Source organism: Aeromonas sp. YN13HZO-058 (genome assembly GCF_001921245.1).
GTDB lineage: Bacteria > Pseudomonadota > Gammaproteobacteria > Enterobacterales > Aeromonadaceae > Aeromonas > Aeromonas allosaccharophila.
The window spans coordinates 1-57,671 of the sequence record NZ_MQSY01000022.1; the positions used below are offsets into that span (position 1 = coordinate 1).

41 protein-coding genes are annotated in these 57,671 nt (G+C 59.0%); 18 read left to right on the forward strand and 23 right to left on the reverse strand.

From position 1 onward, the window contains the following. Positions 1–121 precede the first annotated feature (121 nt). On the reverse strand, positions 122–12,949 hold the full coding sequence (locus BSP75_RS04385; RefSeq protein ID WP_148140612.1) for a retention module-containing protein: 12,828 nt from the start codon (positions 12,947–12,949) through the stop codon (positions 122–124). A 719-nt stretch (positions 12,950–13,668) separates the two neighbouring features. On the opposite strand from BSP75_RS04385, the gene nrfA reads away from it, so the two are divergent. From nrfA to BSP75_RS04430, 8 genes are all read left to right on the forward strand, one after another. After that, positions 13,669–15,111 carry an ammonia-forming nitrite reductase cytochrome c552 subunit gene (gene nrfA, locus BSP75_RS04395; protein WP_075112426.1) on the forward strand — a complete coding sequence of 481 codons (1,443 nt, stop codon included), beginning with the start codon at positions 13,669–13,671 and terminating at the stop codon, positions 15,109–15,111. A gap of 51 nt (positions 15,112–15,162) precedes the next feature. Further along, positions 15,163–15,768 carry a cytochrome c nitrite reductase pentaheme subunit gene (gene nrfB, locus BSP75_RS04400; protein WP_075112351.1) on the forward strand — a complete coding sequence of 202 codons (606 nt, stop codon included), beginning with the start codon at positions 15,163–15,165 and terminating at the stop codon, positions 15,766–15,768. Then, positions 15,765–16,457, forward strand: coding sequence for a 4Fe-4S dicluster domain-containing protein (locus BSP75_RS04405; protein ID WP_075112352.1), 693 nt, complete (start codon positions 15,765–15,767; stop codon positions 16,455–16,457). Before nrfB ends, BSP75_RS04405 begins: the two co-directional genes overlap by 4 nt. Positions 16,458–16,544: 87 nt before the next feature. Next, complete coding sequence (gene nrfD / locus BSP75_RS04410) at positions 16,545–17,498, forward strand: cytochrome c nitrite reductase subunit NrfD (RefSeq protein WP_075112353.1); 954 nt, start codon at positions 16,545–16,547, stop codon at positions 17,496–17,498. A gap of 172 nt (positions 17,499–17,670) precedes the next feature. Continuing rightward, entirely contained in the window at positions 17,671–19,626 is a 1,956-nt protein-coding gene (nrfE, locus tag BSP75_RS04415; RefSeq protein WP_075112354.1) for a heme lyase NrfEFG subunit NrfE, read from the forward strand. Next, positions 19,623–20,198, forward strand: coding sequence for a DsbE family thiol:disulfide interchange protein (locus BSP75_RS04420; RefSeq protein ID WP_075112355.1), 576 nt, complete (start codon positions 19,623–19,625; stop codon positions 20,196–20,198). The genes nrfE and BSP75_RS04420 overlap by 4 nt, the downstream gene beginning before the upstream one ends. Continuing rightward, positions 20,195–21,397, forward strand: a complete 1,203-nt coding sequence (gene nrfF / locus BSP75_RS04425) for a heme lyase NrfEFG subunit NrfF (RefSeq protein ID WP_075112356.1) — start codon at positions 20,195–20,197, stop codon at positions 21,395–21,397. Before BSP75_RS04420 ends, nrfF begins: the two co-directional genes overlap by 4 nt. A gap of 122 nt (positions 21,398–21,519) precedes the next feature. Further along, a complete protein-coding gene (locus BSP75_RS04430) occupies positions 21,520–21,972 on the forward strand; it encodes an NUDIX domain-containing protein (protein ID WP_075112357.1) in 453 nt (150 codons plus the stop codon). Between the two features lie 35 nt (positions 21,973–22,007). Here BSP75_RS04430 and BSP75_RS04435 read toward each other — a convergent pair whose 3' ends face one another. After that, positions 22,008–22,703: a TetR/AcrR family transcriptional regulator gene (locus tag BSP75_RS04435; protein ID WP_253186610.1), complete on the reverse strand. Its 696-nt coding sequence runs from the start codon at positions 22,701–22,703 to the stop codon at positions 22,008–22,010. 217 nt (positions 22,704–22,920) lie between these two features. On the opposite strand from BSP75_RS04435, the gene BSP75_RS04440 reads away from it, so the two are divergent. Both BSP75_RS04440 and BSP75_RS04445 read left to right on the forward strand, forming a co-directional pair. Then, positions 22,921–24,861, forward strand: coding sequence for an amidohydrolase family protein (locus BSP75_RS04440; RefSeq protein ID WP_075112358.1), 1,941 nt, complete (start codon positions 22,921–22,923; stop codon positions 24,859–24,861). Positions 24,862–25,188: 327 nt separating this feature from the next. Beyond that, a complete protein-coding gene (locus BSP75_RS04445) occupies positions 25,189–25,671 on the forward strand; it encodes a hypothetical protein (protein WP_148140613.1) in 483 nt (160 codons plus the stop codon). A gap of 706 nt (positions 25,672–26,377) precedes the next feature. Here the strand turns inward: BSP75_RS04445 and sucD are convergent. From sucD to sdhC, 8 genes are all read right to left on the reverse strand, one after another. Further along, positions 26,378–27,250, reverse strand: a complete 873-nt coding sequence (gene sucD, locus BSP75_RS04450) for a succinate--CoA ligase subunit alpha (protein WP_033136558.1) — start codon at positions 27,248–27,250, stop codon at positions 26,378–26,380. Beyond that, on the reverse strand, positions 27,250–28,416 hold the full coding sequence (sucC, locus tag BSP75_RS04455) for an ADP-forming succinate--CoA ligase subunit beta (RefSeq protein WP_042059430.1): 1,167 nt from the start codon (positions 28,414–28,416) through the stop codon (positions 27,250–27,252). Before sucC ends, sucD begins: the two co-directional genes overlap by 1 nt. Before the next feature lie 175 nt (positions 28,417–28,591). After that, positions 28,592–29,782, reverse strand: a complete 1,191-nt coding sequence (gene odhB / locus BSP75_RS04460; RefSeq protein WP_075112360.1) for a 2-oxoglutarate dehydrogenase complex dihydrolipoyllysine-residue succinyltransferase — start codon at positions 29,780–29,782, stop codon at positions 28,592–28,594. 35 nt (positions 29,783–29,817) lie between these two features. Next, positions 29,818–32,625 (reverse strand): 2-oxoglutarate dehydrogenase E1 component, encoded by a 2,808-nt coding sequence (gene sucA, locus BSP75_RS04465; protein ID WP_075112361.1) that lies wholly within the window; start codon positions 32,623–32,625, stop codon positions 29,818–29,820. Between the two features lie 115 nt (positions 32,626–32,740). After that, positions 32,741–33,457 carry a succinate dehydrogenase iron-sulfur subunit gene (locus BSP75_RS04470; protein ID WP_005333549.1) on the reverse strand — a complete coding sequence of 239 codons (717 nt, stop codon included), beginning with the start codon at positions 33,455–33,457 and terminating at the stop codon, positions 32,741–32,743. Between the two features lie 16 nt (positions 33,458–33,473). Beyond that, positions 33,474–35,240, reverse strand: a complete 1,767-nt coding sequence (sdhA, locus tag BSP75_RS04475) for a succinate dehydrogenase flavoprotein subunit (protein ID WP_075112362.1) — start codon at positions 35,238–35,240, stop codon at positions 33,474–33,476. Position 35,241: 1 nt separating this feature from the next. After that, positions 35,242–35,586: a succinate dehydrogenase, hydrophobic membrane anchor protein gene (gene sdhD / locus BSP75_RS04480; protein WP_005333558.1), complete on the reverse strand. Its 345-nt coding sequence runs from the start codon at positions 35,584–35,586 to the stop codon at positions 35,242–35,244. Beyond that, the gene (gene sdhC / locus BSP75_RS04485; protein ID WP_021231296.1) at positions 35,580–35,957 is read right to left on the reverse strand and encodes a succinate dehydrogenase cytochrome b556 subunit; all 378 of its coding nucleotides are present in this window, start codon (positions 35,955–35,957) and stop codon (positions 35,580–35,582) included. The genes sdhD and sdhC overlap by 7 nt, the downstream gene beginning before the upstream one ends. A gap of 64 nt (positions 35,958–36,021) precedes the next feature. On the opposite strand from sdhC, the gene BSP75_RS21460 reads away from it, so the two are divergent. The 3 genes from BSP75_RS21460 (at position 36,022) to BSP75_RS04495 (ending at position 38,100) form a co-directional block, all read left to right on the forward strand. Continuing rightward, positions 36,022–36,222 carry a hypothetical protein gene (locus BSP75_RS21460; protein ID WP_124929313.1) on the forward strand — a complete coding sequence of 67 codons (201 nt, stop codon included), beginning with the start codon at positions 36,022–36,024 and terminating at the stop codon, positions 36,220–36,222. Positions 36,223–36,399: 177 nt separating this feature from the next. After that, positions 36,400–37,686 (forward strand): citrate synthase, encoded by a 1,287-nt coding sequence (locus tag BSP75_RS04490; RefSeq protein WP_042059419.1) that lies wholly within the window; start codon positions 36,400–36,402, stop codon positions 37,684–37,686. A 93-nt stretch (positions 37,687–37,779) separates the two neighbouring features. Further along, positions 37,780–38,100 carry a DUF4377 domain-containing protein gene (locus tag BSP75_RS04495; protein WP_075112363.1) on the forward strand — a complete coding sequence of 107 codons (321 nt, stop codon included), beginning with the start codon at positions 37,780–37,782 and terminating at the stop codon, positions 38,098–38,100. A gap of 117 nt (positions 38,101–38,217) precedes the next feature. Here the strand turns inward: BSP75_RS04495 and BSP75_RS04500 are convergent, their stop codons facing one another. The 4 genes from BSP75_RS04500 to BSP75_RS04515 all read right to left on the reverse strand — a co-directional run bounded on the left by BSP75_RS04500 (position 38,218) and on the right by BSP75_RS04515 (position 40,626). Further along, positions 38,218–38,688 (reverse strand): GNAT family N-acetyltransferase, encoded by a 471-nt coding sequence (locus tag BSP75_RS04500; RefSeq protein WP_075112364.1) that lies wholly within the window; start codon positions 38,686–38,688, stop codon positions 38,218–38,220. 114 nt (positions 38,689–38,802) lie between these two features. After that, complete coding sequence (locus BSP75_RS04505) at positions 38,803–39,243, reverse strand: acetyltransferase (protein WP_075112365.1); 441 nt, start codon at positions 39,241–39,243, stop codon at positions 38,803–38,805. Positions 39,244–39,295: 52 nt separating this feature from the next. Then, positions 39,296–39,628, reverse strand: coding sequence for a YnfA family protein (locus BSP75_RS04510; RefSeq protein WP_042063251.1), 333 nt, complete (start codon positions 39,626–39,628; stop codon positions 39,296–39,298). A gap of 152 nt (positions 39,629–39,780) precedes the next feature. Further along, positions 39,781–40,626, reverse strand: coding sequence for a DUF5718 family protein (locus tag BSP75_RS04515; protein WP_075112428.1), 846 nt, complete (start codon positions 40,624–40,626; stop codon positions 39,781–39,783). A 338-nt stretch (positions 40,627–40,964) separates the two neighbouring features. On the opposite strand from BSP75_RS04515, the gene BSP75_RS04520 reads away from it, so the two are divergent. Continuing rightward, positions 40,965–41,357, forward strand: coding sequence for an NUDIX domain-containing protein (locus BSP75_RS04520; protein WP_075112366.1), 393 nt, complete (start codon positions 40,965–40,967; stop codon positions 41,355–41,357). A 75-nt stretch (positions 41,358–41,432) separates the two neighbouring features. Here the strand turns inward: BSP75_RS04520 and pdxY are convergent, their stop codons facing one another. The 3 genes from pdxY to BSP75_RS04535 form a co-directional block, all read right to left on the reverse strand. Next, the gene (gene pdxY, locus BSP75_RS04525) at positions 41,433–42,296 is read right to left on the reverse strand and encodes a pyridoxal kinase PdxY (RefSeq protein ID WP_075112367.1); all 864 of its coding nucleotides are present in this window, start codon (positions 42,294–42,296) and stop codon (positions 41,433–41,435) included. Positions 42,297–42,469: 173 nt separating this feature from the next. Continuing rightward, positions 42,470–43,246 (reverse strand): DUF429 domain-containing protein, encoded by a 777-nt coding sequence (locus BSP75_RS04530; RefSeq protein WP_075112368.1) that lies wholly within the window; start codon positions 43,244–43,246, stop codon positions 42,470–42,472. Positions 43,247–43,322: 76 nt separating this feature from the next. After that, entirely contained in the window at positions 43,323–43,886 is a 564-nt protein-coding gene (locus BSP75_RS04535) for a hypothetical protein (RefSeq protein WP_005333596.1), read from the reverse strand. A 260-nt stretch (positions 43,887–44,146) separates the two neighbouring features. Between BSP75_RS04535 and ybcJ the strand changes: the two genes are divergently transcribed. Next, positions 44,147–44,380 (forward strand): ribosome-associated protein YbcJ, encoded by a 234-nt coding sequence (gene ybcJ / locus BSP75_RS04540; RefSeq protein WP_005361116.1) that lies wholly within the window; start codon positions 44,147–44,149, stop codon positions 44,378–44,380. A gap of 33 nt (positions 44,381–44,413) precedes the next feature. Here ybcJ and BSP75_RS04545 read toward each other — a convergent pair whose 3' ends face one another. The 4 genes from BSP75_RS04545 to BSP75_RS04560 all read right to left on the reverse strand — a co-directional run bounded on the left by BSP75_RS04545 (position 44,414) and on the right by BSP75_RS04560 (position 51,512). Further along, complete coding sequence (locus tag BSP75_RS04545; RefSeq protein WP_019446113.1) at positions 44,414–44,887, reverse strand: DUF4442 domain-containing protein; 474 nt, start codon at positions 44,885–44,887, stop codon at positions 44,414–44,416. A 167-nt stretch (positions 44,888–45,054) separates the two neighbouring features. Beyond that, on the reverse strand, positions 45,055–46,806 hold the full coding sequence (locus BSP75_RS04550) for an ABC transporter transmembrane domain-containing protein (RefSeq protein ID WP_075112369.1): 1,752 nt from the start codon (positions 46,804–46,806) through the stop codon (positions 45,055–45,057). Further along, the gene (locus tag BSP75_RS04555; RefSeq protein ID WP_075112370.1) at positions 46,803–48,539 is read right to left on the reverse strand and encodes an ABC transporter transmembrane domain-containing protein; all 1,737 of its coding nucleotides are present in this window, start codon (positions 48,537–48,539) and stop codon (positions 46,803–46,805) included. The genes BSP75_RS04550 and BSP75_RS04555 overlap by 4 nt, the downstream gene beginning before the upstream one ends. Before the next feature lie 168 nt (positions 48,540–48,707). Beyond that, positions 48,708–51,512, reverse strand: a complete 2,805-nt coding sequence (locus BSP75_RS04560) for a response regulator (protein ID WP_075112371.1) — start codon at positions 51,510–51,512, stop codon at positions 48,708–48,710. Positions 51,513–51,700: 188 nt separating this feature from the next. On the opposite strand from BSP75_RS04560, the gene trxC reads away from it, so the two are divergent. Together trxC and BSP75_RS04570 are read left to right on the forward strand one after the other, a co-directional pair. Then, positions 51,701–52,135 carry a thioredoxin TrxC gene (gene trxC / locus BSP75_RS04565; RefSeq protein WP_075112372.1) on the forward strand — a complete coding sequence of 145 codons (435 nt, stop codon included), beginning with the start codon at positions 51,701–51,703 and terminating at the stop codon, positions 52,133–52,135. 161 nt (positions 52,136–52,296) lie between these two features. Continuing rightward, positions 52,297–53,679, forward strand: a complete 1,383-nt coding sequence (locus BSP75_RS04570) for a DASS family sodium-coupled anion symporter (RefSeq protein ID WP_042063238.1) — start codon at positions 52,297–52,299, stop codon at positions 53,677–53,679. A 66-nt stretch (positions 53,680–53,745) separates the two neighbouring features. Here BSP75_RS04570 and BSP75_RS04575 read toward each other — a convergent pair whose 3' ends face one another. Then, entirely contained in the window at positions 53,746–56,220 is a 2,475-nt protein-coding gene (locus tag BSP75_RS04575; protein WP_075112373.1) for a glycogen/starch/alpha-glucan phosphorylase, read from the reverse strand. 376 nt (positions 56,221–56,596) lie between these two features. Next, positions 56,597–56,794 (reverse strand): DUF4250 domain-containing protein, encoded by a 198-nt coding sequence (locus BSP75_RS04580; RefSeq protein WP_042062288.1) that lies wholly within the window; start codon positions 56,792–56,794, stop codon positions 56,597–56,599. A 229-nt stretch (positions 56,795–57,023) separates the two neighbouring features. On the opposite strand from BSP75_RS04580, the gene BSP75_RS04585 reads away from it, so the two are divergent. Beyond that, the gene (locus BSP75_RS04585; RefSeq protein ID WP_075112374.1) at positions 57,024–57,509 is read left to right on the forward strand and encodes a cell division inhibitor; all 486 of its coding nucleotides are present in this window, start codon (positions 57,024–57,026) and stop codon (positions 57,507–57,509) included. Positions 57,510–57,671: the final 162 nt, after the last annotated feature.

Consider the following 57,671-nt stretch of genomic DNA (forward strand, 5'->3'; position numbering starts at 1 on the left):
GTGAAGCCAAGGCCACAGAGGTATAGTGTGAAAAAAGCCAATAAAAACAATGCCAGTCAGGCTTAACTGACTGGCATTACGGCAATTGCCGGCTCTTTTATTTAACGCTTCACACCCACTATCAGGGGTGCTGGATGATCAGGCTATGCTGGTTTTCCAGCATGCTCTGCAGGATATCGTGGGACGAGGTGCTGGTGAGATTCCAACTGCTCAAATCCACATCCTTCAGAGTGATCTGCTGGGTCACATGACCATCCCCGGCTGGCGCCACCGAGAGATTCACATCGCTCAGGCCATTACTCCCCGTAGTCACCGAGGCAGAGAGGTGATTGAGCAGATCATCGACATGGCTGCCGCTCACCCCTTGCAGCATGTCGGCCAGATCGATCTTGTCCCCCTGTTCCGGATGGAAGTCGGTGATGGTATCGATCGCGGGCTGACTTTCACTCCCCTCATCCCCGTGCTGCCAAACGAAGAGATCGCTGCCAGCCTCGCCGGTGAGGATGTCGTTGCCATGGCCCCCCAGCAGACGGTCATCACCGGAGGAGCCAAACAGCCAATCCCCCTGATCGGAACCGACCAGCTCATTACCACTCTGGCCGTGCACCGTGATGGTCTCAAGGGGCGTGCTGACGGTTGAACCGCCAACACTCGACTCGGCACTGATCCCCAACACATGCTCACCGTCACCAAAACCGCTGAAGAAGAGCGGAACCGAGTGATCGGCCGGGATCAGCCAGTCGCCATTGCCATCGGCATGACCGACGCTCTGACCATGTTCGTCCTGCACCTGCGCCCCATCCAGACCGCTGATGCGGATGGAGAGCTCACCGGTGGCCGGATTGACCACGCTGGCGTTGATACCAAGGGGAATAACGGCCCCCTGCAAGGCATGGAACGCATGCTGATCCACCGTCAGACTCGGCATATCCGGCTCGGGAGTGACAGTGATGGCCACCTGATCGGTATCACTCTTCGCCCCGCCTGCGCCGCTGTTGCCTTGATCAGAGGTAGTGACAGTGAGCGTGTCCTGCCCCCAGAAATCGTTGGCCGGTTCATAGTGCAGGTTGCTTGCCAGCAACTGGTTGAGATCGGCCAGCGACCCCACCAGGGTGATCTCGCTGGTACCCGCCCCCTGCACCACCACGGCACCCGTCGCCCCCAGCAGGGTCAGTACACCATGCTCGACACGCAGCACCATGGAGACAGGCGCACTGCCTGCATCCACATCCTTCACGCTGACACCGGAGAGCGACAGGGAGCCATCTTCCTTCACCGTCATGCTGCCAGGCAGCTGATTGACCGGGGCATCGTTGACCGGCTGCACCTCGATGGCTACCACATCGGTATCGCTCAGCGCGCCGCCGCTACCACTATTGCCAAGATCATTGGTCACCATGGTGAGCCGATCCTGACCATTGAAGTCCTGTTCACCCTTATAGGTCACCCCACCGGACAGCAGTGCATTGATGGCATCCAGCGGCCCGCTGAGCACCAGCATCCCGCTCCCGTTTCCGGTCACCGTCACCCCGCTGCCCGCTACCAGATTGAGGGAGCCATGCTCAACCGAGAGGCGAACCTCGATGGGGCTGCTGCCCGCATCCACATCTTTCACCTGCAAGCCGTGGATGACGAAGGGCTGATCTTCCTGCGCGACTTGAGGGGTCGTTGGCAATACGTTAATAGGCTCATCGTTGACCGGGCTCACATCCACATGGATGGTGCCATTGACCACAGGGCCAAGGGCGCCGTTGTCGAGGCTCTGGGCCATGATCTTGAGATCCAGCGCACCGTTGGCATCATTGGTCACCAGCTCGACAGCGCCAAGCTTGCCACCCTCGGTGGTCACCTGCCAGCGCCCCCCCCCCAGATCAACGACCGTCCCCGCCACGCCGTTTGGCAAGCGGATCTCGGCACCATCAGGGACCCCTTCGATGGTGACCCGCACCTGTTCGGGCTTGTTCTCATGCACATTACCCGCATTGCCGCCGGTTGGCTGGGTATCCCGGGTCTCCAGCCCCAGATCCAGGGTGATCACATCCCCTTCGGTACCGCTCGCCTGACCCTGAATATCGGCGATGATGGCATCCCCCACCGGGTTAATCGTCACCTTGAAACTGCCAGGCTCCTCGTGTGGCACCGTCAGACCTTTATCAAGAGTGAAAGCACTGAAGGTTAGATCGACTGTGCCGCTGAAGTCCGCTGGCGGGATCAGGGCCAGCTTGGAGAAGTCGGTTCCCACCGGGATCTGCCATACGCCGCCGCCATTGTTGACCGCCGGAGCCGACAGGGTGAAGCCATCCGGTACTCCCTTGATCTGCAGCGCGACGATCTGCTCGGAGCCATCATTGTCGATAAGGGTTGCACCAAATCCGGCAAGGTTGACCGTGCCATCCTCGCTCCCCGTGACACTGTGCACCGTGAGCTTGGCCGGATCGTTGACCGGTTTTATCTCAAACTCTGCATGCCCACTCCAGCTGGCTTGCGCCGTGCCGGTGGTGGCGGTATCGAGAATATCGACCTGGATATCGAGCGGCACCTTGCCGCTAAAGTGCTCTTTGGGCACAAACACCAGATCTTTAAGCGCCGCCACATCGTTGACCACCAGGGTGGTCAGTGGCTGATTGCCGACCAGGAAATAGCCAAATTTGGGATCGACGGTAATGGTCACCGCCTTCACCGTCTCGAGGCCGCCGTCAGCCACACTCGGACTGATATCAGCCAGTTTGACCGACAAGTCGAGGTGGATCTCGGTGTCTTCCAGGTTGCTGGGCTGACCGTTCACATCCTTGACCTGCAGCGTCAGCTCGGGCTGACCATCCTGGCCACCATTGATATCTACTTCCGGAGTGATGGAGAGAGTGACTTGCTTCTCGACTATCTTGGTATCGCCGCTCACCGTATCGGTGTTGACCAACCGCACATTGAAACTTAGGTTTTCACCGGCATAATCCGTCGGCAAGGTCAGAGTCAACTTGTCGAGATCACCGAGGCCGCCTGGCAGCTTGATCAGATACTCGCCATTGACGAAGTCATAGGTCAACCCCTGCACATTTACCCCGGCTGGCAGGCCGGTAATCACGATGCTGAGCTCGTCATCGCCATTTTCTGTAGAACCAACCGTTACCCAGCTCTTGAATTGAGTACCAAAATTAACCTGCTTATCTTCTACGCCGGTAATTGGCTGACTCGAATCAAAATCGATATCTGCCGCTTTTTGCGTCGAGCTTGCCGCGACCTCAAACGTTGCAGAGACTTTCAGGTCTTTGCGTACCGGCTCGCTGACATCGCCATCGTCACTCTTGTCAATCACCAGCGCACTGACTGTGAAGGTCACCGTCCCTTTGAAACCAGCCGGAGCACTCAGGGCATAATTACCCAAGGCGCTATTGGGGACAGTCCAGTTGCCCTTGCCATCATTAATCCCACCTACGACGACAAAACCAGGAGGGAGATCACTAATCACCAGATAATCGATGGTCTCCACGCTGCTGGGATCACGATCATCGAATATGAACACCTGGCTGAGCGGAATATCATTCCCATCAGGACTAACCAACTCACCGCCATGTTGAACAAGCAAACCATCCGGCTCCACCACCGCCTGGATATCCACATGTAGCTGACCATCAACCACCTTGTTAACCACCACACTGGAATCCACGTCCTGCTGGGTCACGGTGACATGGCTCTGGATGGTAGTATCCCGGTCGCTATCTTGCGGTGCTTTTACCAGCAGTTGGCCGCCGTTTAACAGGCTCTGCAGATCGGCATCGCTCAACTCGGCGGCACCCGACGTCACTGTGAGTTGATGGGTTCCGTTGCTGTCCTTGACCCACACTTCGTAGCCTGACTCGATACCTGAGAGGCTAAGGTGCGTCACCTTCTCGGCGCCATCGCTCAACACCGGGCGCCAATCGAGAGCGACAAACTGATCTTCAAACCCATGACTGGTTTTGTTGTAATCAGTAGCGTCGATCACAGGTTCCACCTTGATATGCAGCGGCACCTCGAAGCTCTTGCTGTCGCCGTCGTTTTCGGTCACCACCACCTTGGCGATCAGGTTCAAATCAGCCGTGCTGTTGTGGGGCGGCTGGATCACCAGGTTGCCTAGCTCTTTAATATCAACCTGATAGGTGGGCTTGCCATGGACATCGAGTCCGGCAAAGGTGAGCGTCAACTCATTCCCTTTACCATCAAACACCTTGGCCCCTTCCGGCAGGCCACTCAGCACTAGGTTAAGGCTTTCCGAGCTGTCTAACGGGGTATCAGCCAGTTCACCGGACACCAGCTTGAAGTTGAGCGGCGCTTTGCCATCCTCTGCCACTGTGATGCTGTAGCCTTGACCAATGCCATCATGAGTCCAGTCGGTACCATTGAGGATAAAGTCAGGTCTATCGACCACCCCCACCAGATCCACATGGAGTGTCTGACCAGCGGTCTCTTTCTCGTTGACCACGGTATGGGTCTGGCCGTTGGCATCGGTCAACGTCGCCGTGTCTTTCACCACCCCCTTGATGGTGATCTCGAAATCGACGTTGCTGTTTTTCGGTGGTTGCAGCTTGAGATCACCAATCCGATCGTAAGGCACCTCGTAGTAGCCCGCGGCGTTCTGACTCACGGCTACACTGCCCAGCCACAAGGTCGCGCCAGCAGGTAGGCCGCTGATGCGAACAAACAGCTGCTCGGAGCCATCGAGTTTGTCGTCCAGATGAGCAAGGGAGATCTTGCTACCCAGATCGAGCGAAATATCTTCCTTGCCCTGAATATCGCGCACTGTCAGCTTGGCGTCATCCGCCAGCGGGTTGACGTTGATAATGAGCTCGATGGGGTCCCCAAGGGCCGTCTCATGGCCGGTGACCACGGGGGCTTTCTCGGTGCTGACCGGTGTCACCACCAGCTTGATGTCACCGCTGTAGTCCTTACCGGGCACCACGATTATCTTGTTGATGTCGCCGCCAGCAACGGTATAGAGGCCGTTTGCCCCCGGGGTGAGCACCTTGCCATTCAGGGTAAGCGTTCCCTGGCCCGACTCCCACTTGATCTGGTAGCTCAGGGTTTCAGAGCCATCGGTGTCGGTAAGCGCGGCATTCACATTGAGCGCAATACCGGCACTGTCTTCGTTAGCGTTGTAGTGCTGGTTCGTGCTCGCCCCATCCCAGAGCGGCTTGTCGGCAATGCCCTGCACAGTGATGTCCAGGTTGCCGGTCAGCAATGAGGGTTTGCTCCCTTCGGTGACGCCGACCTGCAGTTGCACCGGGAAGCGCAGCGGGTGGCCACCGAGGTCGTAGTTCGAGTAGTCGTGGTTAGGCACGAAGGTGACACCGGTGAGCTGGAACTTGTCGTTGGTGTTGGCCACCGCCACCATGGCCGCAGGCGGCACCTGATACCAGGTCTTGCCACCCAGGGTAATGGTGGTCAGCGCGACACCGTTGAAATAGAAGGTTCCCTGGGCATTGGCAGGTGCCTGGATAAGCAGCTGCTCCACATGCTCGCCCCGATCGAAATCCCCCACATCCAGATTCATGGTAATGGGGATCCCCTGGCTAGGATCGGTTGCACCGGCGTCCTCCTGGCCGGTGACTGCGCTCACGCTGAGCATGCCCGCCTCGTCCTGGATGGTCAGGGTCAGGACCCCATCATCGGTATCCCCGTCACCGTCCACCAGGTGGAACTCAATCTGCTGCACCAGAGTGCTGTTGCTGTGATCAATGCCCGACCTGGCAGTGAAGCTGTAGTTACCCTCGGCATTGATCACCAGGGTGCCTATGGTCTGCCCAGTGCTGTCTGTGACCGCAATGGTGGTGTCGTCCTTGGCGGCGATGGGGTGCTCGGTGCCATTGATGGTTACCAATTTCACTACCGCATCGTCCGCCCCCTCGCTGGCAGTGGCCAGCAGATCGCCGGTCACGCTCGCACCTTCATCAAGGGCCTGGCTCGCATCAACCGCAAGGGGCACATCATCCTGCACGCTCACATGGCCAGTCACTTCGGCACTGAGGTCTCCGTCACGGTCCAATGCCTGTAGCGGCAACTTAATGTCCAGCAGATCCTTGCCTTGTGCGCTGTGATCCAGATTGCCGATCAACTTGAAGGTATAACGACCGGAGACATCCAAAGTCAGCTTGAAGATAACCTTGCCTGCGCTGTCTTTGCCAAGATACACACCCGGCAGGCTGTCTGCGCTGATGCTGACAGCCTTCCCCCCCGAGGTGAGCGCGTTGAGGGCGTTGAAGCGGGCCACATCCAGTTGCAGAGAAGCAACCCGGTCGCTCCCGGCGGCGATCGTCACCTGACCGATGGCAACCTCTCCCGTGCCTGACGGGCTGGTCCCCCCATGCTGGCCACCGTCACCATTGAGATCCGACTCCTTGACGGTGACCCTATCGATAGCAGTGATAACGGGATCGGCGGCGTCGGTGATCACGGCGGTGGCACTACCAGTGATCACGCTGCCGTCGCTGTCGGTCACCTTGACCGGCAAGGTCAGGTTGAGTTTGTCATCTGCACCGTGATCCAGGTTGGTATGCACCGTTACCTGATAATCGATAGTCGCGCTAGTGTGAGCGGCGATGCTGGCGGGGACGGTCGGGATGGAAACCGTCATCACCACCACACCTCCGCTGGTCACTGCCTGGAAGCTGTGACCATCGGTGCCAACCGCTTTCCAGGTCAGGGTTTCGCCGTTATGGGTAATGGCCTTGCCGCTGGCATCCATGACCTGACCGGAGAGGGTCAGTCGTACATCGGTCACCGGATCCGAGTCGGCCTTGATGGTGATCTTGCCGCTCGCCTGTTGATCATCGCCCGCCGAGTTGGCGCCATCGAAGCGCCCTTCGCTTAAGGTGACGCCAGTCAGGGTGAGGGTCGGTTTTTCCCCTTCCCCAATCTGGATATTGAGGGTGCCGCTGGTGCTGTCGTTGTTACCGCCCGCCTTGTCGTAATCGTTGACGATCACCTTGATGGGCAGCTCGGTCACGGCGTTACCGCCCTGATGAAGCCCTTGATAGAGGGTGACCTGATAGTCAAAGCCGTTCTTGCCCGCCTGATCGAGGCTGCCAACCAGCTTGACCTCAAACACCTCGACCCGCTGGCCATCAACCATCACATAGCCCTTGATCAGCTGGCTACCGGGGATGGCGCTATTGCCATCAACCAGCTCGTACTGCACCGGTTTACCCAAGGCAGTCAGCGCAGGCTGTTCGTTAGCATCGGCAAACGCCACCTCGACCACCCGATCTGATCCTGCCTGCACATCGAAGTGACCGGTTTGGCTCAGGCTATTGCTGCCGGTGAGGTTCCCCTCATCCAGGGTCACACCAGTGCCCGGGATAAAGCTCGGTGCCTTGCCGTCCGCAATGGTGAGCGGCAACGTGGTACCGATGCGATCGCCATCCTTGTCGGCCAGCGTGACGGCAAGCGGCAGGTTGAGGGATTCACTCCCCTTGTGATCCAGCTCGCCGCTCAGGGTGACCTTGGCGGTGACACTCCAGTTACCGTTGTTGTCTCCCAGACTCAGCTCGGCGCGCAGCACCACCTGCCCACCGGCGGTTCCGACCAGCTGGCCAGTTGCAGGGTCCACGGTGAAAGTGACGGGGTTACCGTGGCTGGTTAATCCGGTCAGAGTGCTCTGGATTTTGGCGATGTCAAAAGCGAGGGATGCGGGATCAAGGGCATCGCTGCCGTGCGCGACCGAGAAGCTCATGGTACTGACGGCGGCCGCCTCCCCTTGCGCCATCTCGGTCATCATGGAGCCAGTCACGGCGGAGATGGTCGGGTTGGCGCCATCACCCACCGCCACGGTAATGGTAGAGGAGACCTTGTCACCATCGCTGTCGAGCAGGGTAAAGCCCGCTTGGAGCAGGCTGTCGGCACTGCCCTGATCCAGCGGCTGATGGAGGGTGAAGCTGTATTTGCCATCGTTGCCAAGGGTCAGCTCAAACACCAGCGTGCCATCGGGGGTATGCCCCTCGATACGATGATCGTCCACCGCGATAGTCACGGCCTGCTTGCCCGAGGTGAACCCTTGCAGCCCCGGCTGATTGGCATCGAAGGTGATGCTGGCCAGCGGATCGCTGCCCGCCGTGATGGCCAGATCGCCCGACAGAGTCTGGCCCTGCTGCCAGTTGCTATCTTCGGTCAAGGTGAGGGAGACAGGGCTTACCTGCGGCAAGGCACCATCGGTAATGGTGATATTGAGGGTGCCGAGATTGCTCTTGTCCCCGTCAAAATCTGAGCCCTGTACCTTCAAGCCAAGGTTGAGGCTGTTGGTCGTCTCCGGCTCGTCAAACACACCTGTCAGGGAGACGCTGTATTTGCCATCTAGCCCGATGGTGACGGTGAGGAGCCCCTTGCCCTGCCAATCCTTGACGATCAGCTGGTTATCTTGAGCCTCATAGGTCGTCGCCTTGCCCTGGCTGGTCAGCCCCGCCAGCGCAGGTTGATTGGCCGCAAAGTTGAGGGAGACCAGACGATCGCTGCCCACCGTCACCGGCAGCTTGCCATCGATGCTCTGGTTGCCACCCTCCTGCAGTGAAACGCCCTTGTCCAGACCGAGTTCAGGGTCAAGGCTATCCGTCACCGTGATGGAGGTGGAACCCTGGCTCTGACTGCCATCGCTGTCGGTGACTTCTACCGGCAAGGTCAGGTTGAGTTTGTCATCCGCCCCGTGATCCAGGTTGGTATGCACAGTGACCTGATAATCGATAGTCGCGCTAGTGTGAGCGGCGATGCTGGCGGGCACAGTGGGGATGGACACCGTCATCACTACCAGACCGCCACTGGTCACCGCCTGGAAGGTGTGACCATCCGTGCCAACCGCTTTCCAGGTCAGGGTTTCGCCGTTGTGGGTGATGGGCTTGCCGCTGGCATCCATGACCTGACCCGCAAAGGTCAAACGCACATCGGTCACCGGATCCGAGTCGGCTTTGATGGTGATCTTGCCGCTCGCCCGTTGATCATCGCCCGCCGAGTTGGCGCCATCGAAGCGCCCTTCGCTTAAGGTGACGCCTGTCAGGGTAAGGGTAGGTTTCTCCCCTTCCCCTATCTGGATATTGAGGATGCCGCTGGTGCTGTCGTTGTTGCCACCCGCCTTGTCGTAATCGTTGACGATCACCTTGATGGGCAGTTCGGTCACGGCGTTACCGCCTTGATGGAGCCCCTGATAGAGGGTGACCTGATAGTCAAAACTGTTTTTGCCAGCCTGATCGAGGCTGCCAACCAGCTTGACCTCGAACACCTCGACCCGCTGACCATCCACCATCACATAGCCCTTGATCAGCTGGCTACCGGGGATGGCGCTATTGCCATCAACCAGCTCGTATTGCACCGGTTTACCCAATGCGGTCAGCGCAGGTTGTTCGCTGGCATCGGCAAATGCCACCTCGACAACCCGATCCGACCCAGCTTGCACATCGAAGTGACCGGTTTGGCTCAGGCTGTTGCTGCCGGTGAGGTTCCCCTCATCCAGGGTCACCCCGGTGCCCGGGATAAAGCTCGGCGCCTTGCCATCCACGATAGTGAGCGGCAGCGTGGTACCGATGCGATCGCCATCCTTGTCGGCAAGAGTAACGGCAAGCGGCAGGTTGAGGGATTCGCTCCCCTTGTGATCCAGCTCGCCGCTCAGGGTAACCTTGGCGGTGACGCTCCAGTTACCGTTGTTGTCTCCCAGACTCAGCTCGGCGCGCAGCACCACCTGCCCACCGGCGGTTCCGACCAGCTGGCCGGTTGCGGGGTCAACGGCGAAAGTGACTGGGTTACCGTGGCTGGTGAGTCCAGTCAGAGTGCTCTGGATTCTGGCGATGTCAAAGCCAAGGGAACTGGCGTCGAGGGCATCGCTGCCGTGCGCGACCGAGAAGCTCATGGTACTGACGGCGGCCGCCTCCCCTTGCGCCATCTCGGTCATCATGGTGCCGGTCACGGCGGAGATGGTCGGGTTGGCGCCATCACCTACCGCCACAGTCATGGTGGAGTGGACCTTGTCGCCATCGCTGTCGAGCAGGGTAAAGCTCGCCTTGAGCAGGCTGTCGGCACTGCCCTGATCCAGCGGCTGATGGAGGGTGAAGCTGTATTTGCCATCGTTGCCAAGGGTCAGTTCAAACACCAGCGTGCCATCTGGGGTGCGCCCCTCGATAAGATGGTCGGCCACCGTGATGGTCACGGCCTGCTTGCCCGAGGTGAACCCTTGCAGCCCCGGCTGATTGGCATCGAAGGTGATGCTGGCCAGCGGATCGCTTCCCGCAGTGATAGCCAGATCGCCGTTAAGGGTCTGGCCCTGCTGCCAGTTGCTATCTTCGCTCAAGGTGAGGGAGACAGGCTCTACCTGCGGCAAGGCACCATCGGTAATGGTGATATTGAGGGTGCCGAGATTGCTCTTGTCGCCGTCATAATCTGAGCCCTGTACCTTCAGGCCAAGATTGAGGCTGTTGGTCGCTTCCGGCTCGTCAAACACCCCGGTCAGGGAGACACTGTATTTGCCATCTAGTCCAATGGTGACAGTGAGGATCGCCTTGCCCTGCCAATCCTTGACGATCAGCTGGTTATCTTGAACCTCATAGGTCGTCGCCTTGCCTTGGCTGGTGAGCCCCACCAACGTCGGTTGGTTGGTCTCAAAGTTGAGGGAGACCAAACGATCGCTCCCCACCGTCACCGGCAGCTGACCATCGATGCTCTGGTTGCCACCTTCTTGCAGGGCGACCCCCTTGTCGACGCCCAATGCGGGATCACTGCCATCATTGACGGTCAGCGTCAGGTTGGCGCTGGTGCTGTCGCCATCGATCTCGTTGGCGCTCACCTGCAAACCGAGGGAAAGCGTGTCGCTACCCTGATGATCGAGCGGCCCGGTGAGGGTGACCACCGCCCGACCAGCCAGATCGCTGCCCTGCTGCTCTGCATTCAATTCGGCGCGCAGCACCTCCACCCGTTGGCCACTGCCATTCTGGTAGTAACCCACCAAGGTGCGATCATCGGCAAATTCAAACGTCAGCGGATGACCATCGCTGGCAAGACCCGAGCCGTTGAGGCTAGCCAGGGTGCCGCTCTGATTGCTGAACACCAGCGAATCCACCAGCAGGGGATCGGCGGTGTGTTTGACCACAAAGCGGCTCTCGCCCACCACGGCGGCGCCGTTGGTAAAGGCATCTTCGGTCAGGGGAATGGCCGGGATCTCGAAGCTGGGCGGATTGCTGTCCACCAGATTGATCACCAGCGGCGCCTTCACCAGATCGCCGTCGCTATCGCGGTATTCGAGATTGAACGGCAGGCGCAACGCGTCCTGACCGTGATCCAGACTCTGACTCCAGACGATGCGATAGCTGCCGTCATTGTTGAGGGTCAGAGTGAAGACTGTCGCCCCACCGGCGGTAGCGGTCAGGGTCTGACCATTGATGGTGTAGCCAAGTGGTGCACCATGGCTGACGAGACCCAGCCCTTCCAAGGCACTCTGATCAGCGGCGAACTGGACTTGCAGATTGCCATCCTGACCGGCCCCGGTATTGAGGCTGCCGGTCGCGGTGATCGGCCCATCGGCCAATCCGGCTTCGGAGAGCGTCAGGGTTTCGCTCTGACCGATCAGCGGTGCCCCATCGATGGCACTGTTGCCCGCCAGATCGGTGACACTGGCACGCACTTCAAAGGATTGATTGATACCGGAGAGATCAAGACCTGATACCTGCCAGCGGCCATCGGCCCCCACCAGTGCCGAGGTGGTCAGCAGCGGCTGGCCATTGCTGTCGACCAGAGTGATGGTGACGCTCTGACCCGCTTCCACATTGCCGGTGGTACCGCTCAGGGTGGCACTGCTGTTGCCAAACAGGGCTGCGGAATCGAGATCATCGATATCGATGAAGGCCTGGGTATCGACATTGATAACGAGGGTATCGCTGGCACGGTTGCCAGCAATATCCACGGAATTGACCTGAAACTGGTACTGGCCATCGGCCAGGGTCTGCGGCAACTGATATTGCCAGTTACCGGCGGCATCCACCGTCAGGACGGTGAGCACGCTGCCGCCAAGGCTCAGGGTCACGGTGGCACCGGGCTCCCCCTTCCCTTGCAACAGCGGGGTATTGTCACGGGTCAGATCATCGGTTTGACTGGCGCCGGTGTCGCTCTCATCGGCGAGATCCAGGGTAATGATGGTGATGGTATCGAGCAGGGTCTGTCCGGTGTCGCTGGCATTGTTGCCCGCCTGATCCTGGGTATTGGCCACAATCTGCAGCGGGCCATCCACCAGCTTGCCGGTTACATCACCAAAATTCGCTTCCCACACCAAGCCGGGCAGCACCACTGTCGTCACCGTCAGTGAATTTCCCGCCTGATCGATAAGGGTGACGGTGACCGGTTGGCCCACCTCCACATCATCCACCACACCACGAATGATGACGCCCGCCGCTTCATCTGCATTGATGATGTTGTCGCTGGTTTGCGGTTCGGTGATGGTGATGGCGGCAAAGAAATCGCGCTCTTCAGCAAACAGCTGCTCGTCACCTGCAGGCTGAACGGCGTGATCAGTATCAAACCCGGCCTCGGCCAGGGTGGCATCATTGGTACGGTCGACCACCACAAAACCACCCGAGCTGGAACCGGCCACACCACCGATATTGCCCGCTGCTGCGGCTGCGTTGCCGGCGGCGGTCTCCTGGAACAATTCGGTCGGGTCAATCCCCTGGCGGATCGCCTCTTGCAAAGAGGCCAGTTCCGGATCGGTCGGTTGTCCATCAGCAGCCGGAGTGGCGGGCTCAGGTTTGGCAGCAACCGCTTGCTCGCCTGCAGGCTCACTGCCCGGCTCGGCTAACTGAAAATGGCCCCCTTGAGCGCTTTGCAGGCGCTCCCCCGGCTGCAGCGCCATCCCCACCGTTGCTCGTATGACAGATCCATCTGCACTGATGACAAACACGGAGCCCTCGAGTTGGGTGATCACCGTGGACTTTTCAATTTGCAACTCAGCCATACAACCTCCAGCAAAACCGTAACTACCAACATCAGTACCCACAGGATACTTGTCTGTTCAATAATCATACCGCACCAGACTGCGTGGGTCTTTTCGCTATTTTCGACAAAAATCGCCATAAAATGGCCATTACTTACAACATTGTGCATCTCACCGGCTTTTCTAAACGAAATGAGATTTGGATGACCCCAATCACATCACCTTTATTAACATGTCTGTCAGCCACCATGTGACCATTTCTGTCATTTGACGAGAAATCTGCTTAGAACCTCGATGAGTGACCATAATCCGAAGACCACAAAAGCCCATGCTGCAACAGGGCACATTTGCATATAAAACCAATTTCATGCATGGGTAATTACCAAGCTTTCTGAACCATATCGGTGACAACCAGGATAAGCAGCAAAATGGCACATGCGTGACTGTATATATCAAACACCCGCCATAAGATGTTCAGCCGTTAACAAGAAGTTAAGTTTCCATAAAATTTAATCCAGATCTCATTTCAACGATTAATCCTGCGCACCAATTGATCTGGCACAACTCTCCCTCCGATAAATCATCATTAAATTTACCTATTTGTTAGGGTAGACCTCGAGCAATCACATATTGCGCGGTTTTATTCACCGCCAATCAGACCTCTGCCCACCCCGCCCAATGGGGATGAAATCCACGCAACAAGATGGAATTGGGCAGTTCAGGACATTTATCTGGGAGTGATAAACGTGGGTTCACAACACAGACAGACAAAACTGGGGCTTGCCGCCCTGCTGCTGACCAGCTGGCTTGGCGCCAGCGGCTGGGCACAGGCTGATGAAGCAACCACCAAGAGCAAGATAGAGGCGCGCAGCGAGCTGTTCGCCAAGGATCACGCCGATCAGTTCAGTAGTTGGAAAGCAACCAGCGAGAGCAAGGAGCGCACCGATGCGCTGGCGGAAGATCCCTATATGATAGTGCTGTGGGGCGGTTACCCCTTTGCCAAGGATTACAACAAGCCGCGCGGCCACTTCTATGCGCTGACCGACGTGCGGGAAACCCTGCGTACCGGCGCCCCCAAGACCGCCGAAGACGGTCCGCTGCCCATGGCCTGCTGGAGCTGCAAAGGCCCGGACGTGGCCCGCGTCATCGACGAGAAGGGTGAGGATGGCTACTTCAAGGGGATGTGGGCAAAAGGCGGACCGGAAATCGTCAACACCATCGGCTGCGCCGACTGCCACGACACCGCCTCGAAAGAGTTCAAGGAGGGCAAACCTGCCCTGCACCTCTCCCGTCCCTATGCCGACCGGGCCATGACCGCCATCGGCAAGCCGTTCAAGGAGCAGGGGCGCTTCGATCAGCAGTCCCAGGTGTGCGGCCAGTGCCACGTGGAGTACTACTTCAGCGGCCCCACCAAGGCGGTCAAATTCCCCTGGGACAAGGGCACCACGGTGGAGCAGATGGAGGCCTATTACGATGAAATCGGCTTTGCCGACTGGACCCATGCCCTCTCCAGGACCCCCATGCTCAAAGCCCAGCACCCCGAGTACGAGACCTGGCGCGCCGGCATTCACGGCCAGAACAACGTCGCCTGCGTCGACTGCCACATGCCCAAGGTGCAGAACGAGCAGGGCAAGGTCTACACCGATCACAAGGTGGGCAACCCCTTCGATCGCTTCGACCAGACCTGCCGCAACTGCCACACCCAGAGCAAGGAGATGCTGCAAGGGGTGGTCAAGCAGCGCAAGGATGCCGTCACCGAGATCAAGCTCAAAGTCGAGAAGCAGCTGGTGCACGCCCACTTTGAAGCCAAGGCCGCCTGGGATGCCGGCGCCACCGAGGCCGAGATGAAGGACATTCAGCAGGACATCCGCCACGCCCAATGGCGCTGGGACTTCTCCATCGCCTCCCACGGGGTACAGATGCACGCCCCGGAAGTGGCGCTGCGCATGCTGGGCACCGCCCTGGACAAGGCCGCCGATGCCCGTACCAAGCTGGTGCGCCTGCTGGCCGCCAAGGGGATCAGCCACGAGATCGCCATCCCCGACATCTCCACCAAGGAGAAAGCGCAAGCCGCCCTTGGCATGGACATGAAACAGATGAATGCCGACAAGGCCCAGTTCCTCAAGAGCACAGTTCCCGCCTGGGATGCCGAGGCCAAAGCGGCCGGACGGCTGGCACAGTAATGGCGCCTGCGGGCCCGGCCAGCTCGGGCCCGCAGTGGATGGAGGCTTCCTATGGGTGATTTAACGATGGATTTCTTACGACTGATGCTGATGGCAGCCATGCTGCTGACCAGCCTGCAGGGCCAGGCCGCCGAAACGGCAAGCGCACCAGCGGCCCTCCCAGCTACCCACGACGTGGCGTTTTTGCGCAATCCCGACAAGGCCTGCACCGACTGTCACAAGGAGCAGAGCGAGGGGATGCACGGCAAACATGGTCAGGCGACCAACCCCAATAACCTGGCACCGGTCACCTGCACCAACTGCCACGGCCTGCCCTCTCCCCAGCATCGGGAAGGGGTCAAGGATGTGATGCGCTTTAGCGACAGCTTCAATAACAAACAGAGTACCGAGAGCTACCCCATCTCCGAGCAGAACGGGGTCTGCATGAGCTGTCACGAGCCCAAAGTGCTGCGCGAGGCGCTCTGGGCCCACGACGTGCACGCCACCAAGCTCACCTGCACCAGCTGCCACCAGCTGCACCCGGCCAAGGAGCCCATGGTGGCGATTCCGGAGAAGTCCCGCATCAAGCTCTGCGTCGACTGCCACAGCAAGCAGCATGAGGCCAGCAAGGCCCGGCAGGAGCAGTCCAAACCGGCTACCGGCAAGGAGGCCTCATGAGCTGCTCTCGCCGTCACTTTATGGCGGGGATGAGCGCAGGGGCCCTCATCATGATGACGGGGGCTGCTCGTGCCAACACCCGCTCCCTTGCCACCACCCTCGCCCACAGCCAGACCATCGACGGGATCCGCTACGGCATGATCCACGACGAGACGGCCTGCATCGGCTGTACCGCCTGCATGGATGCCTGCCGGGAGGTGAATCAGGTGCCGGAGGGGCTCTCGCGGCTCGAGATCATCCGCTCCGGCCCCATCGGCACCTTCCCTGATGCCGAGTACCACTTCTTTCGCAAGTCCTGCCAGCACTGCGACAACGCCCCCTGCGTGCACGTCTGTCCGACCGGTGCCTCCCATATCCGCAAGGAGGATGGCATCGTCGACGTCAACCCGGATCTCTGCGTTGGCTGCATGTATTGTCTGGCCGCCTGCCCCTATCAGGTGCGCTTTATCAACCCTGTGACCAAGGTTGCCGATAAGTGCGACTTTTGCCGCAAGACCAACCTGGCGGCGGGCAAGGAGCCCGCGTGCGTGGAATCCTGCCCCACCAGGGCGCTGGTGTTCGGCAATCTGGATGACCCGGACAGCCCCATCGCCAAACGGCTGCTGAAGGAGACCACCTATCGCTACAAGCAGGCACTCGGCACCTCACCCAAGATGTACCGCGTGCCCAAAGGGGAGATAACGTCATGACCATGCAAGCGGCATTTCACTTCCCCTCCCTCGTGTGGGGATTTGTCCGATCGCCATCTACCGAAGCAACAGAAGGAGGAATGGATCATGTTGCATGACGCATTTCACTTCCCTTCCCTCGTCTGGGACTGGCCCATCGCCATCTACCTGTTCCTGCTCGGCATCTCCGCCGGGGCCACCACCCTCTCGGTGCTGTTGCGCCGCAAGGGGGCCGGCAGCGAGAACGGCATCATCAAGGCGACCGCCATTCTGGCGCCGGTGAGCGTGGTGCTGGGGTTACTGATCCTTATCTTCCACCTGGCCCGCCCCTGGACCTTCTGGAAGCTGATGTTCCACTATCAGTTCGACTCCGTGATGTCGATGGGGGTCATGCTGTTCCAGGTCTACATGGCGCTGCTGTTCGCCTGGCTGGCGGTGGTGTTTCGCTCCGAAATTGAGACCCTGCGCAGTCACCTGCTGCAAGAGAAGTTCGCCTTTGTGGATGATCTCATCGCTTGGCTTGCCCACATCGAGCGGCTGCTGGCGCCGCTGTTGCTGCTGCTCGCCGTGCTCTTGGGGGCCTACACCGGCTTTCTGCTGTCGGCGCTCAAGACCTATCCGCTCTTGAACAACCCGGTGCTGCCGGTGCTGTTCCTCATCTCCGGCGTCAGCTCCGGCATCGCTTCCACCATCTTGCTGGCGGTTACCCTGTTCAAGGAGAACCATCACAGCCAGGGGGTGAGCTTTGTCCACCGCTTCGAGCGGCCGGTGCTGGCGGTGGAGGTGTTGCTGCTGGTCTGCTTCTTTACCGGCCTCTACTTCGGTGGCGGCCAGAAGGAGGCAGCCATGTGGGCCGCCATCGGCAGCGGCTTCTGGGCTCAGGTATTCTGGCTCGGGGTGGTGGGCATCGGCATGCTGCTGCCCCAGTTGCTGGCTCTGTTGGCCCCCGCGCCGCTGCGGGCCAAAAACGGCTATCTGGTGCTGGTCTGCAGCCTGACCCTGGTGGGGATCCTGCTGCTGCGCTACTTCGTGCTTTATGCCGGTCAAATGACAGTCGTATAACGGTATGATCACCAGCGCCAGCCACCCTCGGGTGACTGGCGCTGGTTTGTTGCTGGCCCAATAAATTTCTGGTGATGCCACACCCGTTGCTTGGCAATGTTCTCCGCAAAGGGAGACGACGCGGCGTGTGTGTCATGACATGAATGACATCAAAGATTGAACCGGAGGTTGTGTGCTGGCGGAGCTCGGCTATCTCTCACTGTTGCTGGCGACCGGGCTCGCCCTGCTGCAAGGGCTGCTGCCCTGGCTGGGGCTGCGGCTCGCCTCACGCCCGCTGCTCGGCTGCGCAACACCGCTGGCCTTCCTGGTCGCGCTCCTGCTCGGGGCCGCCCTGCTGCTGCTCGCCAGCTGTTTTGGCCTCGATGACTTCACCCTGGTCTATGTGGCCCAGCATGCCAACAGCGCCCTGCCTCTTGGCTTCAAGCTGGCGGCCGTGTGGGGCGGCCATGAAGGCTCCATGCTCTTTTTCGTTTTTGCACTGGGGCTGTGGGGTGCGCTGGTGGCCCTTTGCTCCAAGCGGGTCGATCCGCTTATTACAACCCGGGTATTGGCCATCATGGGGCTGATCGTCGGACTGTTCGGCCTTTATACCCTGATCTTCTCCAGCCCGTTTGACCGCCAGTTCCCGGGGCCGCTGGAGGGGCGCGATCTCAACCCCATGCTGCAGGATATCGGCCTCATCATCCACCCGCCCCTGCTCTATCTCGGTTACGTCGGCTTTGCGGTCAACTTCGCCTTCGCCATGGCGGCGCTGCACTCGGGCCGGCTCGATGGCGCCGTGGCCCACTGGAGCCGCCCCTGGGCGCTCGGCTCCTGGGTGTTTCTCACCACCGGCATTGTACTGGGCTCCTGGTGGGCCTACTACGAGCTCGGCTGGGGCGGCTGGTGGTTCTGGGATCCGGTAGAAAATGCATCCCTCTTACCCTGGCTGCTCGGTACCGCCCTGCTGCACGCACTGGTGGTGTGCGAGAAGCGCGGCGCTTACGGCCACGCCGTGCTGCTGCTCTCCATCTTTACCTTTTCACTGAGCCTGCTCGGCACCTTCGTGGTGCGCTCCGGGGTGCTCACCTCGGTGCACGCCTTTGCGGTCGACCCCAGCCGCGGCCTCACCCTCTTGTTGCTGCTCGGCTTGCTATTGACCTGCGCCCTCACCCTGTTTGCCCTGCGGGCAGACATTCGCGCCCCCTATGCCCGCTTTGGCTTGCTGTCAAAAGAGGGGCTGCTCGGCGGCGCCATCCTGCTGCTCTGTGTGGCCTGCGCCAGCGTGCTGCTCGGCACCTTCTACCCCATGGTGTTCCAGTCGATCCATCTGGGATCGCTGTCGGTGGGCGCCCCCTATTTCAATACCATCTTCGTGCCGCAGGCCCTCTGCCTGATGGCGCTGATGACCCAGCTGCCGCGCCTGCGCTGGCAGCGGCTTGCCGCAGGTTCTCGGCTCAACACCCTGTTGCCGCCGCTGTTTGGTCTGCTTGGCGGCGGGCTCATTAGCCTTGCCTATCTGGAACAGGGATCGTTTTCCGGTAACTGGATTGGCATCCTCGCCAATATGGTGTGCCTCTGGCTGATGGCCAGCCTGCTACTCAATACCCAATGGCGCGAGCTGACCCTAAATCGACTAGGCAGTCTGCTGGCCCACCTCGGGGTGGCGGTGTGCGCCCTTGGCATCGCGCAGGTGAGTCACCACAGTCAGGAGGGGGGCACTGTGCTAAGTGCCAACCAGCCTTACCAGCTCGGCGCGTTCGAGTTTCGCTATGAGGGGCGCGAGCCGGTGATCGGCCCCAACTACACCGCCGAGCGCATCACGCTTAGCGTGCACAAGAACGGTAAAGAGGTAGCTTGGCTGACGCCGGAGCGGCGCCACTACAGCGTGCGCACCATGAACATGAACGAACCGGGCATCGCGTGGGGAATGCTCGGCGATCTCTACGTGGTGCTGGGTGAGAAGATGGGACCAGATGCCTATGCCATGCGTCTGCACCATAAGCCGCTGGTGCGCTGGATCTGGCTCGGTGGCCTGTTGATGATGGCTGGAGGCACCCTGCGCCTGCTCGCCCGTCGCCCCTTGCTTGCCTCCCGTTCCGTTGCGGTTGGCACCTCCCATCACCGGCTCGAACAGGAGGCGTTATGAGATCCCGCCTGCGCCTCTTTGTTCCACTGCTGCTGACCCTGGGCCTCGGCGCCCTGCTCTGGCTCGGCCTTGGCAACAATCCCTACAGCCAGGATGAGGCCGTCGCAGGGCGCACTCTGCCCATGTGGCAGAGCGACAATCTTCTGGGTGGGCGTCCGATCCAGACCGCCAGCCTCAAGGGCGAACCCTTTGTGCTCAACGTTTGGGCCAGCTGGTGTGTCAACTGCCGCGCTGAGCATCCGCTGCTCACCGAGCTGGCGGACACAGTGCCCCTCTACGGTCTCAACTACCGAGACAAGGGGGATGCGGCCCGTATGTGGCTTATCCAGGCGGGCAACCCCTATCGCGCCGTGCTGGCCGACCCTGACGGCAAACTTGCGCTGGAGCTCGGCGTCTACGGCACGCCGGAAACCTATCTGTTTGATGCCGATGGCGCCCTGCTCGCCCGCCATACCGGCGAGCTCACCAAAGGGATCTGGCTACGCCAGTTTGCCCCTCTGCTTGCCGAGGCCCGCAGCAAAATCGCTAGCCAGCCCGAAGTGAATAGACAAGTGCAGGAGAGCAAGCAATGAGCCGTCTCTGCCACGCCCTGATCGCGCAGCTCTTGCTGGCATTAAGTCTCGGGGCCCTTGCCAGCGGGGTCGATACCTATCAGTTTCGCCACCCCGAGCTGCAGATCCGCGCTCAGGAGCTGGCCCGCGCCCTGCGCTGCCCCCAGTGCCAAAACCAGAATCTGGTGGAGTCCAACTCCCCCATCGCGCGGGATCTGCGGCTCGAAGTCTACCGCTGGGTGGACGAGGGGCAGTCTGATGAACAGGTGATCGCCCGCATGACGGAGCGCTTTGGCGATTTCGTGCGCTACGATCCCCCCTTCAAAGCCAGCACGGCGTTGTTGTGGGGCGGACCCCTGCTGCTGTTGGGGCTGGCGCTGTTGACTCTGTTTCGCCGCCTGACGCGCATGAAAGCGCAGGCCATCCCTGTCGTTAAGGCAACTGTTGAGGCAATCCATCAACCCGCCGCCGATCCGCGCAGCGAATTGAATCTGCTGATCATGCACGGGGAGCAGGCGGGCCTCTCTCCAGATCAACCGCTATACGGGGAGCTAAGCGCCGCCCGCCTGGCCAATGCCATCCCGGCGGCTGAGCTGACCCTGCGCGTGCAACTGGCCAGCCAGCATAACAATCGCGGTCGCAATACCCGACACGAGCTGGCCTTGTTGCTGCTTGCCCTCCTGGCCATCGCGGCCGTTGCCGCTGTGTATCCGAGCACCGGACGTTATCAGGCATGGCAGGCGCATCAATCCCGTCCCGACCCGCTGGCCGGGTTGAGCCCGCGAGATCTGCAGGACAAGGCGCTGGGGAATCTGCATCAGAAGCTTCAGCGCAGCCCCGCCGATCTCGACAGCTGGGCGGCGCTCGGTCAGCTCTATCTCTATCGGGGCGAATATGACAACGCCCTGCTCGCCTATCAGCGTCTTGCCCTGCTGGAAGGGGGCGCCAGCGCGGCGACTCAAGCCGCGCAAGCCACCGTGCTCTACTATCAGGCGGGCCAGCAGCTGACTCCCGAGGCAACCCGCCTGCTGGAGAGCGCCCTCAAGCAGGATGCGGGGGAAGTGAGCGCCCTGATGCTGCTCGCCTCCGATCACTTCCTGCATGGCCGCTACAGTCAGGCCATTGCCCTGTGGCAGCAACTGCTCGATGGCGAACGCCCTCGCATCAACCGGGCCGCGCTGATCGAGGCGATCCAGACGGCAAGAATCATGGGGGGCTGACCGCCTTCTGTCACTTTGGCCCGCCCGTCGGCACAGACAGGTGCCGACCGGAAAATCACTTGCCACTCTGACTCGTCCGCCAAACAATACGGCTCTCTTTGGCCAACCTCTGGAGTCACATCATGATCCCCATTCGCTGCAAGGCCGTCTCCGGCGTTGCCCTTGCCACTGTCGATGGCGAAACAAAATTGCTGGTGATGCAACGGGTCAAGGGGGGCTTCTGGTGTCATGTGGCGGGCACGGTGGAGGCGGGTGAGACCGGCTGGCAGACCATTATTAGGGAGTTTGGCGAAGAGACGGGGATCCGGGTCACCGAACTCTACAACGGCCAGTATCTGGAGCAGTTCTACGAGGCGAGCCTGAATACGATAGAGGTAGTTCCGGTCTTTGTAGTCTATTGCCCGCCCAATCAGGCGGTGACCCTCAACGATGAACACACCGAATACCGCTGGTGTTCCCTGGCCGAAGCCAAGGCGCTGGTGAGTTTCCCCGGCCAGAAGGCACTCTATGACCATATCTGGCACCACTTTGTCGACAATGCCCCCTCTCCCCTGATGCGGGTCGCGCTCGGCTGACGCATGCCGGCGCGGCATGGTGGATGCTTGCGGTATTACTCGTTGGTCCCAACCAGCAGCGCAGGCATTGCCTGCCACACCCGTTCCGGGTCGGGCTCGGCAATAGCGGCGGCGATCAGCTGCTCGCTCCAGCGACGATGCAGCAACCACATCCGCTGGCCCACCTCGCCATCAGCCTTGGTGCACTGCTTGGTGACATCGGCGGTGCGATAGAAGTAGCGCACCAGACTCGTGAGCTCCGGCTCGGGCCAGCGACAGCCAAAATCACGCAGCAAGGCTGACCAGAACAGCACCTGTCCCCGCTCATGTTGCTGCTCGACAATTTGAAGATCGGGGATGAGATCCATGGCGTGCCACAAGGCGCCATAGCCGACAAAACGGCGATCCAGCTCTTCGAGTGCAATATCCAGCAGCACCAGCGCCTGTGGCCAGCTGGTCGCCTGAATGCGGATCTGCTCCTGCGCCTCGCAAACCGCCGCCAGCCACCCCATGGCAAGGCGGCAGATGATCGCCTCCTTGTTGGGATAGAGGTGGTAGAGCGACTTGATCCCCACCCCCGCCCGATCGGCGATGGCATTGGTATTGAGGGCCGCAAAACCCTGCTCCTGCAACAGGCTCAGGGTCGCCTCCTCGATACGGCTGGCCACCGCCTGACTGCGTTGTTGCTTCGGTTGACGGCGCATGGCAAACGCCCGGGGTAACGGCCCCTCTGCCACAGACTCCTCTGACATACCTTCTCCCTGATTTGTTGGCCCATCGGCAACGTGGCTTGTGTGTGCATCAACAAGCGTGATCTGCACCTCACTCGCTACCGATTGATGTGACATGGTAAACAAAACGTTAAAAATTTGCAGCAATTGCTGGCGTTTTTTGACCAAGCAACCATAAAGAGATCGCGTAATGTGCAGTAAAAACTGCACTAAACCCGACCCTCAAGGAGATCACTGCATGGATTGCAAGGCACCACATCGTTCTTTCTCTCGCTCATGTTTGCTGCTCACGCCGCTGCTGGCCGCCACGCTGGCGGGCTGCCAACAGACGCAACCGCCCACCGCCGCGCGTACCCTCTACCTTAACGGCAAGATCCACACCCAGGATGGCCAGCGTCAGGTGGCAGAGGCGATGGTGGTGAGCGGCGACCAGTTCCTCTATGTGGGCAACCGGCAGGGGGCCGAGGCGCTCACCACCCCCGACACCCAGGTGGTCGATCTGCAGGGCAAGATGGTGCTGCCGGGGCTGCACGACAACCATATCCACCTGTTTGGCACGGTGGCGCTCGATATGTGCGATCTCGACGGCAAGCCGGTCAATCTCGGCGAGCTGGCGGCCAAGGTGAAGCGCTGCCTGCCCCGCTACGCCCCCAAGGCGGGCGATTGGCTGGTGATCAACCAGTGGTCCCCCTACGAGGGCAACACTCCCACCGCCGCTTATAAAACCGTACTGGCAGCCCTCGATGCCGCAGCGCCCGACAATCCGGTGGTGCTGGCCGGGGTCGATGGCCACGCCAGTGCCTACAACTCGCGGGCACTGACGCAGGCGACCGACCAGAGCGGCAAACAGATCGGCTTCACCGCCGCCACGCTGGCGCCGGGCGGCCTCTTTGCCCCCTTCAAACCCTATGTGGATCTCGATAGCGGCGTCATTCGCGAGGGGGCCCGCAGCGCCATCCCCGCCCCCGACAGCGGCCTGCTCAGCGCCCATGACGAGCAGGCGGCGAGCCAGTATCGCCAGAGCCTGCCCGCCGTCTCGACCCTGATGGCCTCGCGCGGCATCACCAGCATTCAGGATGCCTGCGCCACCGACTTTATCCGCGATCGCCTGCGGGAGATGGAAGATAAGGGGCTGCTCAATATGCGGGTCACCGCCGCCACCTGTTTTCACGAGGATGACTACAGCGGCAAACTCGATATCGGCGGTCATCTGGCCAAGGCGAACCGGGTGCGCGACCAGTTCGCCAGCGATCCCCTGATCAAGGCCGATGCGGTCAAGATCTTCCTCGACGGGGTACTGGAAGGGGATCCCTTCAGCACGCCCCCCTTCCTGCCCAACGCAGGCATGCTGGCCAACTACCAGACCCCCCACCTCGCCATGGATCAGGCAGGCGAGCAGGTCACCATCACCGCCAACAGCGAGGATGCTGGCAGTAATGGGCTGGTCAACTACCGCGCCGCCGATCTCACCCGCTACGTTGGGGAACTCGACAAGGCGGGCTTTGGCATCCATATGCACAGCATCGGCGATCGCACTACCCGCATGGCCCTCGATGCACTGGAGGCGGCCCGCGCCAGCAACGGCGATCACGGCATTCCCCACACCCTCGCCCATCTGCAGGTGGTGCATCCGGACGATCAGCAGCGGCTCGGCCAGCTTGGCCTCTACCTCACCTTCACCTACGCCTGGACCAACCCCCAGCCCGAATACGACATGCTGGTCACCCCCTTTATCCAGCCAACCCGCAAGGGGCAGCACCTTCATGAGGCGATGTACGATCCCAAGGAGTATCTCAAGCAGGCGCTCTATCCGGTGGCCAGCTCACGCAAGGCGGGGGCCATTCTGGTTGCCGGTAGCGATGCGCCGGTCGACAGCCGCGATCCGCGCCCCTTCGTCAATATGGCCGCCGGGGTCAACCATGCGCCCCAAAGCAGCGATGACTTTCGGGCGAGCCAGCGCATCACCCTCGACCAGATGCTGGATGCCTACACCATCAACGGCGCCCGCGCTGTGCGCCAGCAGGCTATCAGCGGCTCCATCGAAGCAGGCAAATCGGCCGACTTTATCGTGATCGACCGGGATCTCTACCAGCTGGTTGCCGCAGGCAAGCCGGAGCAGATCGCCGATACCAAAGTCACCCGCACCGTCTTTCGCGGGCTGACTGTCTTTAGCCAATAGGCTCAGGTGAAATGGCGAGTGTGAGCATTTCGTCAGCTGCGCTCTGAGCATATGCCGCAAGCACAGCGCCTATTAAAAGCAAAATGCCGACCTTTGGGTCGGCATTTTTATGGTGGAGTTATTACACAGCAGGGGACGCAATCTTGATATGTTTATCACCGATAACGAAAACACCTGTGGTATACTACCGTCGCCGTGCTTCCAAATTCGCTTTACGGGCTTTACCACTCTCGGCATTGTGTGAAAGTATCGTCACTATCTAGATATATTGGTAAATGCATATACACAATGGATATTGTTGTATATAAGAATGGATAAGGAGACCCTATGCAGAAATTAAGTTTAGCATTACTATTTTTATCATTACCCACAATAGCTGATTCAATAAGTTTTGATTCACCGTATGGAACACTTGTTATCACTGAAGATCAATCGTCTATGGAGATAACCTTCAAGTTCAACAACAATTATTTAGGTAACGCGAACGATTATATAAAGATGGATGCAAAACGACTTCCAAATCCTGACGAAGAACATAAAACTATAATAATGCTGAAGGGATTTACAGGTGGGAGTGGTTGTGAAAGCGTACTTTCCATAGTCACAATAAAAGAGGATGGGGTTTTCTTCAGCCCTTCACTTTTAACCTGCGGCGGTGTTCATGATATCTTTATTAAAGATGGATATGTGATTGTAAAAGCTGATGAAGATAGGGACAACAAAGTAAAGGTAACTTATACCGTACTCAACTCTTCAGTATCTAGAAATGGCTTACCAATAAAGGACCCCCGCGACTTTATTGAAAAGTAAGGATATGAAATGCCGCTCACTGGCGGCATTTCATTACATATGCAGGCTTGATTTGGTTTCTAACATGTAGTCTCTATCAGCCTGCTGGGGATAATAGTGAAACATAATTAAGTGTGTGAGATAAACCTATAATATTCATATATTCTAGATGGCTGTCTAGCTCAATTTTCTTCCCAAAATAGCCGATCGCTAGGATAAGCGATAACAATACAGAGTATTACGATACCAACCCCCAGTTCACTAAAATAACCCATTGGCTGCATATAGTTTGAAAATTTCCACAGAAGATCACTCGTTCCCCCACTAGATTTCACTATTTCGCATGAGTTGGCAAAATAAATATTGGTACCGATAAGCACAAACCCAACTCTGGCAAAAGGACCAGTAGTGCATGACCAACTATAAAGAAATGGGAACACATATCGCCATCAGAAAAAACCAAACCGGAACAAAAGTAGAGATGACGGGAACAAGTTAAACACAATGCCGTCAATAACTCTGGTAAATGAGGTGCTATCAAAAAGGGCTTCGTTGCCAGCAACAACAAGCAGCAGGAAAAACCACCTCATTGTTTCCCCCAAGCACCGAGAATGACTATATTATCGTTATATCCTCATCTGCTGAACTTGCGAAGCCAAATATCAAGCGCCATAAAAAAGCCGCCCATCGGGCGGCATTTTTATTAGAGATAACGAGCGATAAGGAATTACCAGCCGGTGACTTCGCGCAGGGCCTTGCCGATATCGGCCAAGGAGCGAACGGTTTTCACGCCAGCATCTTCCAGCGCGGCAAACTTCTCGGCGGCGGTACCCTTGCCACCGGAGATGATGGCGCCAGCGTGGCCCATCCGCTTGCCGGGAGGCGCAGTGACACCCGCGATATAGGAGACCACAGGCTTGGTGACGTGGGCCTTGATATAGGCGGCCGCGTCTTCTTCGGCGTTGCCGCCGATCTCGCCGATCATCACGATCGCTTCGGTCTGCGGGTCGTTCTGGAACATCTCCAGAATGTCGATAAAGTTGGAGCCCGGGATGGGGTCGCCACCGATACCGACGCAGGTGGACTGGCCAAAGCCCTCGTCAGTGGTCTGCTTGACCGCTTCGTAGGTCAGGGTGCCAGAGCGGGAGACGATACCCACCTTGCCCGGCTTGTGAATGTGGCCCGGCATGATGCCGATCTTGCACTCACCCGGGGTGATCACACCCGGGCAGTTGGGGCCGATCATCCGCACGCCGGTCTCTTGCAGCTTCACTTTCACATCCAGCATATCCAGCGTCGGGATGCCTTCGGTGATGGTGACGATCAGCTTGATGCCCGCGTCGATCGCTTCCAGGATCGCGTCCTTGCAGAACGGTGCCGGTACATAGATGACTGAGGCAGTGGCGCCGGTCGCTTCGACCGCGTCACGGACGGTGTTGAACACCGGCAGGCCCAGATGTGTGGTGCCGCCCTTACCCGGGGAGACGCCGCCGACCAGCTGGGTGCCGTAGGAGAGCGCCTGCTCGGAGTGGAAAGTGCCCTGACCACCGGTAAAGCCCTGGCAGATGACTCGGGTTTCCTTGTTAATCAGTACGCTCATCAGTTGGCCTCCGCTGCTTTGACGACTTGCTGCGCGGCATCGGTCAGACTCTTGGCCGCAATGATGTTGAGGCCGCTCTCGGCCAGCTTGATACCACCCAGCTCGGCGTTGTTGCCTTCCAGACGGACCACGACGGGCACCTTGACCCCCACCTCCTTGACTGCACCGATAATGCCTTCCGCGATCATGTCGCAGCGCACGATGCCGCCGAAGATGTTGACCAGCACCGCTTTGACGTTGCTGTCGGAGAGGATGATCTTGAACGCCTCGGTCACGCGCTCCTTGGTGGCGCCACCGCCGACGTCAAGGAAGTTGGCCGGTTTGCCGCCGTGCAGGTTGACGATATCCATGGTACCCATGGCCAGACCGGCGCCGTTGACCATGCAGCCGATGTTGCCATCGAGGGCCACATAGTTGAGCTCCCACTGGGCGGCGTGTGCTTCGCGGGGGTCATCCTGTGACGGGTCGTGCATTTCGCGCAGCTTGGGCTGACGATAGAGGGCGTTGGCGTCGATGTTGATCTTGCCATCGAGGCAGTGCAGGTTGCCCTGCTTGGTGATCACCAGCGGGTTGATCTCCAGCAGCGCGAAATCGCAATCCAGGAACATCTGGCCCAAGCCTAAGAAGATCTTGGTGAACTGTTTGATCTGATCGCCGACCAGACCCAGTTTGAAGGCCAGTTCGCGGGCCTGATAGGCCTGCGGACCCACCAGCGGATCGATGGCCGCCTTGTGGATCAGATGGGGGGTTTCGTGGGCAATCTTCTCGATATCCACGCCACCTTCGGTAGAGGCCATGAAGACCACGCGGCGTGAGCCACGGTCAACCACGGCGCCCAGGTAGAGCTCTTTGGCGATGTCGGTGCAAGATTCAACCAGGATCTTGGTGACCGGCTGGCCGTTGGCGTCGGTCTGGTAGGTCACCAGATTTTTGCCAAGCCAGTTTTGGGCGAAGGCACGGATCTCATCCTTGCTCTTGGCCACTTTCACGCCGCCCGCTTTACCGCGACCACCGGCGTGTACCTGGCATTTGACGACCCAGATATTGCCGCCAATCTTGTCAGCCGCTTCGGCCGCTTCTTGTGGGGTAGCGCAGGCATAACCTTCGGAGACCGGCAGGCCATACTCGGCAAACAGCTGTTTTGCCTGATATTCATGCAGATTCATAGATGCTCTATCCGTGTTGTAGGTATTTCCGTCCGGGGCTGGTGTTTCTCAATCCCCTGTGAATGGGGGCCTGGGCGGCCCCTCGTTATCTTTCAATCGCTCGGGTACTACAGTGCTTAAACGCCCGGCAACACACTGGCTCGGGGCGCAAACCCCTTGCCTGCGTGCTACAGGCTTAGACGTCCAGCAACAGACGGGTCGGGTCTTCCAAGAGCTCCTTGACGGAGACCAGGAAGCCTACCGATTCGCGTCCATCGATGATCCGGTGATCGTAGGAGAGTGCCAGATACATCATCGGCAGGATCTCGACCTTGCCAGCAACGGCCATCGGGCGATCCTGGATCTTGTGCATCCCCAGAATGGCGCTCTGGGGCGGGTTGATGATCGGGGTGGACATCAGGGAGCCGAACACGCCACCGTTGGTGATGGTGAAGTTGCCGCCAGTCAGTTCATCCACGGTCAGCTTGCCGTCACGGCCCTTGCCCGCCAGATCCTTGATGGCCTTCTCGATGTCCGCCAGGCTCATGTTGTCGCAGTCGCGCAGCACCGGCGTCACCAGACCACGCGGGGTGGAGACGGCGATGCTGACGTCGAAGTAGTTGTGGTAAACCACGTCATCACCATCGAGCGCCGCGTTCACTTCCGGATAGCGCTTGAGGGACTCCACTACCGCCTTCACGTAGAAGGACATAAAGCCGAGCTTGATGCCGTGCTTCTTCTCGAAGATCTCGCCGTACTGCTTGCGCAGATCCATGATGGGCTTCATGTTGACCTCGTTGAAGGTGGTCAGCATGGCGGTGGTGTTTTTCGCTTCCAGCAGACGCTCGGCAATGCGCTTGCGCAGACGGGTCATCGGCACCCGCTTGTCGGTGCGACCGCTGAGCGGCGCAACCTTGGCTGCAGGCGCGGCAGCGACGACCGGTGCGGCAGCCGCAGGCTGACTCTTGGCCTTGATGAAGGCTTCCACATCATCCTTGGTGATGCGACCGCCCTTGCCGGTGCCAGTCAGCTTGGCCACGTCGATGTCGTGCTCGCCAATCAGGCGGCGCACCGAGGGGCTCAGGCCATCGGCGCCATCATCGGCCACCGCTTCAGCCGGTTTCTCTTTGGTCTCTTCACCGGCCACCGGAGCGGCGGTAAGGATGGCAATCAGTTGACGGGACAACACGGTCGCCCCTTCCTCTTGCAGAATATCCCCCAGCACACCGGCTTGCGGTGCCGGCACTTCCAGCACCACCTTGTCGGTCTCGATGTCGACCAGCACTTCGTCACGGGCGACCAGATCGCCCGGTTTTTTGTGCCAGGTGGCGATAGTGGCATCGGCCACTGATTCCGGCAGATCCGGTACCTTGATTTCGATAGTCATCCAATCAGTTCCTTTTTACTTCTATGCCAGAGGCTTTACAGGGTAAGGGCATCTTCCACCAAGGCTTTTTGCTGCTTGGCGTGGACAGACATGTAACCGACGGCCGGTGAGGCTGACGCGGGGCGACCGGCATAACGCAGGGTGGCACCGGCTGGCAGCACGCCATCGTAGTGGTGACGGGTGCAGTACCAGGCGCCCTGGTTCTGCGGCTCTTCCTGACACCAGACAAAGTCGGTGACGTGGCTGTAGTCGGCCAGAATCGCGCGCACTTCCTCTTCCGGGAAGGGGTAAAGCTGCTCAATTCGTACCAGTGCCACATCGTGCTGCTCGGCCTTGCGACGGGCATCGAGCAGGTCGTAGTAGACCTTGCCGGAGCAGAACACCACGCGCTTGACCGCTTTCGGATCCAGCGCATCGATTTCGCCGATGGCGTTCTGGAAGGTGCCGTCAGCCAGCTCTTCGAGCTTGCTCACCGCCAGCGGGTGGCGCAGCAGGGATTTGGGCGTCATCACAATCAGCGGACGGCGCATCGGGCGCACTACCTGACGACGCAGCATATGGAACACCTGCGCCGGGGTAGAGGGCACGCACACCTGCATGTTGTGCTGGGCGCACATCTGCAGATAACGCTCCAGACGGGCGGAGGAGTGCTCCGGGCCCTGCCCTTCGTAACCGTGTGGCAGCAGCATGGTCAGGCCGCACATCCGGCCCCACTTCTGCTCGCCGGAGGAGAGGAACTGATCCACCACCACCTGGGCACAGTTGGCGAAGTCACCGAACTGGGCTTCCCAGATGGTGAGGCCAGCCGGCTCGGCGCTGGCGTAGCCATATTCAAAGGCCAGTACCGCGTTCTCGGTCAGCACGGAGTCATACACCTCGAACGGCCCCTGCTCGTCGTGCAGGTTGCACAGCGGGGTGTAGGTGCTGGCATCGGTCTGGCTGTGCAGCACGGCGTGGCGGTGGAAGAAGGTGCCACGGCCGGAGTCTTCACCGGTAAAGCGGATGCGGGACCCCTTGTCCACCAGGGTGGCGTAGGCCAGGGTCTCGGCAAAGCCCCAATCCACCAGCTTCTCGCCCGCGGCCATCAGACGGCGATCTTCGTAAATCTTCTCGACCTGACGCTGCAGCACATGGGTGGCCGGATACTGGCTCACCCGCTCGCCGAGGCTCTTGAGGTGATCCATCGGCACGGCACTCTCATAGGCCATGTTCCAGTCGTGGCCAAGATACGGTGTCCAGTCAACGGAGTGCAGCTCCATCGGCCGCCACTCCTTGCTCACCCGCTCGCCGCGATCCAGCGCTTCGCGATACTCGTTGACCAGTTCGGTCGCCCGCTCCTGAGCGAGGCTCCCCTCGGCCACCAGCTGATCGGCGTAGATCTTGCGCGGGGTCGGGTGCTGTTTGATCTTCTGGTACATCAGCGGCTGGGTCGCACTCGGCTCGTCCGCTTCGTTGTGACCGTGACGACGGTAGCAGACCAGCTCGATCACCACGTCGCGTTTGAAGGTGTTGCGGTAATCCAGCGCAATCTGGGTCACCAGCACCACGGCTTCCGGATCATCCCCGTTGACGTGCAGCACCGGCGCCTGAACCGCCTTGGCGATGTCGGTGCAATATTCGGTGGAGCGCAGATCACGATGGTAAGAGGTGGTGAAACCCACCTGGTTGTTGATGACGATGCGCACCGTCCCGCCCACGCCATAGGCACGGGTCTGGGACATGTTGAAGGTCTCGGCCACCACGCCCTGACCGGACATGGCCGAGTCACCGTGAATGGTGATGGGCAGCACGCTGGAGCCATCCTTGTCACCGCGACGATCCATCCGGGCACGGACCGAGCCGATGACTACCGGGTTGACGATTTCGAGGTGAGAGGGGTTGAACGCCAGCGCCAGGTGGACGTTGCCACCCGGGGTCGCGAAGTCGGAGGAGAAGCCCATATGGTACTTCACATCACCGGTACCCCAGGATTCGCCATGCTTGCCGGCAAACTCGTCGAACAGATCCTGCGCCCGCTTACCGAGTACGTTGATCAGCACGTTGAGACGACCGCGGTGGGCCATACCGATGACGGCCTCTTTGCAGCCCTGTTCACCGGCGCGACGGATCAGCTCCTTGAGCATGGGGATCATGGCGTCGCCACCTTCCAGCGAGAAGCGCTTGGCTCCCGGGAACTTGGCGCCCAGATATTTCTCCAGCCCTTCGGCGGCGGTCAGGCTCTCGAGGAAACGGGTCTTCTCTTCGAGGGTGTAGCTCCCCTTCCCTTCAATGGATTCGAGACGCTGTTGCAGCCAGCGCTTCTCTTCCGTGGAGGTGAGGTGCATGTAGTCGGCACCTATGCTGCTGCAGTAGGTCTTTTTCAGCGAGGCGTAGAGATCGGAGAGCACCATGGTCTCGCGACCAATGGCGTAGGAGCCCACATTGAAGGTGGCCTCCATGTCTGTGCCCTGCAGGTTGTGGAATGCCGGATCCAGTTCGGCAACGGTTTCACGCTGCCACAGACCCAGCGGGTCCAGATTGGCATTCTGGTGACCACGGAAACGGAAGGCGTTGATCAGCTGCAACACCCGCACCTGCTTGGCATCCACTTGTGGATCGGAGACGGGGGCACTGTAGCGAGAGGGATCCTTGGCCAGACGACGGAAATAATCGCGGACCTGGGAGTGGGGTTGTTCAACCGCATGGCCATTGACCTGGGGCAGCTCGCTAAACAGGCTGCGCCACTCGTCGGACACGGAGTCAGGATTTTCCAGGAAGGATTCGTACAAATCCTCGATATAGCTTGCATTCGCACCAGCCAGGTGAGATGACTCCAACCAGGCCTTCATCACGCCGTTATGCATTTCTATCCCTTGTACTTCTTGTTACTGCTGCGCAGCTTGTAGGGGTCAAATAGCCATCCTGCCACGGGTGGGATGGCTATCCAGAAGTCGGGCCAGCGCGGGGCCGGCCCTGATACTAAACAGCCCGATTGAGCAACATCGACTTGATCTGGCCAATCGCCTTGGTCGGGTTCAAGCCTTTCGGACAGACGTTCACGCAGTTCATGATGCCATGGCAGCGGAACACGCTGAATGCGTCGTCCAGATTCCCCAGTCGTTCGGTGGTCGCGGTGTCGCGGCTGTCAGCCAGCCAGCGGTAGGCGGCGAGCAGCCCGGCCGGACCGATAAACTTGTCGGGGTTCCACCAGAAGGAGGGGCACGAAGTGGAGCAGCAGGCACAGAGAATGCACTCGTACAGGCCGTCAAGCTTGGCGCGCTCTTCGGGGGATTGCAGGTGCTCACGCACCGGCGGCAACTTGTCATCGTTGATGAGGAAGGGTTTGACCTTCTCCCACTGGGTGTAGAACTGGGTCATGTCGATCACCAGATCGCGGATCACCGGCAGGCCAGGCAAGGGGCGGATAACGACGTTATTGCCCTTCTTCAGCAGATCGGAGAGCGGGGTGATACAGGCAAGACCGTTCTTGCCATTCATGTTGAGACCGTCTGATCCACAGACCCCTTCGCGGCAAGAGCGGCGGAAGGCGAGCGTGGGATCCAGCTCTTTCAACTGGATCAGTGCGTCGAGCACCATCATGTCGGAACCTTCAGGAATATCAAGACGATATTCCTTCATATGGGGGACGTTATCAACATCCGGATTGTATCTGTAGACAGAGAATGTGACGTTCATAGGGCTGGCTCCGCAATCAGTAAGTCCGGACCTTGGGCGGGAACGCCTCACGGGTCTTGGGTGACATGTTGACAGCGCGACGGGTCATGGACTCGGTGTCCGGGTGATAGAGGCTGTGGCACAACCAGCTCTCGTCGTCACGCTCCGGGAAGTCAAAGCGGCTGTGAGCACCGCGACTCTCGGTACGGAAGTTGGCGGCAACCGCCGTGGCAAACGCCGTCTCCATCAGGTTGTCCAGCTCCAGGCACTCGATGCGCTGGGTGTTGAACTCTTTGGAGGTGTCATCCAGACGGGCATGCTTGAGGCGCTCGCGAATAAGTTTCAACTCGGCCAGCCCTTCTGCCATGGCATCCCCTTCGCGGAATACGGAGAAGTTGTTCTGCATGCAGCGCTGCAGGTCTTTGCGGATCTGCACCGGGTCTTCGCCGTCACGGCAATTTTCCCAGCGATTGAAGCGCACCATGGCGGCATCGATATCGGATTCGGAGGCATCACGACCGTGATCCATCTCGCCCAGGGTATTGACCAGATGCATGCCGGCAGCGCGGCCGAACACCACCAGATCCAGCAGCGAGTTGCCACCCAGACGGTTGGCACCGTGTACGGAGACGCAGGCAATTTCACCCACCGCAAACAGGCCGACCACCGGCACGTCGTTGCCGTCCTTGTCTTGCGCCAGACACTGACCATTCACGTTGGTCGGCACGCCGCCCATCATGTAGTGGCAGGTCGGGATGATCGGAATGGGCTCTTTGACCGGATCCACGTGGGCGAAGGTGCGAGAGAGTTCGCAGATACCCGGCAGACGGGATTCCAGCACCTCTTTGCCGAGGTGATCCAGCTTGAGCTTGATGTGCGGGCCCCAGGGACCATCGCAACCACGCCCTTCGCGGATCTCGATCATGATTGAGCGGGCCACCACGTCGCGACCAGCCAAGTCCTTGGCGTTGGGGGCGTAACGCTCCATGAAGCGCTCGCCATCTTTATTTAGCAGATAGCCGCCTTCACCACGGCATCCTTCGGTCACCAGCACCCCGGCCCCGGCGATGCCGGTCGGGTGGAACTGCCAGAACTCCATGTCCTGCACCCCTACCCCGGCGCGCAGCGCCATGCCGACACCGTCACCGGTGTTGATGTGGGCATTGGTGGTGGACTGGTAGATACGACCGGCACCGCCGGTGGCCAGCACGGTGGCCTTGGCCTTGAAGTAGACCACTTCGCCGCTCTCCATATCGATGGCGGTACAGCCAACGATGTGACCGTCCTGGTTTTTCACCAGATCCAGCGCATACCACTCGGAGAAGACGGTGGTCTTGTTCTTGACGTTTTGCTGATAGAGGGTGTGCAGCAGAGCATGACCGGTACGGTCGGCGGCCGCTGCGGTACGAGCAGCCTGCTCGCCACCGAAATTCTTGGACTGACCACCAAACGGACGCTGGTAGACAGAACCGTTGTCGAAACGGGAGAAGGGCAAGCCCATATTCTCCAGCTCATAGATGGCCTCGGGGCCGGTCTTGCACATGTACTCGATAGCTTCCTGATCACCGATGTAATCGGAACCTTTTACCGTGTCATACATGTGCCATTGCCAGTTGTCATCGTGGGCATTGCCCAGCGCGACCGTGATCCCGCCCTGAGCGGACACCGTATGAGAACGGGTTGGAAAAACCTTGGACAACAGAGCGCAGCTCTTGCCGGACTGGGCAATCTGCAGCGCGGCGCGCATACCGGCACCACCGGCACCAATCACCACCGCATCAAATTCACGAGTTGGAATAGTCACCTTACACACCCCACAGCACGACGAAACCCGTCATCAGATAGACAAACAGCACCACGACCAGGGCAAATTGCAGCGCCCCGCGCAGCCCTACCGGCTTGATATAGTCAGTCAGCACCTGCCACAGACCAATCCAGGCGTGGATCAGTACGCAGAGCAGGGTCAACAGGGTGAATACCTTGGTGAAGGTTTTGGCGAAGAAGCCTGCCCACACCTCGTAGGTGATGTCGTTGAACGCGACAAAGCCCACCAGATAGAGGACATAACAGGTCATGATGAGGGCGGTGGCGCGGATCAGGATGTAATCGTGAACGCCGCTGCGCCCGAAGGTTGCAGAATTGGTTACCATACAAGCACTCCCGCCAATACAGCCAGGATCGCGGTGATCACGAAGGCCACGCGGGCGCTCTGATTACCGGATTCCAGCTCTTCCCAATAGCCCATATCCATGACCAGATGACGCAAGCCGCCCACAATGTGGTATGCCAGCGCAGTCAGGATCCCCCACAGCACGAGTTTGACCAGGAAGTTGTCCATGATGGCAACCACGGTTGCAAACCCTTCGGGAGAGGCGAGTGAAGTACCAAGCATCCACAGCAAGATGCCCAGTGCAACAAAGGTAATGACCCCTGAAACACGGTGCAGGATGGATGCAATGGCAGTGACAGGAAAGCTGATCGTCTGTAGGTCGAGGTTGACCGGTCTCTGTTTGTTTTTCACGCTTGCCCACTCAGCTCCATTGAGCACGTTAGTTATTGTTTTAACTCACACTTGAGGGCACGGAATGGTGATTGTTGGTTTTTTGTTACCAAAACACTCTGAAAAAGCCAAAACGCGAGTTTTCGGTTTCACATCAGGCTTTGCCAAAGCGTTTCAAACACCTGCAGCCATGACCCACGTGGCGCAGTATATCGGCGGCCTTAACCGAAGACAATCAATTAGCTACAAAGAAAACACAAAACCGCAAACTCGATCGCATATTTAATTTAACATTTCATTAATGCCATTAATGGGGTTTCAGCAAAATTGACATTGATAAGGAACTCTGTTTCAAATAAGGCGCTCCAGCCACCTCGGTATGGGTAACAACCTTTGCCAGCGTCATAAAAGTCGTAATAGAGTAGGACTGGAACCAAATTATAAAGAGCAAAGGAGACGTGCTATGGCTGATAAGATAGCCACCCTACACCTGCCCGGAAAAGATCCGGTCGAACTGCCGATCCTCTCCGGCACCATCGGCCCGGATGTCATCGATGTCAGAAAATTGGGATCACAGGGGTATTTCACCTTTGACCCCGGTTTCATGGCCACCGGTTCTTGCAAATCTGCCATTACCTACATTGACGGGGATCTGGGTGTCTTGCTGCACCGGGGTTACCCTATCGCCCAGCTTGCTACCCAGGCCACCTATCTGGAAGTCTGCTATATCCTGCTGTACGGCGAGGCGCCCACCAAGGCGCAATATGCCGAATTCGAACGTCTGGTCACCCGCCACACCATGGTGCACGAGCAGATCGCCTTCTTCTTCCGCGGCTTCCGTCGTGACTCCCACCCCATGGCCATCATGTGCGGCGTGGTCAGCGCCCTCTCCGCCTTCTATCACGATGCCCTCGACATCAATAACGAGCAGCATCGCGAGATCTGTGCCTTCCGTCTGCTCTCCAAGATGCCGACCCTGGCCGCCATGTGTTACAAGTACTCCATCGGCCAGCCGTTCATGCAGCCGCGTAACGCCCTTTCCTATGCAGGCAACTTCCTGCACATGATGTTTGGCGTGCCGACCGAAGAGTACAAGGTCAACCCCATCGTTGAACGCGCCATGGATCGTATCTTCACCCTCCATGCGGATCACGAGCAGAACGCCTCCACCTCCACCGTTCGTCTGGCTGGCTCTTCCGGTGCCAACCCGTTCGCCTGTATCGCCGCCGGGATCGCCTCCCTGTGGGGACCGGCCCACGGTGGTGCCAACGAAGCCTGCCTGCGCATGCTGGAAGAGATCGGCTCGGTGGATCGCATCCCCGAGTACATCGCTAAGGCAAAGGACAAGAATGATCCGTTCCGCCTGATGGGCTTCGGTCACCGCGTCTACAAGAACCACGACCCCCGTGCCACCGTGATGCGCGAAACCTGCCACGAAGTACTGACCGAGCTGCAGATCAAGGATCCGCTGCTGGACGTGGCCATGGAGCTGGAGCGCATTGCGCTCTCCGACCCCTACTTCGTCGAGAAGAAGCTCTACCCGAACGTGGACTTCTACTCCGGCATCATCATGAAGGCGATCGGCATCCCGATGAGCATGTTCACCGTGATCTTTGCCATCTCCCGCACCATCGGCTGGATTGCGCACTGGAATGAGTTCCACTCAGACCCGGACAGCAAGATCGGTCGTCCACGCCAGCTCTACGTGGGCCACCCGCTGCGCGAGTTCACTCCACTCGAGCAGCGCTAACCACTGCGCTGATATGGTTTGTTACAAAGGCGGTCATTGACCGCCTTTTTGTTTGCCGCTCTAATGCCCCCTTTCGCGTTGAAGGAGTCCATCATGAAACCACTGTTTATCAGCGCCGCCTTGCTGCTGATCGCCTGCCAAAGCGCCCCCGCCCCATCACAGGGGGAAACCCTCTATATCAACAGCCAGCTGGTCGATTGCGTGGGGGTTGGCCCGATGCAATGCATGCAGGTTCGCAGCGATGAGCAGCAGCCCTGGACGCTGTTCTACCAGAATATTGAAGGCTTCCAGTTCGAGCCGGGCTACCATTATCAGCTCAGCGTCAGCAAGGAGCAGCTCACCAATGTGCCGGCGGATGCTTCCTCCCTGCGCTATCAGCTGATCAAGGTGGTCAATAAAGTCGCCGCCCGTTAATCGCAGTCTCTCTTTCAGCAACGCATCCCCGCGCCGGGTGGCAACCCGCGCATCTCGTCTATAAAAAACGGGAGGCCTTACGACCTCCCGTTTTTTCTAATTCACCCGCACCCAGTATCACACTTCCTGGCATACGCTATTTTCCTGCGGCCGTTTGATCACGAATCCCCGCTCGATCCCGGCCTTGAATCCCAGCTTCTCGTAAAGCCGATGGGCAGCCTCGCGCCTCTCCCCCGATAGCAGCATCACCTTGTAGCACCTCTGCTCCCAGGCGAGGGCCAACGCCTTCTCCAACACCCGCTGACTCAAACCACGACGGCGAAACCGCTTGGCGGTGATCACGTGCTCTATGATGCCAAATGGCCGCCCCTCGTTGGTCAGCGTCGGAACGATCCCCAGCTGACAGGTCGCCGCCAGCTGACCATCCACCTCGGCAACAATAAGCCGAATGCGGGGATCGCTCAGCAGTGACTCAAGGGTCGCGATAGCCATGTCGGCTGCCAGCGGAGGATCATCGGGTCGCAACTCTCCGTAGAGCGCCAGCAACCCGGCCAGGTCAGTCACTCTGCACGTTCTGATCATCTCCATCCCTTCTCTCCATCCAGACCGACGATATCCACACGGTGTCAGCGCATAAACGAACGGGAGCATTCACGGCGATTCCCCGCTCGTTATATGGATCCTGCAACTCAACAGGAGCGATCAGCTCGGTGCCAGCGCCATATGCAGCAGCGGATAGGGCTTGCCCTGCCCATCCAGCGGTGAGCGGCCCGTCACGGTGAATCCCATCTTCAGATAGAAGCCCACCGCCTGTTCGTTCTGCTCGTTGACGTCAACCAGCGTCGCACCGCACTGGCCGATGGCATGTTCCACCAGCTGGCGACCGACGCCGTAGCCCCGCGTCTCGGGGGCCACAAACAGCATCTCCAGCTTGCCCTCGTGTACTCCGCTAAAACCCGCAATGAGCCCCTCTTCTGTGCGGGCACAGTGCAGTGTCACCGCATCGAAATAGTGCTCCAGGATAAGCGGTCTGAGGGCCAGGATCTCGGCCTCTGGCAAGAAGTGGTGGGTTGCCCGCACTGAGGCCTCCCACAGATCAATGAGGGTTTGATAATCGTCCCCGTTTGCGTGTGCAATCTGCATGGTTGTTTATCCACTGTTTAACATGACTAACCTTCAGCGTTGTTCGCATTCGTTACCCATGACGAGGAGCGAACATGATGATGGCCATTCCAATCAGCGCAATGAACGAACCAACAAGATCCCACATACTCGGCCGAATACCATCTACTAACCAAAGCCAGAAGATGGCGACGAAGATATACACACCGCCATATGCCGCATAGACACGCCCTGCAGCGGTAGGATGCAACGATAGTAGCCAGGCAAACAGCATGAGACTCAATCCTGCGGGGATCAGTAACCAGATGCTGCGACCCTGAGTCAACCAGAGATATGGCAAATAACAGCCAAGGATCTCGAAAAAAGCCGTAATCAGAAACAAGGCTATCGTTTTTAGCTCAAGCATGAGCGGCCTGTGCCCCCCTGAAAAATGGGGAATACTAAAGCAAGCCACTGGAGAACGTAAGCCGAGCGATCTATTTGATCGTCCATTCAAGCAAACCCTCAGTAACAAACCTGAGCAGTCTGCCCGGCTGGAGCAGGGCAGACTGTGGTTGATTAACGAGCCTGCACTGCCTGCAGCAGCACCGACACATCGGCGCCAAAGTTGCGGCTGCGGATCGCTTCACGGATATCCGCTTCGCTGTAGCGGCTGCCTGGGTAGACCACCACACAAGAGGTGTCACCGGGTTTGAGGAAGTGGGTCTCGCCAAACGGGGTATAACGGGTGGCACCGATGCTGATCAGCGCATGGGGAGGATGCCCTGCCTGCGCCAGCAGCCCCTGAATGTGCTCCGCCGGCCCCTCGTCCTGCTGATGGTTGAACTTGTCGATGGCCCAGTCGAGCAGCTGACCGTGGAAGTAGCTGTAATCGATGGCGGCGCTGTCTACCCCATAAGCGTGCAGCTCACCATCGCGCTCCAGATAGCAGGCGATGCGATAGTCATCAAGCTCGCAACCGGCGGCAAAACCGGAGAGCGGCAGCAGATTGGCCGCCAACCCCTTGCTCTCTTCACCCCAGTTCTTCTTCTCGCTGATCTTCTTGGCATTGGGACGACGGATGGAGCAGTCGTTATAGGCGCCAAAGGCGCGGGGATGGATCGCCACCACCTGCTTGTCGGCATACTCCAGCTCGCACCAAAGGGCCACTTCCGGCTCAATCTGCACCTTCTCGTCACCGCTGACCGCCGCTTCCGGCAAAAAGATTGCCTTGTCGCTTAAGGGGAACACCCCGAGCTGACCCGGATGACCCGGCACGAAGAAGGGGAACAGCGCCTTGGGCGCGGTGGTATCGCGCACCACGACCGCCACGAAGTCCGACGCTTCGCCCGCCTGCTCCAGATGGCCAGCGAAATTGCCCGCCACCCCGAGTCCGATAAATTTGCTCTCTGCTGCTATCTGCATCTTGCTCACCTGCATCTTGCCCACGCAAGGTAGCAGGCTCGTCGCCCACTACCGCTAAAGTGGCAAGATTAAACCACAAGGCCCCCGCCTTCGCCCAGTCCGGCCCTGCCGTGGTGTGCGCCAGTCCGCTTTTTTAGGGATGAGGCGGCTGTGGCGAGACAGTCCTTGCACACTCTTTCTGCTACGCGCTCACCGCGCTGGAAACAGTGCTTTTCCGGCCTATCCCCTCTTTCCCCTTGGGACTCAACTTCATCTTTGTTAGGCTGCCTGCATGCAAAACAGCGGCGCGCTTGAGTGCGCCCCGGCTCATTACGGCAACCCCATCGGAGAGAAAACGGATGATCGACAAACTCGCTTGGCTCACCTTTAAAGATCAGCAACTGCTCTGCGCCCGCTCCCACGGCAAGGCGATCTACTACATCCCAGGCGGCAAGCGGGTACCGGGCGAGAGCGACGAAGCGGCGCTGATCCGCGAGATTGAGGAGGAGCTGGCCGTCACCTTGCAACCCAATACCCTGCGCTTTGCCTGCGAGTTCAGCGCCCAGGCCGACGGCAAACCGGCTGGGGTCGAGGTGCGACTGCGCTGCTACACCGGCGAAGCGAGCGGCTCCCCGATCGCCTCTGCCGAAATTGCCGAGCTGCGCTGGCTCGACAGCAGTCACCTCGATGAACTCTCCCCCGTCTCCCGTCTGCTGTTTGCCTGGCTGGTTGAGCAGGGGCTGATCCGCTAACCCCCATAACCGGGAGCGATACAAGCAAAAGAGGTGAGCCAATGGCTCACCTCTTTGCATCACAAGTTGCACAACTCAGGGCAGTTGCACCGCTCGCGCCTGAACTTCCGGCAAGGCAAAGGCATCTTGCGCGGCGATGAGTTGCAGCTCGTAAGCCTGCTGGCGCCAGGTCTCCTGCAACACCGCATCTACCGAGGCGTTGGTGCGTTCGCACGCGCTCACCGCATCGTGGCCTGCCAGCAGATTGGCCAGCATCAGGGCACTGATAAGATCGCCCACACCTACCGGCTGACGGGCAAAGTCGTAGAGCGGACGGGCAATCAGGTAATCCCCTTGCGGGGTCGCCAGCAGCATCTCGAAACGGCTGGCGTCCTGCGCCGCACGACCCAGATGCTTGACCAGCACCAGCTTGACGCCGCGGGCCAGCAGCTGATGGGCAGCGGCGCGGGTTTGATCCAAATCCGCCAGATGGGTATCACAGAGGGTCTCCAGCTCCAGCAGGTTGGGGGCCATCATATCGGCCACCGGCAGCGCCTGCTCGGTCAGGAAACGGGTGACGCCGGGGGCGACGATACACCCCTTCTCAGGATGACCCATCACGGGATCGCAGAAGTAGATAGCATCGGGGTTGGCCGCTTTGACGGCGTTGACCACGGTCAGGATCTCGTCACCCTGCTCGGCGGAGCCGAGGTAACCGCTCAACACGGCGTCACAGCCGCTCAACGCCTCGATATTGCCCAATCCTTTCACCAACGCGCTGATATGACCCGCTGGCATCGCCATCCCCTGCCACCCTTGGGCATATTGGGTATGGTTGGAAAACTGCACCGTGTTGATGGGCCATACATCCATACCAAGGCGGCGCATGGGGAAGACAGCCGCGCTGTTGCCGGCACAACCAAAGACCACGTGGGACTGAATAGAGAGAACGGATTTCATCGGGAATACCACAGCAAAGGATCAGCAAGGTGGGCAATATATCGGATGAAGATAACGATGCGCCACCTTGGCGCGGGATGAACAGGCAATTTCCTGACTAAAGACAGGTTTTTTACGCCATTTAGCCCGCGTCGGCAGAGTGAGCGGCGCCATGATGCGCCGCGTCCCCGTCGTCACATGCCGTTGTGCTCAACGGCATGACGGGCAAAGTGATAGACCCATCCCTCATCACGGGGCATGTCACTGGGTGGCTGAACCAGCGTGGGTAACACGGTCACCTTGCCACCTGCGGCATATTGCAGCGCCATCAGGGCGCAGAGCGCCGCATCGTAGCGATCGGTGCCGACCAGCAGATCCTCGGGCAGCAAGGCCGCCAGCTCGGGTCGTGCCGGGGAGGCCTTGCCACCGACTTTGGCCAGGGCCGGATAGACCTCCAGCACGGCGCGGCTGGCTTGCTCCTGCCCCTTGGGCACCAGCTGCAGATCAGAGAGTTGCGGCAACATGGAGAGCGCCAGGGTGGCGTTGTTGCCGAGCCGGTCGAAGGTGGCCGACAGCGGCTTCTTGCCGTACTGCTGATACAGCCAGCGCTCGCAGTCACGATAGGCATAGGGATTGTCTATCTCCCGCTCGGGCACGACGCAGGAGAGCGGCTGGCCGTTAAGCAGGTCGCGCAAGGCGCGGGGAAAAGCGAGCGGCGCATCGATACCGAGCGCAAGGTACGGGCAGGCCTCAACCTGTTCCAGCACCGCCTCGTCCTGCAGGGCCGGACGCAGCAAAGCGGCCAGATCCGGCGCGACCCGCGAGCTCAGGCGAAACAACGGCGAGACTCCGAGCCAGTGCAGGCTGTTGGTGTCGGCCAGCCAGCCCACCACGGCCACCGCCTGGGCGCTGCCCTGCCAGCCCCGCACATCCCAGCCAATTCCGATTGCACTCATCTGCCCTGCCGTCATCTGTTACCTCTGTGTCACGGATAGAAGGGGCACAGGGTAATCAGCCGAGACGCTTAACGCAAAGCGAACCGCCCACTCAGAACGATTTCTGGAAGTTCACCAGCGGCAAAATGGGGAAAACGCCGTTGGCGGCGTAGTTGGCCAACCCAATCTGCAAGCCGTCGAGGTGTTTGGTGGCATTGATAAAACCGATCTGGAAGGTGGTACGCTCGGCGTAATTGACGAAGCCGACGTTGGCCAGTGCATTGCCCTTGGCGATATTGACCGCCCCCCAGTTAAGCCCCTGCACATTGTTGGTCAGGTTGACCAGCCCGAGATTGACGCCGGTATCCTGCCCCTCATGCCAGTTGATAGCGTTGATGGCCACCCCGCCAAACTGGTGGCGCACCCGACCGGCACCGAGGAAGATCCCGAGCTGCAGGCCGCTGAACTGATCCACATCGGAGAGGGCGAAGATCGGCAGATCAATACCCTTCACCTGACCGGTCCGACCGTAGAGCAGCGAGGCGCGCGCCCCTTCCACCTGATGGGACGCGGGCAAATTGACCCCGGGCAGCGAGACCTGCACCGGAGTACTGGCCTGCGCGACACCGCACAGAGTAAGGGCGCTGCATGCCAGCAGCAGGCGGGAGAGTGTCATGGGACGTTCCTTGGGCCATTGAGAGTGACCCGATCCTAACAGTCAGTGGAGAGTATGGGCACACCAGCAGGGACGAGGTGCGTCACGATACGTCACGGGTGGCCCTCTCACCTGTCCATCAGGTCTTGCGAAAGCGCCACCTTAAGGACAATCGGCCACTTTTTCGCAGCGATTGGCCCCTCTTCCTTTCTTTGCCTGAGCGAACTGCCTAAAATAGTCGCCCTGCTGTATCCGGCATTCATCCATCTAGAGGATTTCCCATGGAGACGTTTCTGCTCGAAGGTCACCCCTTCGTTGCCTTGTGTGACCTTATCAAACATCAGGGGTGGGCCGATTGTGGCGGCGCCGCCAAAGCCCTCGTTGCCGAAGGGCTGGTCGAGGTGGACGGTCAGGTCGAGACTCGCAAGCGCTGCAAGATCGTGGCCGAACAGGTGGTCAACTTCAACGGCATGAAGGTCGTGGTGAAAGAGGGCGTCAGCCCGGAGATTGGCTAATCCCGTCTTGGGGAGCCACTCTCCGGCAACCCGCTAGCTGGCCTTGATCGACAGGGTCAGCACAAAACGCGCCATCGCCTCATCCCCGTTCAATGACGGACAAGTGGCCACCACCTGGATGGGGCGATTGATGCGCTGACCGCTTGCCAGCGATTCGTCGATCATGGCGTCAATCTCCTCCCCCGCTGCGCAGTCGAACTGCACATCCCCCTCCGGTCGTTTCAAAAACTCCCCCTGCACATCCTTGAAGGCGAAGTGCACCTTCTTGCGCCGCTGCCGCCCCTTCTCCATCACCAGCAGACCGCCTACCAGATCGGCGCCGGTCGCCAGCGCGCCAAAATACATGCTGCCCAGATGGTTGCGGGTACGCCATCCAAGGGGAATGCGAATGCGCAGCGCCTTGGCGTTCATCTCTTCGATGATCGGGGCACAAAACCCGATGACGGGAATGTAGCGCCAGGCAAACAGCCGAAGCGCCAAATTGGCTTTGAAGCGTTGCAAATCCATATGCGAACTGATCCGATGAGTTAATGTAAACAACATGTTGCCTGCATCTGCGCCATTCGACAAGCACAGGGTTCACGGTTACGACCTTTTGCCCAACGCAAAAAAACAGAGGGAACCGTATCGGTTCCCTCTTTTCGTTCATGTCGCTGTTACAGCAAATGTGCCGCTCAGGCGCGCTTCTCTTCCAGCCAGGCCCCCTGACTTTGCATCTCGAACAGCTGGGCATAGTGACCGCCGAGGGCCATCAGCTCACTGTGACTGCCCCGCTCACTCACCTGACCGCGGGAGAGCAGCAGGATCTCGTCCGCATCGACGATGGTCGAGAGGCGGTGGGCGATGGCGATGGTGGTGCGGCCACGACGGGCGGCAGAGATCGCCTGTGACAGCGCCAGCTCGGTCTGGGAGTCTACGCTGGCCGTCGCTTCATCCAGAATGAGGATGCGCGGATCCCCCACCAGCGCACGGGCAAAGGAGAGCAACTGCCGCTGGCCGGCGGAGAGGTTCTTGCCCCCCTCCTCCATCAGGGTGTTGATCCCCTGTGGCAAGCTGTGCACAAACTCGGCCAGCTGCACCTCGCTCAGCGCCTGCCAGAGCCGCGCGTCATCTATGCCGGCGCGGCCGAGACGCAGGTTTTCCGCCAGAGTGCCAACAAAGATAAAGGGATCTTGCTGCACCAGCCCGATGCTGCGGCGCACCGCCGCCAGCGACAGGGTATCCAGTGCGTGATCATCGAAGCGGATCTGCCCCTGATCCAGCGGATAGAAGCCCATCAGCAGGCTGATAATGGTGGACTTGCCGCTGCCGGTATGGCCCACCAGCGCCAGCATCTGGCCCGGTTTTGCGGCAAAACTGACCTCCCGCAGCACCTGCTGCTCACCATCGTAGGAGAAGCTCACCCGCTCGAAACTGACCCGCCCTTCCAGCGGGATCATCTCGCCATCGGTGCTCTCGCGGGTTTCATCGAGCAGGGCAAAGACCCGCTCCCCCGCCACCATCGCCTGCTGCAACTGGTTAAGCTGGTTGGTCATCTCGATGAGCGGCTCTATCATCCGCCCCAGATAGCTGATAAAGGCGTAGAGCACCCCCACCTGAATGGCACCGGCGTGGCTCACCCCCTCGTGGGCGAACAGCGCCAACAGACCGATTAGCACCATCATGTAGAAGAGATCGATGAGCGGGCGCAGCAAAATGCCGTTGATCTTGAGGCTCTTGATCCGTGCCGACCAGTGTTGCTGGTTCACCTCGGCAAAGGCGTTGGCAAAGTGGCGCTCCTGCACCATGGCCTGGATCACCGGCATCCCCTGCAGCGACTCGTTGAGGCGGCTGTTGATGTCGGAGAGCAGGCTGCGAGTCGCTCGCACCACCGGCACACTCAGTTTCTGGTAGAGCCACATCACCCCGCCCACAGCGGGCAGCAACAGGGAGCAGACCAGCATCAGCCGCAGATCCAGCAGCGCCATCGAGATGAGGATGCCGCACAAGAGCACCACTTTTTGCACCAGCAAGCCGATCACCTGCACATAGAGGTTCATGATCGCTTCGGTGTCGTTAGTGATGCGGGAAATCAGCGAGCCGGATCGATGCTTGTCAAAGTAGCGGGCCGGCAAGCGGATGGCGGTGGCAAACACCTGCTCGCGCAAGGTTTGCACCACCGCCTGGGCGATACGGTTAAAGCGCAGGGATTGCAAATAGAAGCCCGCCGCCGAGAGTACCTGCAAGCCCAGATAGCCCGCCGCAATCAGGGCTATTGTGGGTAGCACTATATTGCGAGGCGCCAGATAGTCATCGATAAAGAGCTTGATCAGCAGCGGCCCGGCCACTTCGGCGCCGGTGGCAAGCAGCAAACAGATCCCCGCCTGGATCAGCCAGCGAGGATACTGGGCGCAGTAGGCGAGCAGTCGTTTAATGGTCGGATTCACAGGCTCTCCTCCACCGCTTCTTCGAGACGCTGGTAACGCACCATATCTGCATACCAGCCATTGTGCGCCATCAGGGTACCGTGATGACCCCGCTCGCTAACGGCCCCCTGCTCCAGCACCAGGATCTCGTCGGCCTGCTCCACCGCCGTCATGCGATGGCTGACCAGGATCAGGGGGCGACGATGGGCTTTGAGGGCATGCAGAATTTGCTGCTCGGTGTGGGCATCTACCGCCGAGAGCGCATCATCGAGCACCAGAATGGGCGCATCCAGCAGCAAGGCGCGGGCAATGGCCAGCCGCTGTTTCTGGCCGCCGGAGAGGGTCACCCCTTTCTCCCCCACCTCGGTCTCATAGCCCTTGGGGAAACGCACGATATCATCGTGGACACAGGCAATGCGCGCCACCCGTTCGACCTCCTCGCGGCTCGCATCGGGTTTGCCGAGGGCAATATTGGCAGCGATAGTGGTGGAAAACAGGAATGGCTCCTGCGGCACATAGGCAAACTGGCTGCGCAGTGTGGCGAGCGGCAGCTGGTCAATCGGAACGCCACCCATGACAATCGAACCGTGAGTCGGATTGGCAAGGCGCATCAACAGCTTGAGCAGGGAGCTCTTGCCTGCCCCGGTGCGCCCCACCACCCCGAGCATCCCCCCTTGCTTGAGGGTAACGTCGATATCCGCAAGCAGGGTGCGCTGTTCAAGTTGATAGCTCACCCCTTTGATCTGCAAAGGAAAGGCAGAGGTAAACGCGGCCGGCTGGGCGGGCTCTTCGATATCGCTGCGCTCCCCCAGCAGGCTCTCGATGCGGGAGTAGGCGGCACTGCCCCGCTCGATGATGTTGAACAGCCAGGCGATGGCAAACATCGGCCAGATCAGCTGGCCGAGGTACATGGTGAAGCTGGTGAGCTCACCCAGGGTCAACTCATCGCGCAGCACCAGCACACTGCCCCCCGCCACCGCGAGGAAGTAGGAGCAACCGATACAGAGGTAGATGACCGGATCGAACTTGGCATCGATGCGGGCCACCGCCATATTGCGCTCCCCCGCCTGTCTGGTCAGCTCGGCAAAGCCCTCATCTTCCAGCGATTCAACCGCATAGGATTTCAACACCCGCACGCCGGAAAGAGCCTCCTGGGTCTTGTTGTTGAGCCTGGAGAAGGCCCCTTGCGCTGCCTTGAACTGGGTGTAGATCTGGGTGCCGAAGCGGTTCATGAAATAGGCCATCACCGGCAGCGGCAGCAAGGAGACCAGCGTCAACTGCCAGGAGTACTGGCTGCACATGATGGAGAGCACCAATACCCCGACCATGATGGAGTCCACCAGCGTCAGCACCCCTTCGCCAGCGGTCATCTCCACCGCCTGAATGTCGTTGGTGGCATGGGCCATCAAATCGCCGGTACGGTGACGCTGATAAAAATCAGGGCTCATCCGGGTGAAATGGCTGAACAGACGATTGCGCAGGACATAGGCCAGCCGGTAAGAGGCGCCAAACAACATCACCCGCCATACGTAGCGCAGCAGATAGATGAGCACACCGAGCCCGAACAGCCCGGCCAGATAGCGCATCAGGGTGCCATTGTCGAGACCGCCCTTGGCGATGCCATCCACCACCCAGCCCACTACTTTGGGCGGAATAACGGTCAACAGGGCCACCATCAGCAGCAGCGCGATGGCGGCCAGATAGCGGGGCCACTGCTCCTTGAAAAACCAGCTCAATCGTAGAAATACGCTCACACCACCAACCTTTAGCGCTATCTGTCCGTGACCGCTCCCAGGAGCAGCCATCAGACAGATCACGCAGAACAATAGAAGAATGAAAACAATCGCCTCCGGCTGGAGGCGATTCGAACGAAAGCTCATCATATCCCGAACAGGAATGGTTGAGAATAATTACTATTTAATTCACTGTGACATGCGATCATCCCCTAACGAATAGGGATTATACGAGTTTTCATGCTGCTCACCGGTCAGCAAGAAGTGTGACACCTCTTCCCGGGTCTGGCTGAAGACCTGCTGCAACTGCTCCAGATCCGTCTCGCTCAGCACCTCGTTTTGCCGCAGGCGCCACTCCAGCTCACCAGCCACCAGCTGCAGGCGGGCCGCCGAGATATTGGCCGATACCCCCTTGAGGGTGTGCAGCAGCTTGCTGGCCACCTCGGGTTGCTGGCGGCGCAGGGCTGAGCGGATCTCCCACAGATCGTCCTTGTGCTCCGACATGAACAGCTTGAACAGGATCTGCAGCGCCTCCTTGTCCTGCTCCAGCCGCTTGAGGGCATCCTGCAGATCGAGGATCCCCATCATATCCGGCGGTTTCACCTCCATGATCCCCGCCTGCTCAACCCCTTGCGGCTTCACCCATTGCAGCAGGTTGTTGTAGAGATCCAGCTTGCTCACCGGCTTGGTCACATAGCCATTCATCCCCACCCCCAGACAGCGATCCTTGTCGCCGGGCATGGCGCTGGCGGTGAGGGCAATGATGGGCACATCGTGCTTGTCGACCATTTTGCGGATCTGGCGGGTAGCATCGAGCCCGTCCAGCACCGGCATCTGCAAATCCATCAGGATCACGTCAAAAGGCTGCTCGGCGACCCGCTCCACTGCCTCCCGACCATTACTGACCACGCACACCACCGCATCGACCCGCCGCAGATACTCGATGATCAGCTGCTGATTGACCCGGTTGTCTTCCGCCAACAGCACTCGGGTACCCTGCAGCAGGGATTTGAAGTGTTGCTGATCCCCCTGCGCCTCGGCCTTGCGCAGGTTGAGTTCATAGGAGCTGCCGTTGAGCAGCTCATCCACCTTGGCCAACAGGGCATTTTCGGTCATCGGCTTGGGCAGAAAATGGGTCAGCCCCATGCTGTCCATCCGGGCGTGCAACCCCTCTCTGGCCCAGGCGCTGATCATCAGGATGGGGATCCGCCGCCACTGGCTGTGCTGATACATCTCCAGCGCCAGATCGAGCCCATCCTCCTGACCCATGCGCCAGTCGAGGATCGCCAGCCGCAGATTTGGCCCCTCTTCACGGAGCTGCTGACGGGCACGCGACAGGGAGTTGACCGGCAGCACCCGCACGCCCGCGCGAGTCAGAATGTCCCTGGCCAGATCCAGCACCAGCTCGTTGTCATCCATCACCATCACCAGCGGCTGGTTTTCGAAGAAGACCTTCCGTCCTGCCACGCCGTAGACCGCCTGCGCCATCGGGATATCGAACTGGAACAGGGAGCCCACACCGGGCTTGCTCTGGACAATGATCCTCCCCCCCATCAGTTCGACCAGCCGCTGGGAGATATTGAGACCCAGACCCGAGCCGCCATATTTGCGGGTATTGCCCGCCTCCAGTTGGGTAAACGCCTGAAACAGCTGGCTCTGCTTCTCTTCGGCAATGCCGATGCCGGTATCGCGCACGCTGAAGCGGATCCGCATTGGATGGGGATTGGCCAGCTCGATGGAAACTTCGACTTCACCGCGCTCGGTAAACTTGATGGCGTTGTTCACCAGGTTGACCAGCACCTGCCCCAGACGCAGGGGATCCCCGCGCAAGAAGACCGGCACCTCAGGCGACTTGCGAATGATCACCTCCACATGTTTGCGCTCCGCCAGATCGGCAAACATCCCCGCCAGCGAATCGAGCTGCTCGCTGAGATCGAAGTCGATCTCCTCCAGCGTCAGCTTGCCGGACTCCACCTTGGTCAAATCGAGGATATCGTTGATCAGCAGCAGCAAGGTATCGGATGAGGATTTGATCTTGCCCAGATAGTCCCGTTGTTGCTGATCCAGTTCGGTCTGCAGTGCCAGCGAGCTGAAGCCGATGATGGCGTTCATGGGGGTGCGGATCTCGTGGCTCATGTTGGCCAGAAAATCGCTCTTGGCCTGGGCCAGCAAGCCGGTCTGGCGCGACAATTCGCTCAGCTTCTGATTGCGGCGCCACAGGGTGAAGGCCACCAGCGCGAAGCAGATCAAGGCCCCGCACAGCGCCATCAAATAGAAGCGGTTCATCAGCGAGGAGGCGCGCTCCAGCTTGTCGATTTTCCAGCGCACCAGACTCTCGATCACATGCATGTCGATCAGCTGGTAACGCAAGGCGTGATAGGCGACCACCTGTTGGCTCATGTCCTTGCTCAGGCGGATCAGGGTAGCGATTTCCGGCAGGTGGCCGTAACGGGATACCATCTGTTGCTGCAACCGGGCCAGCGTAGTCTGCTCACGTTTGTCCCAACTGCGCTGCAGATAGTTGCTCAGCTGCGCCAGCTCCTCTACATCGCGATGCAGCGCACTGTCTGACGGGCTGATCTCGCGCACCTTTTTAATCTGGGCCTGCAGGGGGGCATTGATATACTCGATGGCCATTTCCATGGCATGGAGCTTGGCCAGCGCCATCAGATAGGTATCCATATCCTCAAGCAGCGCCTGAGACAACTCGTCTTGCGCCAGCTCGGGATCGCTGCGTACCTTGCGCACAAAACCGTCAAGGGTGATGGATAACTGGTTCAGGCGCTGCTGGACATTGCTGTCATTGGCCTGATCCCGCCCGAGCAGATAGACGGTATCGGCGTTGATCCGGTTCAGCACCACCTCGGCCGCTTCGTTCAGGTCGTGGGCCTGTTGCTGCTGAGTGAGCGACTGCCAGCAGTAGCCCGAAAAGGCGAGCAGCAGGGCAACGATCAGCCCTGGCACAGCACGGTTTTTCCGTGATCCTTTTTTCATCCCGTCTCGACTCTCATCTGGTGGTCGCTGAATTATCCGGTTGGGCAATGAACCTAGGGGGGAATTATCCACTCCCGCCGGTCACTGTGTTACCGTTATTGCTCTGATATTTCGCTGTTGTTTCGCTATTGCGTCATTCTGGCCCCTCATCATATCTCCGGCCAGCACAGATCGAGAAGGAACCAATTATGTCATTTGTCACTACTTATTGTAGCCACTGCTTTACCAGGAACCGCCTGCCCATTACCCATATCGATACATCTGCCAAGTGCGGGCACTGCAAAGCCCCCCTGTTTAGCCAGAGCCCTTGCCTCGGGAAGGCGGATAACTTCGATACCCTGATCAACTCTGATATCCCGGTCGTGGTCGATTTCTGGGCCAGCTGGTGCGGCCCCTGCCAGCAGTTTGCCCCGGTATTTCATGATGTTGCCCATGAGCTCGAACCAAGAATGCGTTTTGTCAAAGTCGATACCGAGCAGCAGAGCGCCATTGCCGCCCGTTACGCCATTCGCAGCATCCCCACCTTGATGGTCTTCAAACAGGGCAAACTGGTGAACCAGATAAATGGCTCCTTGCCCAAGAGCATGTTCAAGCAGTGGCTGGAGCAGTTCATGGATGTTTGATTTATATTTCAGACATGTTTTATTTATGTGTTCATTTCCTCATTTTTATCAATGCTTGTGTGAGTCGAGGCTGATTTTCAACATGTGAGCCTGTTTCAAACAAGTGAATGGATGTAATCTCGGCAACACAAAAACAACCATAAATTAACCGAGAGAACATTATGCACACATCGGCTGTACCCTCTGCTCCATCTCGCTGGCTGGACATCAAATCAGGGATCGTCATCCTGGATGTCCTGCTACTTTGTGCCATGCTCGCCTGGCTCCCGTTTGATCCCATGGTCAACAAGGGGCTGGGCATTCTGGTCTTTATCGCCATTCTCTGGCTGACCGAAGCGCTGCACGTCACCATCACTGCCCTGCTGGTGCCCCTGCTGGCCACCGTGCTCGGGGTGTTTGACATGAGCAAATCCCTCACCGACTTCGCCAACCCGATCCTGTTCCTCTTTTTCGGCGGTTTCGCCCTCGCGGCCGCCCTCTCCAAGCAGGGACTGGATACCCTGATGGCAGGCAAGGTGATGCACCTGGCCAATGGCCATCTGGGTTGGGGCATCATCCTGCTCTTTACCATCACAGCCGCCATGTCAATGTGGATCAGCAACACCGCCACTACCGCCATGATGCTGCCACTGGCGATCGGTATGCTGGCTCGCCTCGATAGCAAAAAAGATCGCACTACCTTCGTGTTCGTTCTGCTGGGGATCGCCTATAGCGCCAGCATCGGCGGCATCGGTACCCTGGTGGGCAGCCCACCCAACGCCATCGCTGCCGCCCAGATGGGGATCGGCTTCACCGACTGGATGAAGTTCGGTATTCCGGTGGTGCTGATCCTGATGCCCTGCGGCATTGCCCTGCTCTATCTGGTGACCCGTCCACAGCTCAACCATCGCGTCGAGATCCAGGATGTCACCATCAACTGGACCCGCGAACGTAAAGTGACGCTGGCAATCTTCCTGACCACTGTTGTGCTGTGGATCGGCTCACAGCCTATCTCCAACGCCTTTGGCGGCATCCCGCAACTCGACACTCTGATTGCCATGGGCGCCATCGTGGCCATCGTGGTCAGTCGCGTTGCCAGTTGGGATGATGTCAACCAGAACACCGACTGGGGCGTGTTGATGCTGTTTGGCGGCGGTCTGACCCTGAGCGCCATTCTCAAGGCCACCGGTACCAGCGCCTTCCTGGCCAGCCATCTGTCGGCCGTGCTCTCCCACGCCAATATCTTCGTGATCCTGTTGATGCTGGCAGCGTTCGTGGTGTTTTTGACCGAGCTGGTCTCCAACACCGCCACCGCCGCCCTGCTGATCCCGCTGTTCGCCGGTGTGGCAGAGGCGCTGGGTGTCTCCCCCATCGTGATGGCGGTGTTGATCGCTATCGGTGCCTCCTGCGCCTTTATGCTGCCGGTCGCCACCCCACCCAATGCCATCGTCTTTGCCAGCGGCCACATCCGCCAGAAGGAGATGATGAAAGCCGGTATGGCCCTCAACGTGGTCTTCACCGTGTTGCTCGCCCTGCTGGCTTACTTCGTTGGCGACATCCTCTGATCCACCTCCCCCCGATAAACAAAAACCCCCGCATTTTTGCGGGGGTTTTTTCATTTCTGCATCCGATTAGCCGATGTTGCAGGGCTTCAGCGCCCAGATCCGATCCACATAGTCCTGAATGGAGCGGTCAGAGTTGAACTTGCCCATGGTGGCCGAGTTGATGATGGCCTTCTTCGCCCACAGCGCCGGATCCCGATACCAGGTATCGATCAGCTTGTGTGCATCCGAGTAGGACTGGAAGTCCGCCAGGGTCAGGTAAGGGTCTCCCCCTTCCAGCAAGGAGCGCTTGATAGAGGCCAGCTCACCCGGGCGACCCGGCGTGAAGTAGTCGGTATCAAACCAGTCCAGCACGGCTTTGAGCTCGGAGTTGGCATAGTAGAAGTCGTACGGGTTATAACCACGCGCCTTCAGCGACTTCACCTCGTCCACGTTCAGACCGAAGATGGCACAGTTTTCGGCACCCGCCTCTTCAGCGATCTCGATGTTGGCGCCGTCCAGCGTCCCGATGGTGATTGCACCGTTGAGCGCCATCTTCATGTTGCCGGTGCCTGAGGCTTCGTAACCTGCAGTGGAGATCTGCTCGGAGACATCGGCCGCAGGGATCAGCTTCTCGGCCAGGCTCACGCGGTAGTTCGGCATAAACACCACTTTCAGCTTGCCCTGGATACGGGCGTCGTTATTGACCCGATCCGCCAGCTTGTTGATGGCATAGATGATGTCTTTGGCCAGCTTGTAACCAGGCGCCGCTTTGGATCCGAAGATGAACACGCGCGGATGCATGTCATAGTCTGGGTTGGCCAGCAGACGACGATAGAGCGCCATGATGTGAATGAGGTTCAGCTGCTGGCGCTTGTACTCGTGCAGACGCTTAATCTGAACGTCAAAGATCGCCTCGGCACTGACATCGATACCGGTTTCGTCCTTGATGACCTTGACCAGCTTCTCTTTGTTGTGACGCTTGATGGTCATGAACTGCTGCTGGAACGCCTTGTCGTCGGCAAACTTGGTGACGGCGCGCAGCTTGTCGAGCTGCAACGGCCACTCCTTGCCCACCACTTCGTTATAGAGCTCGGCCAACTCGGGGTTGCAGGCCAGCAGCCAGCGACGCGGAGTCACCCCGTTGGTCACGTTGCACATTTTTTCCGGCCACAGCTCGGCATACTCGGGGAAGAGATCTTCTTTCACCAGCTTGGAGTGGATTTCGGCCACACCGTTCACTTTGGACGAACCGATCACACACAGGTTGCCCATGCGAACCTTGCGCACGTCTCCCTCTTCGATGATGGAGAGCTTGGCCTTGATGGCGTCGTTACCCGGCCACTTGGGCTCGACCAGCTCGCTCAGGAAACGGGCATTGATCTCGTAAATCACTTCCAGATGGCGAGGCAACACCTTCTCGAACAGACTGACTGACCACTTCTCCAGCGCTTCCGGCAGCAGGGTGTGGTTGGTGTAAGAGAAGACGTGATAGCAGATGGCCCAGGCGGCATCCCAGTTCAGATCTTCCTCGTCCACCAGTACCCGCATCAATTCGGGGATGGCGACAGTCGGGTGAGTATCGTTGAGCTGAATGGCAATTTGCGCGGCAAAGTTGCTGAAATCGGCACCATGGACCCGCTTGTAGCGGCGCATGATGTCCTTGATGGAGCAAGCACAGAAGAAGTACTGCTGGATCAGACGCAGCTCTTTACCTGCATCAGTCTCATCGTTCGGATAGAGTACCTTGGAGATGGTCTCGGCCTGGGCTTTTTCAGCCTGGGAGTCGATGTAACCACCGGCGTTGAACACGTCCCAGTCGAAAAACTCGGAGGCGCGGGACTCCCACAGACGCAGGATGTTGACGGTGTGACCGCCAAAACCGACCACCGGAATATCCCAAGGCACCCCTTTGATCTTGCGACCGGCGTGCCACACCTTCTTCAGGCCGCCATTGTCACCAAACACGGTCTCGACGTAACCATAGAGCGGCACTTCTTGCACCGACTCGGGACGGCAGATCTCCCAGGGGTTGCCATATTCACGCCAGGAGTCCGGGCGCTCGATCTGGCGGCCATCCTGGATCTCCTGACGGAACAGACCGTGTTCGTAATGGATACCGTAGCCAACCGCCGGATAGTTCAGGGTGGCCAGCGAGTCGATAAAGCAGGCAGCCAGACGACCCAGGCCGCCGTTGCCGAGTGCCATGTCCGGCTCTTGTTCGCACAGGTCGGTCAGTTCCAGACCGAGTTCGCCCAGCGCCTCTTCGCAAGTCTTGTAGAGGGAGAGATTGTGCAGGTTGTTGGAGGTCAATCGTCCCATCAGGAATTCAGCAGAGAGATAGTGAATCGCACGAGTATCTTTCTTGAAGTGAGTCTGCTGAGTGCGGGTCAGGCGCTCGTACACCTGTTCATTGACGGCCGCAGCAGTGGCTTTCCACCACGCTTCGGGAGAGGCTTTCTGTTCGCTTGTTCCCAAGGTAGAACGCAGGTGACGCACGATACTCGCCTTGAGCTGATCTTTATCCAGTTGGAGATCCTGGTCTGTCTTCTTCTTGGTAGCCATAAACCATATTCCTTCGTTACAAATAAAATTGTTATCCCGCTTGCGGGACCGGCGCTGTTGTTATCTCAAAATATGTACCGGCGTGAGAATACTAACTAAAGCGGCAGAATTAAAAGTTAACGCAAGTCACACTTTAACCGATAAAAACAGCCTGAAAAGCTTGAAAACCCTTTCCTTTAACTGATTACACAAAAACAAATATCCCCTTTATTATCAACACCTTAATAAGGAAATGAAAATATTATGACATGAATAGGTTTTCAGAGATTGCCAAGCCTTGAAAATCCCTGAAAATAGGCAACAAGACGGCGCATTGAAACCGGTTTCAATGCGCCTGAAAAATTACCGTATAAATATGAAGCAATCATTGCCCCCCTCAGCGATGTGCCTTGAACTGATTGCTCAATGGATCGTAATGGTACCCAATCTGATCCAGACGCCCTGCCAACTGCTCTTCACTCATATCGTAATAGGCCAGCAACTCCTCCAGCCCGTCACACTCAAGCCTTAGCTTCTCATTGATGATGCCCAACAAGATGTTGGCATCCAGACGCTGCAAGGTACTGATATCCATGGCGGCACCTCCTTTAAATGACCTGTATAACCATGGGCGGTTACACAAGGTTTGTCCATAGCACGAAAAACACCCAGCCAGTTTTATATTAAATAACGTTTAAAAACATGATGTTATTAATGGCACATGCCAACACCATCACATTTTTCAGCAAAAACACCTTGTCACTGCCTCAGGATAGAACTACTGTATGCACATACAGCTTGGATATTCATACAGGAAACCGTATATGAACCAGCCCCTGCACTCACTGCCCTTTGCGATGAATCGAGCCATGAGCAACCCCTGGCCAACCAGAACCGCCTGCAAGGCAGAGTCGGCTCATTATGGTGTGACTATCCAAGCTGAGGATCAGCTTCTCAGCGAGCTGAGCAAGCTTGGGGAGGCTCATACCGGCTGGATATTGTTGATCGCCCCGCCGGGACGCCCCACAGCAAGCCACCTGGAAGAGCGAGGCATCGATCCCAACAGAGTGCTTGTGGTACACAGCCCCAAAATCAAGAACTGGCAGCAAACCCTGGAACGCAGTCTGGGCAATGGTCACTGCGCCGCTGTGTTTACCTGGCTACCCGAGCAGATCGAGCTGGATCACGTCAAACTGCAGCGTCTGGGGCAACAATCCGGCGTACTGACCCGCTTCTTTGGCACTCAGCGCACCAACCCCAACACACCTCTGTTGGCCTATGCAGAGCAGGATATCTATCTCAATCACTAAGTTAAAATTTGGCCCATTGTTGGACATGGCTGCAACGACAAAGCCATTGCCATCATTACTCAGTAAAATCCCTGAAAAAACAAACAACATGAAAAAGCGCCTGCATTGCTGCAGGCGCTTTTTCATTGGCGGCCAGCGGGCCATTGGGCCCACTTACGCGTT

Coding starts and splice junctions, on each gene's coding strand:
- BSP75_RS04505 (WP_075112365.1), bottom strand. CDS start 39,243: ATGCAGATTGCACACGCAAACGGGGACGATTATCAAACCCTCATTGAT.
- sucD (WP_033136558.1), bottom strand. CDS start 27,250: ATGAGCGTACTGATTAACAAGGAAACCCGAGTCATCTGCCAGGGCTTT.
- sucA (WP_075112361.1), bottom strand. CDS start 32,625: ATGCATAACGGCGTGATGAAGGCCTGGTTGGAGTCATCTCACCTGGCT.
- BSP75_RS04535 (WP_005333596.1), bottom strand. CDS start 43,886: ATGACACTCTCCCGCCTGCTGCTGGCATGCAGCGCCCTTACTCTGTGC.
- BSP75_RS04500 (WP_075112364.1), bottom strand. CDS start 38,688: ATGGAGATGATCAGAACGTGCAGAGTGACTGACCTGGCCGGGTTGCTG.
- BSP75_RS04445 (WP_148140613.1), top strand. CDS start 25,189: ATGCAGAAATTAAGTTTAGCATTACTATTTTTATCATTACCCACAATA.
- sdhD (WP_005333558.1), bottom strand. CDS start 35,586: ATGGTAACCAATTCTGCAACCTTCGGGCGCAGCGGCGTTCACGATTAC.
- BSP75_RS04405 (WP_075112352.1), top strand. CDS start 15,765: ATGAGCTGCTCTCGCCGTCACTTTATGGCGGGGATGAGCGCAGGGGCC.
- BSP75_RS04545 (WP_019446113.1), bottom strand. CDS start 44,887: ATGGATTTGCAACGCTTCAAAGCCAATTTGGCGCTTCGGCTGTTTGCC.
- BSP75_RS04510 (WP_042063251.1), bottom strand. CDS start 39,628: ATGCTTGAGCTAAAAACGATAGCCTTGTTTCTGATTACGGCTTTTTTC.
- sucC (WP_042059430.1), bottom strand. CDS start 28,416: ATGAATCTGCATGAATATCAGGCAAAACAGCTGTTTGCCGAGTATGGC.
- nrfB (WP_075112351.1), top strand. CDS start 15,163: ATGGGTGATTTAACGATGGATTTCTTACGACTGATGCTGATGGCAGCC.
- BSP75_RS04585 (WP_075112374.1), top strand. CDS start 57,024: ATGAACCAGCCCCTGCACTCACTGCCCTTTGCGATGAATCGAGCCATG.
- BSP75_RS04520 (WP_075112366.1), top strand. CDS start 40,965: ATGATCGACAAACTCGCTTGGCTCACCTTTAAAGATCAGCAACTGCTC.
- BSP75_RS04490 (WP_042059419.1), top strand. CDS start 36,400: ATGGCTGATAAGATAGCCACCCTACACCTGCCCGGAAAAGATCCGGTC.
- BSP75_RS04430 (WP_075112357.1), top strand. CDS start 21,520: ATGATCCCCATTCGCTGCAAGGCCGTCTCCGGCGTTGCCCTTGCCACT.
- BSP75_RS04385 (WP_148140612.1), bottom strand. CDS start 12,949: ATGGCTGAGTTGCAAATTGAAAAGTCCACGGTGATCACCCAACTCGAG.
- BSP75_RS04420 (WP_075112355.1), top strand. CDS start 19,623: ATGAGATCCCGCCTGCGCCTCTTTGTTCCACTGCTGCTGACCCTGGGC.
- BSP75_RS04515 (WP_075112428.1), bottom strand. CDS start 40,626: ATGCAGATAGCAGCAGAGAGCAAATTTATCGGACTCGGGGTGGCGGGC.
- BSP75_RS04570 (WP_042063238.1), top strand. CDS start 52,297: ATGCACACATCGGCTGTACCCTCTGCTCCATCTCGCTGGCTGGACATC.
- BSP75_RS04580 (WP_042062288.1), bottom strand. CDS start 56,794: ATGGATATCAGTACCTTGCAGCGTCTGGATGCCAACATCTTGTTGGGC.
- trxC (WP_075112372.1), top strand. CDS start 51,701: ATGTCATTTGTCACTACTTATTGTAGCCACTGCTTTACCAGGAACCGC.
- BSP75_RS04495 (WP_075112363.1), top strand. CDS start 37,780: ATGAAACCACTGTTTATCAGCGCCGCCTTGCTGCTGATCGCCTGCCAA.
- BSP75_RS04435 (WP_253186610.1), bottom strand. CDS start 22,703: ATGTCAGAGGAGTCTGTGGCAGAGGGGCCGTTACCCCGGGCGTTTGCC.
- nrfF (WP_075112356.1), top strand. CDS start 20,195: ATGAGCCGTCTCTGCCACGCCCTGATCGCGCAGCTCTTGCTGGCATTA.
- odhB (WP_075112360.1), bottom strand. CDS start 29,782: ATGACTATCGAAATCAAGGTACCGGATCTGCCGGAATCAGTGGCCGAT.
- BSP75_RS04530 (WP_075112368.1), bottom strand. CDS start 43,246: ATGACGGCAGGGCAGATGAGTGCAATCGGAATTGGCTGGGATGTGCGG.
- nrfD (WP_075112353.1), top strand. CDS start 16,545: ATGTTGCATGACGCATTTCACTTCCCTTCCCTCGTCTGGGACTGGCCC.
- BSP75_RS04575 (WP_075112373.1), bottom strand. CDS start 56,220: ATGGCTACCAAGAAGAAGACAGACCAGGATCTCCAACTGGATAAAGAT.
- pdxY (WP_075112367.1), bottom strand. CDS start 42,296: ATGAAATCCGTTCTCTCTATTCAGTCCCACGTGGTCTTTGGTTGTGCC.
- BSP75_RS04560 (WP_075112371.1), bottom strand. CDS start 51,512: ATGAAAAAAGGATCACGGAAAAACCGTGCTGTGCCAGGGCTGATCGTT.
- BSP75_RS21460 (WP_124929313.1), top strand. CDS start 36,022: ATGGTGATTGTTGGTTTTTTGTTACCAAAACACTCTGAAAAAGCCAAA.
- ybcJ (WP_005361116.1), top strand. CDS start 44,147: ATGGAGACGTTTCTGCTCGAAGGTCACCCCTTCGTTGCCTTGTGTGAC.
- BSP75_RS04440 (WP_075112358.1), top strand. CDS start 22,921: ATGGATTGCAAGGCACCACATCGTTCTTTCTCTCGCTCATGTTTGCTG.
- BSP75_RS04470 (WP_005333549.1), bottom strand. CDS start 33,457: ATGAACGTCACATTCTCTGTCTACAGATACAATCCGGATGTTGATAAC.